We start from the raw sequence: 55,519 nt of genomic DNA, 5'->3' as shown, positions 1-55,519 counted from the left end.
GGCCTCGCCCGCATTGAGACCGGCCGTGGTGCGCGTTTGCGGCGTGGACCAGCTAGCGCCGAGCTCGGCCAGCATGGACTGGAAGAAGGCGAAACGCTGACGGTGCAGGTCGGAATAGGTCAAGGTGATGCGCATCCCTTCCACCTGAACCACGAGTACGTGCGCGACGTTGACGCCGATGTCGTTCTGCAGCAGCAGGCGGTCGCCATCGCGAGTAGCGGCCGTATCGAGCCCGGGATGGTTCAGCTTGAGCGCACGGGTGCGATTGAGTCCGCGCATGAAGGCGGTGACCCGGGGGCGGTCCACCTCGTTCAGCTGCCAAACGTGCGCGCCGTCGATGGCCTCGCTCGACATCTCGACCGCCATGCGGTTGAGCACCTTATGCAGATCCATCACCAGCAGGTGGAAGCTGTCCGCGCCGCCGCGCTTGCCACTTGTCAGCGCCTTCAGCTGCGTTGCCTCGAGCGTGTCGTCCGTCAGCGCGTCGAGCCAGGCGCACCAGTGATCCACCCGGCTATCCAGTTCGGACTCGGCGGCATTACCGCCCTCGACCAGCGGGCGCGCCATGATGCGCAGATCATCCCGCAGCAGGGCGGCGACGCGAAGGAAATCGGGCACGTGCAGCGCTTTGCCTGCCCGGTAAGCCGTGCCGGGTAGATCCTTGAGCCAAGGAGCGTCGATCTGTGCCGAGGCAAACTCGCGCGTCAGATCCAGCGGCGCCGCATTCGGCTGTTCCGCATGAGCATGCGCGGCTTGCAGCACCGTTAGATACAGCTTCAGCCGGTCATTCGCCGTCAGCGCAGCGTTGATCCAGGCTGGGCGCAGCAACTGCATCTGGCCCAGCGAGGCGATGACATCGAGCTTTTCCATTCGATCCCCCACGCTTGCACTGTGCGTGATTCAGGGCGCCTCCTGGGCAGGTAATGCCACCCTCCCGCTTGACACCCTCGGCTACAACGCCACCCCTCCGCTATGCCTGTCGAGCCGCCACACTGGCTTCATTGGCCGGCTGATCTAGCACGTGAGATGCAAGATCGCGTTGGTCTGGTCATGCGCTTCTTTCAGCTTCGCTATGGCTTCTGCTGTCGGCACTATGACCAATTCGACGTGCCGCCGCTCAGCCTCGCGCCTCACCTCTTCCATGACTGGCAACGCCCCGCTGCCGGTGCCAATTACCAGCCGCCGACAGTCCCAGGGAATGTCCTCCTCAATTGACAGCGGGGTGTGACCAAAGGCATCGCGGAACTTCTTGGACGGTTTCTTCTTGCGTTTGCGGACCTGTCCATGAACGAGCACCACGTCATGAGGATAGGTGACCCCATCGATGCTGATGGAGCCAAAAGAAAAGGCATCGAAGCGCATACCCACCTCCGCCAGTGCTCTGGTGCCAGCGGCGGACTGAGCCAACACCCACTGGAGTAGTCATTCGACTGTTTAAGTATGGTCGCCGTAATCACCAAGGCCAGCGAGTCCGGATAGGGGGACTCACGATGCCGAGGTTGTTTGCTCGGTCTTAGCGGCTACGGATTAAGGAGGGTTACGAGCGTTTCGAGTGCCCAGAGAGTGCCAACAGGTACAGGACGGCGTGCATAACGCCAAAATTTGACTTTAAAGTTAATTATTTTCAAGATGCGGAAATTCGCCAGCAAGGCAACTGTTCGCTGCCGGAGAACTGCGAGGTCTGACAGCGCATCCCGAGTCACCACGGTACTGACTTTGCGGCGCGCTGTGGCCAAGACCACGACCTCTTTGCCCTCTGTTAGGCCGGGGTTTTAACGCTCTCCAAGCCGACGATGGCAACCAAGTGGTCACCGCCTGGCTGAGTGAGCGGCGCCTCCAGCCAGGCGGCTGACAGCTCCTTTGAACACACTGCGTGTACGGGGTTTCCCCTCCGTGCTTTTCGAGGTCATACATGGCGCTATATAGTCAACTACATAGCGGTACTCAGGCGGGGCGCAGCGCCACTGCAGTCGTCACCCAGGCAAGTTGCGAGGTGCTCGGCCTCATGCCCGGCAGGCGGGCTTGCGCCTTCTTCAAAGCGTCAAGCGTGATTCTGGCAAGCGATGCCTGAGCAGGTCCTTTATTACCCACACCATCCACAAAACCAGGAGCAGTCCATGATTCATCCTATGTCTCGCCTAGTGGTCGCCCTGTCAGCCAGCATCGCGCTGAGCAGCGCGCTGGCCGAAGAGGTTCAAGTGGCCGTTGCCGCCAACTTCACCGCGCCCATTCAGGCGATCGCCAGCGACTTCGAGAAAGCTACCGGCCACAAACTGGTTGCCGCCTTCGGAGCCACGGGGCAGTTCTATACCCAGATCAAGCATGGCGCGCCCTTCGAAGTGTTCCTCGCCGCCGATGACCGCACACCGGCCAAGCTGGAAAGCGAAGGCGATGGCGTCGCCGGCTCGCGCTTCACCTATGCCATAGGTACCCTGGCCCTGTGGTCGGCAAAGGACGGCTATGTCGACGGCAAAGGTGAGGTACTGAAGAAGAACCAGTTCAAACACCTGGCCATTGCCAACCCGAAAGCCGCACCCTATGGCCTGGCTGCAACCCAGGTCTTGGCAAAGCTGGACCTGAGCAAAGCGGTGACGCCGAAGATTGTCGAAGGGCAGAACATCACCCAGGCCCTGCAGTTCGTCGCCAGTGGCAATGCCGAACTGGGTTTCGTCGCCCTGTCGCAGGTCTACAAGGACGGCAAAATCACCAGCGGTTCGGCCTGGATAGTGCCCGCGCAACTGCATGACCCGATCAAGCAAGACGCGCTGATCCTCAACAAAGGCAAGGACAACCCCGCTGCCAAGGCGCTGGTGGAATACCTCCGCGGGCCGAAAGCCGCTGCCGTGATCAAAGCCTACGGTTACCAACTCTAAGTCCGGGAGAGAGTCCGCGATGCCACTTACCAGCGCCGATTTCGCTGCGATCTGGTTGACCCTGCAGTTGGCAGCGCTGACCACCGCCCTGCTGCTGGTCATCGGCACCCCCATCGCCTGGTGGCTGGCACGCACCCCTTCGAGGCTGAAGGGGCCGGTGGGCGCGGTAGTCGCCCTGCCTCTGGTGCTGCCGCCCACCGTGATCGGCTTTTATCTGCTGGTCACTATGGGCCCGCAGGGCTTTATCGGGCAGCTCACCCAGAGCCTGGGGTTGGGCACCTTGCCGTTTAGCTTCGCCGGCTTGGTGGTGGGCTCGGTTTTTTACTCGATGCCCTTCGTCGTACAGCCCCTGCAAAATGCCTTCGAGGCCATTGGTGAACGGCCCCTCGAGGTGGCTGCTACCTTGCGTGCCGGCCCCTGGGACAGGTTCTTCTCGGTGGCCTTGCCGCTGGCCAGGCCAGGTTTCATCAGCGCATCGATCCTCGGCTTCGCCCATACCATCGGCGAGTTCGGCGTGGTGTTGATGATCGGCGGGAATATTCCCGGAAAAACCCGAGTCGTCTCGGTGCAAATCTTCGATCATGTCGAAGCCATGGAGTACGCCCAGGCGCACTGGCTAGCCGGCGGCATGCTGGTGTTCTCCTTCCTGGTACTGCTCTCGCTCCACTTCAAGGGGCGAATGAGACCGGCTGGGCGCTGAGTCGCATAGAACTGACTGACCAAGGGATTTCCAGGCATGAGCAGCACCTCCATAACGGCCCCATTGCTCCTCGACGAATCACTGGAGCGACAGATTCATGCGCGTTTTCGCGTGCCATATCCCGGCTTTTCCCTGGATGTCGATTTGCAGCTTCCGGGCCGCGGCGTGACCGCACTGTTCGGTTATTCTGGCTCTGGCAAGACCACGTGCCTGCGCTGTGTCGCCGGGCTGGAGCGGCCTAAGGACGGCTATCTGCGGGTCAACGGCGAGCTGTGGCAGGACAGCAGCAAGGGCCATTTCCTGCCACCCCACAAGCGCGCGCTGGGTTATGTGTTTCAGGAAGCCAGCCTGTTCGAACACCTTTCCGTGCGGCGCAACCTGGAATATGGCCTGAAGCGCATAGCCTCGAGCGAGCGCCGGGTGGCACTGGACCACGCGGTGGAGCTGCTGGGCATCGAACACCTGCTCGAGCGCATGCCCGCCCGACTTTCCGGTGGCGAGCGTCAACGCGTCGGCATCGCCCGCGCCCTGCTCACCAGTCCGAAGCTGCTGCTGATGGATGAGCCGCTGGCGGCGCTCGATCTCAAACGCAAAGGCGAGATACTGCCTTACCTGGAGCGCCTGCACGACGAACTGGATATCCCGATTCTGTATGTCAGCCATGCGCCGGATGAGGTCGCCCGCCTGGCTGATCACCTGGTGCTGATGGATGAAGGCAAGGTGCTGGCCAGCGGCCCGGTTGGTGAAATCCTCGCTCGCCTGGATCTGCCCATGGCGCTCGGTGAGGATGCGGGCGTGGTGGTCGAGGGCGTGGTGACCGGCTACGACTCGGCCTATCGGCTGCTGAGCCTGGGGTTTCCGAACAGTGCCATGAGCGTTCGGGTCGCCCACTCGCCAGTCACGCCAGGCAAGCGCATGCGCTGCAAGATCCAGGCGCGTGACGTGAGCCTGAACCTGGAGAAACCCTTGCACAGCAGCATTCTCAATCTGCTGCCGGTGACCGTCAGCGCTGAAGTTCCCGCGGATAACGCCGCCCATGTGTTGGTGCGCCTGGAGATGGAGGGCACGCCGCTGCTGGCCCGCATCACGCGTTATTCCCGCGACCAGCTTGGCCTGCACCGCGGCCAGCGCTTGTGGGCGCAAATCAAGTCGGTAGCCCTGCTGGCCTAACTTCGCGTTGCGCGCTATGAGCAATGGCCGGCAATGGAGCTGGGCATGTCATACGCCGTTGATGGGCACCAGGGCTCGAGGCGCTGCTTAGCTATAGATCCTCGATAGCCCAGTACTCCGCCGCCAACTGCTCCGCCAACCGCTTAGCCCGTCCCAACCGGATCGGCCCGCTTTCGATATCCACCAGCAGCGCCGGGCAGGCCGTCGGCACCAGGGCCGGCCAATCCTTCAAACGGCCGTCGGTGAGGATCAGCAGGCGTTGCTGTTCGGCCGGTTTCTGTCGCTGACGGCTTTCCAGCCAGGTTGCGGCCTGTTGCAGGGCTTCGATCAGCGGAGTGCCGCCGCCGGCGCCGAGTTGGCTGAGCCAGTCGTGCAGGGCGGGGGAGGCTTTCTGGCCTTGCCAGAGCCAGTGCGGTTGGCGGCCGGTGGCGTGGAGTACGGCGAGGCGGGTGCGTTGGCGGTAGGCCTGGTCGAACAGCGTGGCGAGCAGGCCCTTGGCCTGGGCGAGGGCGCCGTGGCGGCGGGTGGAGGCGGAGGCGTCGACTATCACCAGCCAGAGTTCGCCGGGCTGGCGGCTGCGCGGGCGGCGTTGCAGGTCGGCCTGGCGTCGTGGGCGGCCGCGTAGCAGAGTGGCCAGCCAGTGGATCGCGCCCAGTTCGCCGTGCCGGGAGGCGCCGTGGCGGCCTCCTTCGAGGCGGCCGGGTCTGGGTTTGGCATCCGCGCCAGTGACCTGTCGCGGGCGGATGCTTAGGGCTTTTTTGGCCAGCGCGGCAGCTCGCGCTGCGCACCCATGGGTACCGGTTGAGCGGGTAGTTCGCCCCATTGGCCAACGCCTGCGGAAGCCGGCCCGGTCTGCGGGCTGGCGCTGGATGGCGGCGGCGATTGCGGCGGTTGGGCGGCGGTTGGTGGGCTGTGGCGACGGCGATGCAGCAGGGCGAAGTGCTCGACCGCGTCGATATCCTCGGCGGCGATCTGCTCGGCGCCGCGCCAGGCGGCGTGGGCGCGGGCGGCACGCAGCCAGACCAGATCGGCGCGCAGGCCGTCGACACCGGCGGCGAAGCAGCGGCGGGCGATTTCATCCAGGGTCGCGTCGTCCAGCGCTATCAGTGCCAGCCGTTCACGGGCGGCGGCGCAGCGTTGCTGCAGGGCGTTCTGCGGTTTGGCCCAGCGCTGGAGAAAGGCCTGCGGGTCGGCATCGAATGCCAGGCGGCGGCGGACGATTTCGGCGCGCTCGGCCGGTTGCGGCTGGGCGCCGAGCACCACGTTGAGGCCGAAGCGGTCCAGCAGTTGCGGGCGCAGTTCGCCTTCTTCCGGGTTCATGGTGCCGATCAGCACGAAGCGGGCCTTGTGGTTATGCGAAATGCCGTCCCGTTCGATGTGGTTGACCCCGCTGGCGGCGACGTCCAGCAGCAGGTCGACCAGGTGGTCCGGCAGCAGATTGACTTCGTCGACGTAGAGCACGCCGCCATCGGCCTTGGCCAGCAGGCCGGGAGAAAATTGCGCGCGGCCTTCGCCCAATGCGGCGTCGAGGTCGAGGGTGCCGACTATGCGCTCTTCGCTGGCGCCCAGCGGCAGGGTGACGAAGTGGCCGCCGGGCAGCAGCTCGGCGACGCCACGGGCCAGGGTCGACTTGGCCATGCCGCGCGGCCCTTCGATCAACACCCCGCCAATCGCCGGATCGATGGCCGCCAGACACAGCGCCAGCTTCAGCTCATCGGCGGCGACCACGGCGACCAGCGGGAATTGTGGGGTGTTGATCATGATCGGCTTTCCGAAAGAGTCAGGAATTCAAAGCGTTTGTAGGCGCGGGCCATCAGCTCTCCTCGCTGTCCATCAGCAAATTCTCCAGGGCCGCGCGGTACTCGCCCGGCTCCTGCCACAGCCCGCGTTGCTGGGCTTCGAGCAGGCGTTCGGTGATGTCCTGGAGGGCGCCGGGGTTGTGTTGCTGGATGAACTCGCGGGTGTCCGCGTCCAGCAGGTAGGCGTCGCTCAGCAGCTCGTACTGATGATCGTCGATCAATTCGCTGGTGGCGTCGAAGGCGCACAGGTAATCCACTGTCGCGGCCAGCTCGAACGCGCCCTTGTAGCCATGTCGTTTCATCCCGGCTATCCACTTGGGATTGGCCGCCCGGGCGCGGACCACGCGATTCAACTCTTCCTTGAGGGTGCGGATGCGCGGGTTGTCCGGCTGGCTGTGGTCGCCGTGGTAACTGGCGACCTGCTCGCCGCGCAGGGTTTCCACCGCCGCCAGCATGCCGCCCTGGAACTGGTAGTAATCGTTGGAATCGAGAATGTCGTGTTCGCGGTTGTCCTGGTTGTGCAGCACCGCTTGCAGGCGCTCCAGGCGCTGGACGAAGTGCTCGCGCGCCGGTGTACCGCTGTCCGCCGCACCATAGGCGTAGCCGCCCCAGTTCAGGTAGACCTCGGCCAAATCGGCGCGGGTCTGCCACAGGCGCTCCTCGATGGCGTTCTGTACCCCGGCACCGTAGGCCCCCGGCTTGGAGCCGAAGATGCGCCAACCGGCCTGGCGGCGTGCGTCTGCGGCGTCGACCCCCTGGGCCTCCAGGCGTTGGCGCTCTAGGCGAACGCGGGCGGCCAGGGGGTTGAGGTCTTCCGGCTCGTCCAGTTCGGCGACTGCCTGCACGGCGGCGTCGAACAGGCGGATCAGGTTGCCGAAGGCATCGCGGAAGAAACCCGAGACCCGCAATGTGACGTCCACCCGCGGGCGGTCGAGCAGCGACAGCGGCAGGATCTCGAAATCCTCGACCCGCTGGCTGCCGGCCTGCCACACCGGACGCACGCCGAGCAGGGCCATGGCCTGGGCCATGTCGTCACCGCCGGTGCGCATGGTTGCGGTGCCCCAGACCGACAGGCCGAGCTGGCGCAGGTGGTCGCCGTTGTCTTGCAGGTGGCGCTCGAGCAGCAGGCTGGCGGACTGGAAGCCGATGCGCCAGGCGGTCGGCGTCGGCAGGTTGCGCACATCCACCGAGTAGAAGTTGCGCCCGGTCGGCAGCACATCGAGGCGGCCACGGCTCGGCGCGCCACTGGGGCCGGCGGGGACGAAGCGACCGCGCAGGGCCGCCAGCAGGCCCGCGATTTCCGCCGGGCCGCAGGCATCCAGGGTCGGCGCGACACGATCGCGCAGCGCTTCGAGCACCGGCGCGGTTTCGATGCCGACGGCCATCGGCGCACCGAGCAAGGTCGCCTCGATCAACTGCAAGGCAAACAGCTCCAGGCGCTCGCGGGTGTCGCCCTGGGTGCGCCAGGCATCGGCACTCAGCGCCTGCAACTCGGCTGGGCGCGGCCCGTTCCAGGGGGTGGCCATTTCGCAGTTGAGCGGGTTGAAGCCCAGCTGGAAATCCTTGGCCAGGGCCCGCAACAGGCTGGCGTTGGCGCCACGGCCATCGCCACGGGGAATCCGCAGCAGGGCCAGCAAGGTGTCGATGCGCAGGCGCCCGGCCGGCGACTCGCCGAACACGTGCAGGCCATCGCGGATCTGCGATTCTTTCAGATCGCACAGGTAGGCGTCGAGCTGCGGCAGCCAGCTGTCCGGGTCTTCGTTGATCTGCAACTGCAGTTCGCGGTCGAGCTGGGTGGCGCGCACCAGGGCGAGAATCTCGCCGCGCAGTTCGATGGCGCGGCGGGGGTCGAGCATCGAGGCGTCGTAATACTCGTCGGCCAGCCGTTCGATATCGCGCAATGGGCCGTAGCTTTCGGCGCGGGTCAGCGGCGGCATCAGGTGGTCGATGATCACCGCCTGGGTACGCCGCTTGGCCTGGGCACCCTCGCCCGGATCGTTGACGATAAAGGGGTAGACGTTGGGCATGGGCCCGAGCACCGCATCCGGCCAGCAGTTCTCCGACAGGCCGACGCTCTTGCCCGGCAGCCATTCCAGGTTGCCGTGCTTGCCGACATGCACCACGGCATGGGCGCCGAAGACTTCCCGCAGCCAGAAGTAGAACGCCAGGTAACCGTGGGGCGGCACCAGGTCGGGGTCGTGGTACACGGCGCTGGCATCGAGCTGATAGCCGCGCGCCGGCTGGATGCCGACGAAGCACAGGCCGAAGCGCAGGCCGGCGATCATCATCCGCCCGCCACGGTTACCTTGTCGGTGCATGGGATCCTGCTCGGGCTCGCCCCAGCGTTCGCGCACGGCCAGTTGGTTGGCGGCGGGCAGGCGTTCGAAGTATTGGCGGTAGTCGTCCAGCGCCAGGCTTTGCGCGCAGGGGCGCAGGTCGAGGTGGTCCAGGTCGTTGGTCACTCCGCCCAACAGCAGGTGGATCAGCGCGGTGCCGCTGTCGGGCAAGTCCTGAAGCGGATAACCCTCGGCTTGCAGGGCGCGGAGGATGTTCAGTGCGGCGGCCGGGGTATCCAGGCCGACGCCGTTGCCGATGCGCCCGTCGCGGGTCGGGTAGTTGGCCAGCACCAGGGCGATGCGTTTGTCGGCACTCGGCACGCGCGCCAGCTCGACCCAACGCCGCGCCAGTTCGGCGACGAAATCCATCCGCCCGGGTTCGGCCTGGTAGCAGACCACATCGCTCTGGCTGCGCTCGCTGCGCCAGGCCAGGCCCTTGAAGCTGATGGGCCGGGTGATGATGCGGCCGTCCAGCTCGGGCAAGGCGATGTGCATGGCCAGATCGCGGGCGCCCAGGCCCTGGGGGCTATCGCGCCAGAGCGGCAGGTTGTCGAGGGCGCAGATGGCCTGCAGCACCGGCACATCGCGGCGGAACGGGCGCAGGTTGGGCGCCTCGGGGTTGGACTGGGCGAAGCCGGTGGTGTTGATGATCAGCGCGGCGTCCACCTGATCGAGCAACGCCTCCACCGCCGCCAGGCAGGCCGCCTCTTTCAGGCTGGCCACAGCTATCGGCAGGGGGTTGAGGCCCTGGGCCTGCAGGCGTTGGCAGAACTCGTCGATAAAGGCGGTGTTCGCCGACTGCACGTGGGTGCGGTAGAACAGCAACCCGACCACCGCCTGCCCAGCCCGCCAGTCGGCTTGCCAATGGCTCAGTTCGGCGTTGGCCTGTTGCGGGTGATAGAGGCCTACGCGCGGCAGCGGCTGCGGTTCGACCCAGGGGTAAGTCGCGCCCAGCCAGGTGCTGGCGAGGTAGTGATAGAGCTGCCGGGCGTTGTCCACCCCGCCTTGGCGCAGGTACTGCCAGAGCCGTTCGGCCTCGGCGGCGCCGACGTTGCCCTGCGCCGTCAATTCCGGATCGGGGCTGTCGTCGCCCGGCACCAGGATCAGCTTGGCGCCGCGGGCGGCGAGTTCGACCAGGCGCTCGACGCCATAGCGCCAGTAGCTGATGCCGCCGTGCAGGGAGATCAGGATCAGCTTGGCGTGTTGCAGCACCTCGTCCACATAGAGGTCGACCGACCCATGGTTTTGCAACTGCGCCGGGCTGGCCAGGCGCAGGCTCGGGTAGTCCGCCGGCAGATCCCGCGCCGCCTCGGCCAGCAGCGACAGGTGCGAGTCGCCGGTGCAGAGGATCACGACATCGGCCGGGGTCTGCGCCAGATGGGCGATGCCATCGGCGGGGACGAAACCACCGGGCTGGGTGCGCAAGAGGTGCATGGGTCGGCGTGGGTCCTGTGGTGGCGCGGTCGCGTGTTCGTGGGTTGGGAGCGTAGGGTGCGCCGCGCGCACCAGGCGGCGATCAAGTCCTGCGGTGCGCATGGCGCACCCTACGCGCGTCAGGCCAGTGAGGTCTTCAGCTCGTTGGCGATAAGCGCCTGATCCAGCTCCTGACCGATGATCACCAGATGGCTGGCGCGGTTTTCGTCGGCGCGCCAGGCGCGGTCGAAATGTTTGTCGAAACGCTTGCCGACCCCCTGGATCAGCAGGCGCATGGGCTTGCCGGGAATCGCCGCGAAGCCCTTGATGCGCAGCACCCCGTGGCGCTCGACCAGGCTATTGAGGCTGGCCAGCAACAAGTGCTCATCGACTTCCGGCAGCTGGATGGCGAAGGAGTCGAATTCCTCGTGGTCGTGCTCTTCGTGGTCTTCCAGGTCGTGGTGGGTCTTGCGGCCGTCGATATGCAGCTCGGTTTCCGAGTTCAGGCCCAGCAGGATCGACAACGGCAGCTCGCCACTGCGCGCTTCGATGACCTTCACCGCCGCCGGCAGTTCTTCCGCCACTTCGGCACGGACGGCGGCGAGCGCTTCGGGGCTGAGCAGGTCGGCCTTGTTGAGGATGACCAGGTCGGCGCTGGCCAGTTGGTCGGCGAACAGCTCGTGCAGCGGCGATTCGTGGTCGAGGTTCGGGTCTTCGCGGCGCTGGGCGTCGACCCGGTCCGGGAAGGCGGCGAAGGTGCCGGCGGCCACGGCCGGGCTGTCGACCACGGTGATGACCGCGTCGACGGTGCAGGCGTTACGGATTTCCGGCCAGTTGAAGGCTTGCACCAGCGGCTTGGGCAGTGCCAGGCCGGAGGTCTCGATGAGGATCTGGTCGAGGTCGCCACGCCGCGCTACCAGTTCACGCATGACCGGGAAGAACTCTTCCTGCACGGTGCAGCACAGGCAACCGTTGGCCAGCTCATAGACGCGGCCGACGGCTTCTTCTTCAGTGCAGCCGATCGAGCATTGCTTGAGGATTTCGCCGTCGATGCCGAGTTCGCCGAACTCGTTGACTATCACCGCGATGCGGCGCCCTTCGGCGTTATTGAGCATGTGCCGCAGCAGGGTGGTTTTACCGGCGCCGAGAAAGCCGGTAACTATGGTGACGGGAAGTTTGGCCAAGGTTTTCATGCGTCGCGCAGCCCTGTTCAGATCGAAGCGAAAGCGGATCGGCGGGCATGCGCGACGAGCGTAGCGGAGCACCAGGGCCCCGCATTACCAGTTCGCCACCGGATCACCCCGCCCGGTTGTCGTAAAATGCAGTTCGAAGGCAGGTCTCCTGGCTCACGACTTGGCCCCGCGCCCTAATCAGGGGCCCCTCTCTTCGCCTTCCCGCGTACGGCAGTGGCATTGGAAGAGATCGAGTCGCTTACAGTTGCGGGGGCAGCCACGGCGTTCAACCGCGTTCCCTCTTAGCTCTGGCGCTCGCTTGCGCAGCCCAGAGAACCTCGAAGCGGCAAGGCTACGCAGTGCGCGGAGTCGGGTCAATTGAGGCGGTGGGAAACAAGCGCCTATGGGGAGCTATCCCCAGGCCTTGCGCATGCAGCGGTGCGCCGAAGTTGACGCTCGACCGGTGTTCGTGATGTCCTAGAAAGGCTGTTTCAGGTGTCTTGCGCGGTCGTGCGCAAGGTGAAACGGGAAGTCGGTGCGCCCCTTGGGGCTAGTCCGACGCTGCCCCCGCAACGGTAAGCGAATGATGGGATCGATAACCACTGTGCCGCAGGGCATGGGAAGGTGAGTCCCATGGCACTGTGGATGTTCGCATCCAGCAGTCAGCGCAAGCCCGGAGACCGGCCTGAAATCATTACAGTTTGGCAAACCCGCGGTGGGCGGGCGCAAGCCGGAAGCTCGAGTGCATTCGCATTCGGCTCCTCGTGCGTTCCCTTCTGCTAGGTTTTCATTTCCAGTCCAGAGGGAACGATCATGTCCACAAGCACCCTGACACATTCTGCCGAGGCCAGCGCCTCGCTCTCGCAACGCCTGGTTCTGGCCATCGGTGCCGGCCTGTTGGGCGCACTGCTGGTCTATTTCGCCGGCTTCTCGCAGATCGATGCCGTACACAACGCGGCCCACGATACCCGCCACAGCTCCGCATTCCCGTGCCACTGAGAGGCTTGCCATGATTAAGCGCATCGCCCAGACGGCCGGCTTCAGCGGGTTGTTGGCGGCACTGTTATTGACCCTGTTGCAGAGTTTCTGGGTCGCACCGCTGATTCTTACCGCGGAAACCTTCGAGAACAGCGCGCCGGCCACCGAGCAGGTCGGCGAGCATGGGCATGAGGCCGGCACTGCCGCCCATGAGCACAGCGCCGAGGCCTGGGCGCCGGAAGATGGCTGGCAGCGCGTGCTGTCCACCACCGGCGGTAACCTGGTGGTGGCGGTGGGCTTCGCGCTGATGCTGGCCGGGCTGTACAGCCTGCGTACGCCGGGGCGGACCTGGGAAGGCCTGCTCTGGGGCCTGGGCGGTTTCGCCACCTTCAGCCTCGCGCCTGCGTTGGGCTTGCCGCCGGAATTGCCGGGAACGGCCGCCGCCGATCTGGCGCTGCGTCAGTACTGGTGGGTCGGTACCGCCACGGCCACGGCGGTAGGCCTGGCACTGATCGCCTTCGCTCGGCAGTGGGCGTTGCGCGGCCTTGGCCTGGCGTTGCTGGTGCTGCCGCATGTGATCGGTGCGCCGCAGCCCGAGGTGCATTCGAGCCTGGCGCCAGAGGCCCTGGAGCACCAGTTTATCTGGGCCTCGCTGCTTACCAATGCGCTGTTCTGGGTGGCGTTGGGCTTGCTCTCGGCCTGGCTGTATCGCCGTTTCGCCGGCTCTAACGCGGCGTGACCCACTGCTCCGGTCCTCGGCCGGCTGCACATGAACCCGCTGACGAGGTTGCCATCAGCGGGTTTTTCGCTTCTGCCCAAGCCCCTCGGCCATGACCCAGGCCCCCTTGTATATCGCCGGCCTCGGCTGCCGGCGTGGCTGTGCGCAAGCCGTGCTGCGCGAGCTGCTGGAGCAGACGCTGCAGGCCCATGGCTTGCAGCTGGCGGATTTGAGCGGGCTGGCCAGCATCGAGCAGAAACGCGCCGAGCCCGGCTTGCAGGCCTTGGCGCAAACGCTGGGGCTGCCATTGGCGTTTTTCTCTGCCGCACAATTGGCAGCGTTCGACCGCCGCCTGACGCAACCTTCCGTCATCGCCTTGCGCGCCACCGGCAGCGCCGGGGTGGCCGAAGCCTGTGCCCTGGCGCAGGCCGAGGCGTTGAGCGGCAGTCGGGCCGAGCTGTTGATCGGCAAACACAGCAATGCCAGCGCCAGCTTCGCCCTGGCCAGCATTCGTCGCGCTTAACTTCAGGACTCAGGAGAGGCCCATGACGGTCTATTTCATCGGCGCCGGCCCAGGCGATCCGGAGCTGATCACGGTCAAGGGGCAACGCTTGATCCGTTCGTGCCCGGTGATTCTCTACGCCGGTTCGCTGGTGCCCGCGGCGGTGCTCGAAGGCCATAGTGCCGAGCTGCTGGTGAATACCGCCGAACTGCACCTGGAGGAAATCATCGCGCTGATCAAGGCGGCCCATGGGCGGGGCCAGGATATCGCCCGCGTGCACTCCGGCGACCCGTCGCTGTATGGCGCGATCGGCGAGCAGATTCGCCTGTTGCGCCGGCTGCAGATTCCGTTCGCGATAGTTCCGGGCGTCACCGCCACCGCCGCCTGTGCGGCGTTGCTGGAAAGCGAGCTGACCCTGCCGGGCATCTCGCAAACCCTGATCCTCACCCGCTACGCGAGCAAGACCTCGATGCCGGCCGGCGAACAGCTGCCGGACCTGGCGCGCCACGGCGCGACCATGGCGATTCACCTGGGCATAGGCCATTTGCCCAAGATCGTCGCCGAGCTGCTGCCGCACTATGGCGCCGACTGCCCGGTGGCGGTGATTCACCGTGCCAGCTGGCCGGATCAGGACTGGGTCAGCGGCACCCTGGCTGACATCCAGCCCAAGGTGCAGGCCAAAGGCTTCCGGCGCACGGCCTTGATCCTGGTCGGCCGGGTGCTGGCGGCCGAGGACTTCGCCGACTCCAATCTGTACCGCGCAGGTCACGAACACCTGTATCGGCCGGCGGACAAGGCCTGACGGCAGATAAAGGGCTGTGGCTCTTCTACAGGGTTTGCATTTTTCCAATGCCTGCAAACTCAGGCATAGCAATTATTTTTCACCTGGCTGTAACGCCAGGAACTGTCCTCTCTCTACCTCTATGTCGGGACCGAACAAGCCGTCCACGGCCGACCACCCCATCATATCGAGGAAGACCACATGACCATCAAAACTGCCGCAGCTGGCGCCGCCCTTGCTCTTGCCGCCGCCGGCCTGTTCGCCAGCATCTCGCCCCAGGTTTTCGCCGAGGAGGCCCAGATGGTGCACTGCTACGGCGTCAACGGCTGCAAAGGGCAAAACGACTGCAAGACCGCGAAAAACGCCTGCAAAGGGCAGGGCTCCTGCAAGGGCCAAGGCTTCAAGAGCATGACCCTGGCCGAGTGCAACAACGCCGGCGGCAAAGTCGGTCCGTAAGTGCGCCCGGGGTGGCCGATTTACGGCCACCCCGACCCCTTTGGCGAAGGAGCCCGGCATGTCTTCAGTTACTCCCTGCCTCGGCTACGGCCTGGGGCTGCGCAGCACCTACTACAGCGAGATACTCGAACAGCGCCCGGCGGTGGACTGGTTCGAAGTCATCTCGGAAAATTATCTGGTCGAGGGCGGCAAGGCGTTGTATTACCTGGACGCCATCGGCGAGCACTACCCGCTGGTGATGCACGGCGTGTCGCTGTCCATCGGTGGCCCGCATCCGCTCGACCAAGCTTACCTGCAGCAGCTCAAGCATCTCGCCGACCGGGTGCAGCCGGCGTGGATCTCCGACCACCTGTGCTGGAGCCGCGGCAACGCCCATCAGTTGCACGACCTGCTGCCGTTGCCTTACAGCGAAGAAAGCCTGCAGCATGTGGCCGCCCGCGTGCGCCAGGTGCAGGAGGTCTTGGAGCGGCCGCTGGTGCTGGAAAATGTCTCCAGTTACGTGCGCACCGCGAACTCTGATTTCAGCGAATGGCAGTTCCTCGCCGCCCTCAGCGAGCTGAGCGGCTGCGAGCTGTTGCTGGACGTCAACAACGTCTATGTCAGCGCGCGCAATCACGGCTTCGAGCCCTGGGACTTTATCAGCGCGCTGCCGGCCGCGCGGATTCGCCAGCTGCACCTGGCCGGGCATAGCGACTACGGCAGCTACCTGATCGACACCCACGATCAGCCGGTCAGCGATCCGGTCTGGCGGCTCTATCGGCGTACCCTTGAGCATCTCGGCCCGGTCGCCACCCTGCTGGAGCGCGACGATCACTTCCCACCCCTCGCCGAGCTGCTCGCCGAACTGGAGCAGGCCCGCGCCTTAGCCGCCGTGGCACTCGGCACGGAGGCCGCATGCGCCTGAACGACTGGCAGCTCGAGCTCGAGGCCTACCTGCTCGGCGCGCAGCCGCAGCCCAACGCGGCGTTGCGCGACAGCCTGCTCGGCAGCCCGGCCCTGAGCGCCGAGGAAGGCCTGGCGATCTACCACAACGCCTACCGGTCGCGCCTGCTGGACGCCCTGCGCGAAGACTTCCCAACCCTGCGCCATTGGCTCGGCGACGACCAGTTCGAGGGCCTGGCGAGTGCCTATCTGCAAGCCCATCCCTCCCGTCATTTCAGCCTGCGCTGGCTGGGCGCGCGGCTGGCGGACTTTATCGACGGCTACCTGGTCGCCGAACAGGGCGCGCCGCTGGCCGAACTCGTGCGTCTGGAATGGGCCTTCACCCTGGCCTTCGACGCCGCGGACGGCGAACCCCTGACCCTGCAGAGCATGGCCAGGCTGCCGGCCGCGGACTGGCCCGAGCTGCGGGTACGCCTGTTGCCCAGCGTGCAGTGGCAGGTCTGCCACTACAACAGCCTGGCGTTGTGGCGCGCGCTCAAGGCCGCGGGCGAGCCGCCGGCCAGCACGCCGCTGGAGCCGCCGCAGGTCTGCCTGATCTGGCGCCAGGGCCTGGTCAGCCAGTACCGCAGCCTGGGCCCGGCGGAAGCCGCGGCGCTGCACGGCATGAGCCAGCAAGGCTGGAGTTTCGCCGAGTTATGCGTCGAGCTGAGCGCGCAGGGCGACGCCGCGCCTGTGCAGGCGGCGACCTGGCTCAAGCAATGGCTGAGCGAGGGGCTGCTGCGGCGGGTGTCATAGGCGAGGGTTGTTGGGCCTATAACGAGGTCGTTGAACCTCTGGCTTGGCCTGGGAGGCATTTGAACTACGCTTGCACTGATGAGTGTGAACGGGGAACTCCCTATGCTGGCGCAACTTCCACCGACCCTGCGCGACCTTCAACTGCCATTGCGGCTGCGCCTGTGGAACGGCCATGAACTCGACCTCGGCCCGGCCCCGAGCGTCACCATGGTGCTCAAAGATCCGAGCCTGGTCGCGCACTTCACCCATCCCAGCCTGGATGCGCTGGGTGGCGCCTTCGTGGAGGGGCGGCTGGGCCTCGAGGGGCCGATGAGCGAAGTCATTCGCATCGGCGATGTCCTCAGCCAAGCGCTGCTCGGCGAGGGGGAGGCGAGCCTGCCGGCGCGCACCGAGCATGACAAGGCCACCGATGCCGCCGCCATTTCCTATCATTACGACCTCTCCAACGACTTCTACGCGCTCTGGCTGGATCGCGAGATGGTCTATTCCTGTGCCTACTTCGAGACCGGCACGGAAGATCTCGAGCTGGCCCAGCAGGCCAAGCTGCGTCATCTCTGCCGCAAGCTGCGCCTGCAGCCGGGCGAGCGTCTGCTCGATGTCGGCTGTGGCTGGGGCGGCTTGGCACGTTTCGCCGCCCGCGAGTTCGGCGTGCAGGTGTTCGGCATCACCCTCAGCCAGGAGCAGCTGGAGCTGGCTCGCGCGCGGGTCAGGGCCGAAGGGCTGGACGCCCAGGTGCAGCTGGAACTGCTGGACTACCGCGACCTGCCGCAGGATGGTCGTTTCGACAAGGTCGTCAGCGTCGGCATGTTCGAGCATGTCGGCCACGCCAACCTGCCGCTCTACTGCCAGCGCCTGTACGGCGCGGTGCGGGCCGGCGGGCTGGTGCTGAACCACGGCATCACTTCCAGGAGCACCGATGGTCGGCCGGTCGGGCGCGGTGCCGGCGCGTTTATCGGCCGTTACGTGTTCCCCCACGGCGAACTGCCGCATCTGGCCAGCATGACTGCGCTCCTTAGCCAGGCGGGCCTGGAAGTGGTGGATGTGGAAAGCCTGCGCTTGCACTACGCGCGGACCCTGGAGTTTTGGAGCGCGCGCTTGGAGAACAAGTTGGCGGAGGCGGCGCAGTTGGTGCCGGAACAGGCGTTGCGGATCTGGCGCCTGTACCTGGCCGGCTGCGCCTATGGCTTTGCCCGCGGCTGGATGAATCTGCATCAGATTCTGGCGGTTAAGCCGCTGGCCGATGGTTCCCACGCGCTGCCCTGGAGTCGCGCCGATCTTTACCGCAAAACCTGAGAGCTGAAAGCAGGGCGCGACGGGATAGCCTCAGAGAATCGGCGAAATCAGCCGCGCCACCCGCATACCGAGCTGACGCAGGCGATGGATATGTTGGTCGTCGCCGGCGGCCAGTTCGCGCGATTGCGCGAAGTCGTCTTCGAGCATCCGTTCGACTTCCTTAGCAAAGTCGCGATCGACGGTGAGCAGCATGATCTCGAAGTTCAGTCGGAGCGAGCGGTTGTCCAGGTTGGCGCTGCCGATGGCGGCGGCGTCCTGGTCGATCAGCAGGACTTTCTGGTGCAGGAAGCCTGGCTGATAGCGGAACACGCGCACGCCGGCATGCAGCGCCTCGAAGGCGTACAGGCTGGAGGCGGCATACACAGTGCGGTGATCGGGCCGCGCCGGGAGCAAGATACGCACATCGACATTGCGCAGCACCGCCAGGCGCAAGGCGGCGAACACCGCCTCGTCGGGGATGAAATACGGGCTGGTGATCCACAGCCGCTCGCGCGCCGCCTGGATCGCTTCGACGAAGAACAGCGAGCAGGTTTCCTGCGCATCCGCCGGGCCGCTGGTCAGTACCTGGCAGAGCATCCCGCCGCCGGGATAGGCCGCCGGCAGGATCAGCGGCGGCAGCTGCCGGGTGGCCCAGAACCAGTCCTCGGCGAACGACTCCTGCAGACAAGCCAGCACCGGCCCGCGCAGTTCGATATGGGTATCGCGCCAGGGTGCCAGCGGCGGTTTATGGCCGAGGTATAGGTCGGCGACATTGTGCCCGCCGATGAAACCGCATTCGCCGTCCACCACCACGATTTTGCGATGGTTGCGGAAGTTGACCTGGAAGCGGTTGAACATCCCGCTGCGGGTGGCGAAGGCTTGGATTTGCACACCGCCGCTGCGCAGGCGTTCGACATAGCGGTGCGGCAAGGCATGGCTACCGATGCTGTCGTAGAGCAGGTAGACGGCGACCCCGGCGGCGGCGCGTTCCAACAGCAAGGCTTGCAGGCGGCGGCCCAGAGCATCGTCATGGATGGTGAAGAACTGGATGAGGATCGCCTGCCGGGCCGCGCCGATGGCGGCGAAGATCGCCGCGAAGGTGGCCTCGCCATCGATCAGCAGGCGTACCTGGTTGTTCGCCAGGCACGGCATCCGGCTCAGACGCGGCATGGCCCGCAGCTTGCCGTAAGCCTCGGATTCACCTGCCGCCAGGGCTTCTTCTACCCAGGGTCGCCAGTTCAGGTTGGCCATAGCGCTGTGCATTTCGCGGTCGGCCTGGCGCCGGGCTTTGATGTAGGCGTCGAAGGTACTGCGGCCGAACACCAGATACGGCAGCAGCGTCAGGTAGGGCATAAACAGCAAGGCGATGGCCCAGGCAATCGCACCTTGCGCAGTGCGTACGCTGAGCACGGCATGGATGGCCGCGGCGACCCCGAGCAGATGCACCAGCACCAGCAGATAGCCGAGTAGCGGGGGAATGCTGTAGTCCATGCGCGAGTACTTCCTTGCGTAAAGGTGCCGTGCGCCGCTGCAACTGTCAGCCACTGACGGCGTCTACTACTGGGTAGGCTAGCGCGGGTTGGCGTCGCCGGCACGCCATTCGGACGGGCCACGCCGAGCGCATAAGCGGCCTCTGCAAGGAATCCCGAGCATGAACATCCGCCTTCTTACCCTTAGTGCGGCGATCTGCCTGCTAGCGCAACTGGCCCAGGCGCAAACGCTGCAGCCCGGGCTCTGGGAAATCAGCCCGAACACTATGCAGCTCAATGGTCAGGCGTTGCCGAACCTGGAGCTATTGCTCGGTAATTTACCGGCACAGCCGCGGCAAATGGCCGAACAGGCGATGGCGCAGCAGGGGGGTTGCCATCGCTGGGCAAGGGCGAAGGGCAGACGCGCTTTGTCAGTGACCGTGAGTTCGTCACCACGCTCAACAGCACCTTCACGACGGGCGGCCAGCCGCAAAGCGGCAGCCTGGAGTCCCACGGGCGTTGGCGGGCGGCACGTTACAACCGCGCCAGCCTTAGTCCGTGCTCTGCTTATTGGGTAATTGCATGGACTTGACCAAGTGTTTGCATTTCATCTGACCACCTGTTTGCATCCGACTAGAGCAGCATGTCTATGAGTCGTGTGACAGGCAGAGATCGGCCAAAAGCAGACGATTCTGCAACCAACTTCTTCAGTAAAATGACGCTAGATGTTTTCCAGTTTCTCGCGCAGAAACTCGATAAAGCGCTGTGTTTTTGCTGGTAACAGCCGAGTCTCGGTAAGGGCATACACAGACACCGGGTCTGCTTGCCACTGCGGCAACACTTTGCGCAATTCGCCATTGGCCAGGGCTTGAGCGGCGATACCTTCAGGTAGCAGGGCAATACCTAAGTCCAGCGTCGCCATACGTCTAATCATCCCTACGCTGTTGAGTTCAAATCGCCCGCCGACCTCAACTTCCTCTCGCCCTTGCTCGCTCGAAAGTGTCCAGCGGTTGGTTTGAGAGCCGCGCATGCGCAGGCATTCATGGTGCGCCAAGTCCGAGGGGTGAGCGGGCTCACCGGACAATTCGAGATAGCGAGGAGAGGCGTAAAGGCAACGTCGCAAACTCGCCAGCTTGCGGGCGATCAGGTTCGAGTTCGCCGGCTCTCCCATGCGAATTACAACGTCGACAGGCTCACTCACCAGATCAACCTGACGCGGCGTCAGGTCTAACTCGAAGGTGATTCCAGGATAGAGCCGAGCAAACTCCGCAATCAGCGGTGCCAGGTAGATATTGGCGAAATCCACCGGCAGTGATGCCCGCAGCAAGCCGCTGGGTCTGGCGAGCATTTCCCCAAGCTGCTCATGGGCCAGGCGTGCTTCATCAACGATACGTTTGCAGCGATCAAAGTACAGCTGGCCAGCCTCGGTCAGCTCAATCCTGCGCGTGGTGCGGTTCAGCAGCCGCAAGCCTATTTCCTTCTCCAGACCACTGATTCTGCGAGACAAGGTCGAGTTCGGCATGCCCAGTGCCTCCGCTGCTTTGCGGAAACTGCGAACCTTCACGACTTCGACAAACAGCGCCATGTCATTGAGAAACTCCATGCGCATTGCTCCACCAGTGGATCAGTCATTTCAATTTAGCCGTATTTATCCCGCTTTTGGATTGGTGAATCATAGCCACATCACCACTGAGGAGCACCCAGATGAATTCGCTTTTCTCTCAAGTACAGATAGGTCGCTACACCCTTTCCAACCGCATGGTCATGGCCCCCATGACCCGTTCGCGCTCCGACGATGCCGGCGTGCCGAGTGATCTGGTCCAGACTTACTACGCCCAGCGCTCCAGCGCCGGTCTGATCATCTCAGAAGGTGTATTCCCCACTGCCCTGGGCAAAGGCTACGTGCGCACCCCTGGCATCGAATCGCCTGAGCAGGTGACTGCCTGGAAACAAGTCACCGAAGCCGTACACGCTCGCGGCGGTCGTATCTTCATGCAGTTGATGCACTGCGGTCGGGTTTCCCACCCTTCGCTGCTGCCCGATGGCGCACAACCGCAAGCACCCTCCGCGATCAAGGCTGCTGGTCAGACCTGGACCGCCACCGGCTTGCAGGATTTCGTCACGCCGCACGCCATGAGCGTGGCCGAGATTGCCTCTGTCATCGACGGTTACCGTGGTGCTGCACGCCGTGCCATTGAGGCTGGGTTTGATGGTGTGGAGTTGCACACAGCTTCTGGCTACTTGCCCGAGCAGTTCCTCTCGTCTGGCAGCAACCGGCGCGATGACCAATACGGCGGCTCGGTGGAGAACCGTGCGCGCTTCGTCCTCGAAGTGCTGCACGCCATGGTGCTGGAGATTGGTGGTGATCGCGTCGGGATCAAGATCTCTCCCGAGATGAATTTCAACGACATCGTCGATGCCAACCCGCAGGAAACCTACACCTACCTGGTCGAGCAACTTCGTGAGTTCAACCTCGCCTACCTGCACGTCGCCTTGTTCGGTGCCAGCGTCGATTACCACGCCCTGCTGCGTCCGTTGTTCGATGGCGCTTACTTGGTCGGTGGCGGGCTCAATAAAGAAGTCGCCCAAGTGTTGCTCGCTGAAGGCCGCGCCGATGCTGCGGTGTTCGGCAGCGCCTTCCTAGCCAACCCTGATCTGCCGGAGCGTTTTCGTACGGATGCGGGACTCAATGTCCCCAACAAGGACAGCTTCTACGCACCGGGCGTTGAGGGGTACATCGATTACCCATCCATCAGCCCCGTGCAAGGTGCCTGAGGAGCCTGGTCATGACAGTCGCACGCTTGCAGCGTATGCACCACGGTAGCCACTTCCACGCCTTCACCCTGCGCGGGGGTCAGTTCGACCAGAGCATCGACCCTTTCCTCGCTGTCGATCATGCCTGGATCGGTGGGCCTACTTTTCCACCCCATCCACACGCGGGCTTCTCAGCGGTCTCGTATCTGTTCTTGGATTCGGAGACCGGCATCGATAACCGCGATGCACTGGGCAATCGCAACCTGATCCAGCCTGGAGGTCTGCATTGGACAGCCGCGGGGAGTGGCGTGGTGCATGAGGAGGTGCCTGCCGAGCCGGGCAAGACCGTGCACATGCTGCAAGTCTTCATCAACCTGCCGCTGGATCGGCAAGCGCAGGCGCCGTTTGCCTTCAGCCTGGAAGCACAGGACGTTCCGGTGGTGCAGTTGCCGGGGGCCAAAGTAAGAGTGCCGCTCGGCAGCTTCGCCGGAGTCGATTCCCCTTTGTCCCCGCCCGCCGAGGTGAGCATCTTGGACATTTCCCTAGCAGAGGGAGCTGAAGTGCAGGTACCGGTGCCGGAGGGGCATGTCGCCTTCGTGATGCCGATTGATGGTGAGGTGTTGGTCGATGGCCAAGCCTTCAATCTCGCTGAGCAGGCGCTGCCAGTGAATCTGCCGCAACGTGATGACCGAGTTGTCACGCTGCGTGCCAATCAAGGGAACGCCAAGGCCGTAGTGTTTTCTGGCCGCCCCCTGCATCAGCCAGTGTTTTGGCAAGGGCCATTGGCGCTTGCCTCCCAAGAGGCGCTGGACGATGCCATCGAGGCTTACCAGCGTGGTGCCTTCGGAACCATGGAACCCCGTTGAGTGAACCAAGCAGTCCCAAACCAGGGGCGATGACGCCCCACTTATCATGCTAGGAGAATCATCATGGCTTACGAAAAATTCAGTGCTGACAATGCTGCCCTACTACTGATCGACCATCAGGTGGGAACCATGGGCTGGGTGAAATCCATTCCTTTCGAAGAGCTGAAACGCAACGCGCTGATGCTCGCCAAGACAGCAAGCATCCTCAAACTTCCGGTCGTGCTTACCTCCAGCATGGAAGAGCACGCCCAGGGCCCGCTTCTGAGCGAGCTGGAACAGATCCTGCCCGCCGAATTCGCTGCTCGCGTTCAGCGCCTAGGTATCGTCAATGCCATGGACGATGAAAACTTCGCCGCCGCCGTCAAAGCCACCGGGCGTAAGAAACTGATCATTGCGGGTGTCACCAATGACGTCTGCACGGTCTACCCGGCACTGAGCCTGGTGCGTGATGGCTATGAGGTTCAGGTTGTCGCCGATGGTGGTGGCTCGCCCAGTGCAATGGCCGATGACATTGCATTGCGCCGGATGGACAAAGGTGGCGTGACACTGACCACTACCAACCAGCTGATTGCGGAACTGGCCGGTAGCTGGGCTACCCCAGAAGGCGGGCAACTCGTCCAAGTGCTGATGGAGGCGCTTCAAGGTTAAAAGCGCCCACGAACAGCTGGCAAAGCCTCGGGGGGAGGTTTTGCCGGTCTTTGTGCAATGCGCAGCCTTTCCTCATGCAGTCCGGCCGGTTTGTCACCGGCTGGGTCGTTTTGAGCCGGTCGGGTGGCTCGCTGAAGGGGTCATCCCGTTTGCCAATGCGTGCTCAGATGGAATGCAAACTGGTGTTCATCTGGGGTGCAATTACTCTGCTTAGGGCTGCGCCAGCGCCTGATGCAGGGTTTTCAGGTTGTGCTCGAACAGACCGATAAACGTGCTGGCCGGGCCGGAAGCCGCGAGGGCGTCGGAATACAGGGTGCCGCCGATCTGCGTCCCGCTTTCCTGGGCGATTTGCTCGAGCAGGCGCGAGTCCTTGATGTTCTCGACGAACACCGCCTTGATGTGCTCCTGGCGGATCTGTCGAATCAGGCCCGCGACTTCGGCGGCGGAAGGTTCGCTCTCCGTGGACAGGCCTTGTGGGGCCATGAAGCGGATGCCGTAGGCCTGGCCGAGATAGCCGAAGGCGTCATGCGAGGTGACGATGTTGCGGCTGCCGGCCGGCAGGTTGCCGAGCTGTAGTTTGGCCAGCGCCAGCAACGGGTAAATCTTCTGCAGGTAGGCCTGGCCGTTCTGCGAGTAGTCCTGGGCATGCGCCGGGTCGGCGCCGCTCAGGGCCTGGGCGATATTGTTCACGTACAGTTCGGCATTCGCCAGGTTATGCCAGGCGTGCGGGTCGGGCATGCTCTGGCCGCCTTGGTCCAGAGCGCGCGGCACTACACCACGGCTGGCGACGACCCGCTTGGCCTTGCTCGCCGTGCTGGCGATCAGGCGCTCCAGCCAGGGCTCGAAGCCCAGGCCGTTCTCGATCACGACATCGGCCTTGAGCAGCGCCTTGGCATCATCCGGAGTCGGTTCGTAGGTGTGGGCGTCGGCGTCCGCGCCGACCATCTTGCGCAGCTGGATATGCTCGCCACCGATGTGTCTGGTCATGTCGGCGAGGATGCTGAAGCTGGTGACGACCTTGAGTTTCTCGGCAGCCGACAGCGATAGCGGCAACAGCAGGGCGAGTAGCACGACTAATCCGCGCATGGGGGTAAACCTCTTGGGGGGCGATGGGTCATTGGCAGGTGATCAGCGGTGGCTGGCGCAGCAAGCCGTGCACCGGACCGAAGACCACGGAGAGCAGATACAGGCTGCCGGCGACCAGCACTATGGCCGGGCCGCTGGGCAGGGAGGCGTAAAACGACAGCAACAACCCGAGCCAGACCGCGACACTGCCGAGTGCCGCGGCAATCACCAGCAAGCGCGGCAAACGTCGGCTCCAGAAGCGCGCGGCCGCGGCCGGCAGCATCATCAGACCGACCACCATCAGCGCGCCGATGGCTTGAAAGCCGATCACCAGATTGAGCACCACCAGGGTCAGGAACAGGCCGTGAGCCAGCGGGCCAAAACGGCTGACGCTGCGCAAAAACAGCGGATCGAGGGTATCCAGCAACAGTGCGCGATAAATCAGTGCGAGCAACGGCAGGCTCAGTGCAGAAACCCAGAGCATGCCGGTCAGCGTCTGGCTATCCACCGCCAGGGCGGAGCCAAACAGCAGATGCAGCAAGTCCAGGCGTTTGCCGGCCAAGCCGAGAATCAGCACGCCGCTGGCCAGTGAAATGGGGTAGATCGCCGCCAGGCTAGCGTCCTCACGCAGTCCCGTGCGGCGGGTGATCCAGGCCGCCAGCCCGGCCATCGCCAACCCCGCGCCGAGGCCGCCAATGCTCAGTGCCGGCAGGCTCAGGCCGGCGACCCAGAAGCCCAGGGCGGCGCCTGGCAGAATGCCGTGAGCCACGGCGTCGCCAATCAGGCTCATGCGCCGCAGAATCAGGAAAACCCCGAGCGGTGCAGTGCTGCAGGCCAGCACTATGCCGCCAAGTAGGGCGCGGCGCATAAAGGCGAACTCGCTGAACGGTTGCCACAGTTGCGCCAGCAGCATCAGGCCACCTGCATCTGTGGCTGCGGGGCGATAATCTGCTTACTTGCAGATAACGTGCAGCTATTGCTGGCGATATGCAGTGAAGTTTGAATATGGTGGCGTACTGCTGCGAGGTCGTGACAGACCACCAGCAGGGTGCGGCCTTCGGCATGCCAGTGCTGGATATGTTTCCACAGCAACGCTTGGCCTGGTTCGTCGAGTGCCGCGTGTGGCTCATCCAGGAGCAGTAGCGGCGCCTCCGTCAGGCTCAGGCGGGCGAGCAGGGCGCGTTGCAGTTCCCCGCCGGACAGGGCCAGCAGCGGGCGCTGTTCCAGGCCGCTCAAACTCCAGTCCGCCAGCACCTGTTGCAAGCGTTCACGGCGATCCGTGGCGGAGGCTCGGGCGCGCCAGAAGCCAGCCGCCACAAGCTCGACCAGGTTGATTGGAAACTGCCGGTCAAGGCTTTGCTGCTGCGGCAGAAAGCCCACTCCGCCGCGTCGTTGGACGGCCAATTCGACCTGGCCCGCCAGGGGCTTTTGCAACCCGGCGATAACCTTGAGCAGGCTGCTTTTGCCACAGCCATTGGCGCCAATCACCGCCGTCAGGCTGCCAGCGGGCAGGCTCAGTTCCAGTGCCGGGGTCAGTGGCCGACCGGGTGGGCCCCATTGCAGTGCGCGGCAGCGGATCATGCGACCTCCCAGTTCCAGCGGATCTCGGCGACGGCGTCATGGGCGTGCAGGCTTTCGGCATGCACCACCCGCAGGTGCAAGCCATGCACTTCGGGTTGTTCGCGCAGGGCCAGATGCAGGCGTCGTGCGGCGTCTTCGCAGAACATCGGGTTTTGCCCATTGGCCAGGGCGAAGGCCTGCTCGTCGGCGCGCTTCACCGCGGTCTGCAGCGCAGTGCCCAGTGCGGCTTCCGCGCGGTCGATCAGTGCTTCCAGCGGCAAGTCCGTGGCGGCCGGATTCAGTCGAATCTGCAACTGGGCGCTGCTGCGCTGGCTATGCGGGGTGGCGACAATCCCCTGTGGCGAGCCTAGCCAGGCCAGCACCTCGCGGTGCTCCAGGGGGCGGTTGTGGAAGTCTTCGCTAAAGCGCTGCTGGATCAGCTGCCGCGCCAGCGCCGCCGAGCACGGGCAGGTCGATGAATAGCTCACGGCGACGCTCAGTTCCACGTGAAACCCCCTTGAATCCTGGCGTGCAGCGATGCTGGCCGGATATGACTTCCAGCCGGCCAGGGGGCTGACCAGTGCCGGACGCTTCAGCAGCACTTCGGTGTGCAGACACAAAGAGGCGCTGGCGGAGAGCCCTTGATGACTGTCGAGAAAGCGTTGCAGCACCCGCCGCAGAAGCGCTGGCGAGAGCGGCTCATGCTCCAGCAGTGCAAGGGCCAGATAGAGCCGCGACATATGAATGCCGCGGGCCGCGCCGTCATCCAGGCTGACGCCGGCGTCGGCCCGTGCGGCGACGCGTTGGCCGTCGTCGAGCAGCAGCGGCAGGGCGATCCCGCACATGCCGACCCAGTCCAGCGGTTGTTGTTCCAGGGCGGTTTGCGTGGCGATATCTGGCAGGGTCGGGGCGTTCATGGGCTTCACCATTGCGTGGTTTAAATGTTATGTTATAACAAATAAGCGCACCGCAACCGAACCCGTCATGACTGCCGCTGAAATTCTCGCCCAACCCGCCGCGAGCCTGTGCAGCGAGGCCAAGGAACGCCAAGAACGACGCGAAACACATCTCCGTGATGCCTGAGGTAAACCCCATGCCCAACCGTCTCCCTGTGACCGTGCTGTCCGGCTTTCTCGGCGCCGGCAAAAGCACCCTGCTGAATCATGTGCTGAAGAACCGTGAGCACCTGCGGGTTGCGGTGATCGTCAACGACATGAGCGAGATCAATATCGATGGCAGCGAAGTTCAGCGCGATGTCAGCCTGAACCGCGCGGAAGAAAAACTTATCGAGATGAGCAACGGCTGCATCTGCTGCACCCTGCGCGAAGACCTGCTGGAAGAAGTCAGCCGCTTGGCCCGGGACGGTCGTTTCGATTACCTGTTGATCGAGTCCACCGGGATTTCCGAGCCGCTGCCGGTGGCGGAAACCTTCACCTTCCGTGCCGAAGACGGCAAGAGCCTGGCCGACCTGGCGCGGCTGGACTGCATGGTCACGGTGGTCGACGGGCTGAATTTCCTCCGCGACTACCAGGCCGCGGAAAACCTGGCCAGCCGCGGCGAGGTGCTGGGCGAGGAGGACGAGCGCTCGATCACCGATCTGCTGATCGAGCAGGTCGAGTTCGCCGATGTGATCCTGCTCAGCAAGATCGACCTGATCTCCAGCGGCGAGCGCGAAGAGCTGCTCAGTATCCTCGGCAGCCTGAACGCCACGGCGGAACTCATTCCGATGGTCATGGGCCAGGTGCCGTTGGCGAAGATCCTCGACACCGGCCGTTTCGACTTCGAGCGTGCGGCCCAGGCGCCTGGCTGGCTCAAGGAGTTGCGCGGCGAGCACCTGGCGGAAAGCGAGGAATACGGTATCGCCTCCGGCGCCTACCGGGCACGGCGGCCGTTCCATCCCGAACGCTTTTTCAGCTTCATCAATCGTGAGTGGAGCAATGGCCGTTTGCTGCGCTCCAAGGGCTTTTTCTGGCTGGCCAGCAAGCACCAGGAGGTCGGTAGCTGGTCCCAGGCCGGCGGCTTGCTGCGCCATGGTTGCGCCGGGCGCTGGTGGCGTTTCGTGCCCAAGGACCAATGGCCGCAAGACGCCGAAGACGTGCAGACGATCCTGCGCAATTGGAGCGTGGAGGCCGGCGATTGCCGCCAGGAGCTGGTGTTTATCGGGCAGAACATCGACTTCGCCAAGCTCAATGAAGACTTGGATGCCTGCCAGATGACCGACGCCGAAATGGCCCAGGGCGTGGAGGCCTGGCAACAGTTGCCGGACCCGTTCGGCCCCTGGCATGCGGAGGCTACCTGATGCTCGCCCGCCAAGCAGCGGCCAGGCGACTAACGGCCCATCCACAGGCCTTGGCTTTGGCCCTCGCAGGCCGGCTTGAGATAGGCCGCGTCGCTGGCCACGCCGTAGTAATGGATGTCCTGCTGGTAGGGCGTGCCGGCCACCCGGGCCGAGCGGCAGACCCCAAAGGAGCCGCTCGGGCACTGCTCGACAAACTCGACGGCCACCTTCTGCCCTTGCAGTTGCGGCTGGCAAAAGCCCTGGCGAAACAGTTGCGGCGGGATGCTGCGGTTTTGCTGGCAGACCTTGATGTCCAGTCGCGCGGCCTGGCTATGCACCACACAGGCTTCGGCCTGGGCGAACAAGGGCAGGGCGGATAACAGTGCGAGCAGCCACAGACGCATGACAACGCCTCCAGAACGAAATGCGCGGGACTCTAGCACGACACCTTTGCCCCTGACCCGGACAAGCCTCACCATAAGCCCATGTTGAAGAATATCCCCACCCACCTGATCGCCGGCCCCCTGGGCGCGGGCAAGACCAGCCTGATTCGCCAGTTGCTGGCGCAGCGGCCGGTGCACGAGCGTTGGGCGGTGCTGATCAATGAGTTCGGCCAGATTGGCCTGGACGCCGCGCTGCTGGCGAGCGGCGACGATGGCATCGCCCTCGGTGAAGTCGCCGGCGGTTGCCTGTGCTGCGTGAATGGCGCGCCGTTTCAGATCGGTCTGGCCCGCTTGCTGCGCAAGGCCAAGCCGCATCGCCTGCTGATCGAGCCGTCCGGTCTTGGCCACCCGGCGGAAATTTTGCGCCAGCTGCATGAGCCACCCTGGGCGGGCGTGCTGGCGGTGCAGCCGAGTGTGCTGGTGCTGGATGCCGTCGCCCTGGCCGCCGGCCAAGCGCTGCCAGAGACTCAGCAGGCGGCGTTGGCCGAGGCGGGTTTGCTGGTGCTGAACAAGGCGGAAAACCTCGATGATGCGGTGCGCGCGCGGCTGCTGGCCGAGCTGCCGTCGCGGCCGGCGTGCTGGACCAGTCAGGGCGCGCTGGCGCTGGCCCAGTTGCCGAGTCTGCTGCCAGGTCTGCAGGCTCAGGCCGAGAGCGCCGGGGAGGCCCTGGGGTTGCCATCGACTAGCGCGCCTAGCCTGCCGAGTGTCTGGCTCGACCGCCGGCAGCCGATCTGTCAAAGCCAGGGGCAGGCCCAGGGTTGGAGCATCGGTTGGCGCTGGCACCCGAGTCAGCGTTTCGAGTTGATGCGCGTGCAGCTGTGGCTGGCTACCTTGCCCTGGCGGCGCGCCAAGCTGGTGCTGCAGACCAATGCCGGCTGGCTCTCCGGCAATGCCTTGAACGGTGAACCGGTCCATTGGCAAGCCAGCGAATGGCGTAAGGATTCGCGCCTGGAGCTGATCTTCAGCCAGGCCCAGGATGAGGCGACGCTCAGCGCCGGGCTGGCCGCCTGTCGGCTGGATTAGCGCGCCAGCCGGCAGCTAAACTGCCGCGCTCACCTCGCCGCAAAGTTATCCCATGACGCTAGAGCCTTGGTCCCATCCCACTTCCGCCGGCTTCACCCTGCGTGGCTGGCACAGCCCGCCCTCGGGTAAACCGCTGCTGCATTTTCTGCATGGCAATGGGTTTTGCGGGCGCACCTATGAGCCGCTGCTCAAGCGTTTGGCGGCGGACTTCGACCTCTGGCTGTGCGATATCCAGGGCCATGGCGACAGCGACCACGGCGGGCGTTTTCATGGCTGGAACCGCAGTGCCGAGCTGGCGCTGGAGGCCTTCGAGAGTGGCCGCGGGCTCTTCGGCGCGGTGCCCTGCTTTGCCGTCGGACACAGTTTCGGCGGAGTGCTCAGCAGCCTGATCCTGGCCAAGCAGCCGCAGCTGTTCCGGCGCGCGGTGCTGCTCGACCCGGTGCTGTTTCCACCGGCGCTGATCGGCGTGATGGCGCTGTCCGAGGTGCTCGGCCTGCATCGGCGCAGCACCCTGGCGCGCAAGTCCGCCGCCCGCCGGCGGCAGTGGCCGGACCGCGCCGCGGCCTATGCCGGGCTGTATGGCCGTGGCATCTTCAAGGGCTGGGAGGATGCGGCGCTGTGGGCCTATGTCGAGCATGGGCTGAAGGAGGTGGCGGGCGGCGTCGAGCTGAAATGCCGGCCGAGCCGCGAGGTGGAAATCTTCAGTTCCTACCCCCGCCGGCTGTGGCCGTCGCTGGGCAGGATAGTCACGCCAACGCGGATTCTGCACGGTCAGCACAGCTATCCCTTCGTCGCCAAGGCGGTGGCGCGGGTGACGGCGCTGAACGGTCACGTCAGTGCCCAACTGGTGGCCGGCGGGCACTGCTTTATGCAGGAAGCCCCGCAGGACTGCGCCGAGCGCGTCGCCAATTACCTCTTGCAACACAGCTGAGCCGGGCACGGCCCGCTTGCGCGCGTTGGGGCTGCTCTAACTAGAGCTCAGTGGTGCCACTTGTCATGGGTGCGCCGCCACTCGCTGAGCTGGATCACCTCGGCGGAGGTGGGCTTTTCTGGCGTTTTGTCGGGCACTAGGTCGGGCTTGTCCAAGGCGCTGCCGGGCTTTTCCACGAAGGGGTGCGGTGCCAGCTCGATATGCCCGACGTGGTCGCCGAACATGATGATGGTGCCGGCATGCCGCTGTTCGCTGGTGACCGTGAACTCGAAGCCATACACCCGCGCCAGACGCTTGCGACCGCGGGCGTCGGGCAGCAGGGCGATTCTGCGCAGGGCGACGTTGTCGTCGAGCAGAATCACGTCCACCTGCTGGCAATGCTGTTTGACCCGCGCCAAGGCCCGTTCGCGCAGGCCATGGGCATGCCACAACCACGCGCCGCCGGCGGTCAGCAGCATCAGCACGAACAGATTGCCCAGGGTCAGCATGGTGGTTGCGCTCCAACAAGGGCGGTCAGCTTAACCGCCGCGAGCCAGGCACTCCAGTCTGTCGGGTCGGGGCTATTTGCCGCCATACTTTCGCTCTCACTATTGCCGCTTTCACGACTCGGGAACCCGGCATGCAACGCCCTGCGCCTCTGCGCGCCCGCCAGGCCCATGGGGTGTTCGGCTATGCCGGCAGCCGCGCGGCGGCGTTGCTCCTGCCGCGCCTGGGGGGCGACGCCTGGCCGCTGAATACCCTGCACTTCTCCCCTCACACTCAGTATGGCCAGTGGGCGGGAGAAGTGTGGGCGGCGGCGCAAATTCCGGCGCGGGTCGAGGGTCTCGCGGCGATCGGTGCGGCGTGATCGGGGAGCGTGTCAGCTCGGGCACTGGTCGCTGCGCCTAGTTAAACAAGATGTGTAGGCGGCGCGGCCGGGCCTCAGGCTTCTTCGAGGATTTCCTGATAGCGCCGCTCCAACTCCTGGCGCAGCTGGCGGCGCTGCTGGGCCTGCTTGAAGCGGCGTTTTTCCTCGGCGCTGTGCGGCTGCCGTGGCGGCACGGCGGTGGGCTTGCCGGCGTCGTCGACCGCGACCATGGTGAAGAAGCAGCTGTTGGTATGCCGCACCGATCGCTCGCGGATGTTCTCGGTGACCACTTTGACGCCAATCTCCATCGAACTGGTGCCGCTGTAGTTGACCGAGGCGAGGAAGGTCACCAGTTCGCCGACATGGATCGGCTCGCGAAAGATCACCTGATCCACCGACAGGGTCACCACATAACGCCCGGCGTAACGGCTGGCGCAGGCGTAGGCGACCTCGTCGAGGTACTTCAGCAGGGTGCCGCCATGCACGTTGCCGGAGAAGTTGGCCATATCCGGGGTCATCAACACGGTCATCGACAGCTGGGCGTTTCCGGCTTCCATGGGACAGGCTCTTGGCAGGGGAGGGAGGCAAGGATAACCGAGGCGTGGTCTGCCGCGCCGGCTTCTCTACCCTGACGCTGCGCTCCGCCGACTCGTCACCCTGGCGCTGGCGGGCAACCTTGCCCGCCCTGGGCAGGTTACTTGCCGGCCGAGAGGCCGAAGTCGATCGCCAGGTTGGCCCCGGTGATGGCTTCGGCGTGGGGCTGGCAGAGAAACCAGACCAGTTCGGCGACTTCATCCGGGCGGATAAAGCGCGCGTCTTGGCCCTGCGGGTAGAGCGCCAGCAGCTGGCGCTTGTAGGCCTTGGGGTTGCCTTCACCGTAGCGCTCGGCCTGGAAGTCGAGCATCGGCGTGGCGATATCCCCCGGCGATACCGTGTTGACCCGGATGCCATCGCTGGCCAGGTCCAGCGCCAGGGTCTTGCCCATCAGGGTCAGGCCGCCCTTGGCCGCGCAATAGGCGGCGGCGTTGCGGTTGCCCTGGTGGCCGGCGTCGCTGGAGATGTTGACTATGCTGCCGCGGCTTTCGCGCAGGTGCGGGATCGCCGCCGAACACATGAAGAAGGCGGCCTTCAGATTGACCGCCATGACCAGGTCGAAGTCCTCCTCGCTGAAGCATTCCACCGGCCCCTCACGCCAGATGCCGGCGGCGTTGACCAGCGCGTCCAGCCGCCCGGTGCGGGCGAGCACGCAGCTGACCAGCTCATGGCAATTGGCCGCCGAGCGCAGGTCGGCCGGCATGCTCGCCGCCAAGGGCAGGCTGGTGCTCAGGGCATGCAGGCCGGCGCCGTCGACGTCGGTGGCGGCCACGCGCCAGCCGCCTTGGGCAAAGCGCTTGGCCAGTGCGCTACCGAGGCCGCCGGCCGCGCCGGTGATAAGAACTACGGGGGTGCTCATCGAAACTCCTTAGTCTGTTCACGCTTATAAAGTTCTGTAGGGAGGGTCTCGCGCCAGCGTGTCACGCCTGGGTCAGGTACCAGCGCCAATCCTGCTCGCCGACCTCGCCCATGAACTCGCGGTATTCGCGGTGCTTGATCGCCAGGAACACCTTGAGGAACTCCTCGCCGAATTGCGCCTTGGCCCACTCCGATTGCTCCAGGGCGCACAGGGCGGTCAGCCAGTCGGTGGGCAGGAATTCGGTGGCCTGGGCATAGCCGTTGCCGCTGATAGGCGCGCCCGGGTCGAGCTGCTGCTTGATGCCCTCATGAATGCCGGCAAGGATCGCCGCCGCCGCCAGGTAGGGGTTGGCGTCGGCGCCGCAGATGCGGTGTTCGATGTGCCGGCTCTTGGCCGGGCCGCCGGGTACGCGGAAGGACACGGTGCGATTGTTCACCCCCCAGCTCTTGGCCAGCGGCGCGTAGCTGTTGGCCTGGAAGCGGCGGAAGGAGTTGGCGTTGGGGCAGAACAGCGCCAGGGAATCCAGCAGGCAGCTCATCATCCCGCCGATGGAGTGGCGTAAGAGCGTGCCGGGCCCGCCTTCAAGGTCGGAAAGCTCCGAGGCATAGAGGTTGTTGCCCTGCTCATCGGCCAGGCTGACGTGCAGGTGCATGCCGCTGCCGGCCTGATCGCCGAACGGCTTGGCCATAAAGCAGGCCTGCAAACCGTGCTTGTTGGCTACGCCCTTGACCAGGCGCTTGTAGCGCACGCCCTCGTCTATCGCCTGCAGGGCATCGAAGCGGTGCTCCAGGGTCAGCTCCAGCTGGCCGGGGGCGTACTCGGAAATCGCCGTGCGTACCGGTAGGCCCTGGGTTTCGCAGGCGGCGTAGAGATCGTCGAGGAACGGCTGGACCTGCTCCAGCTCGGCCACGCCATAGACTTGCGGGGCCTGCGGGCGCACGCCGTTCATTTGCCGCGCAGGCTGCGGCCGGCCATTGGCATCGCGCTGCTGATCGAGCAGGTAGAACTCCAGCTCCACCGCCATCACCGGGTGCAGGCCGTCGGCCTTGAGCCGGTCGATCACCCGCACCAGCGCATGCCGCGGGTCGGCCGGGCTGGCCGGTAGGCCCTGGGTCGGGTGCATGCTCACCTGCAGCTGGCCGGTGGGCTGGGCGCGCCAGGGTTGCAGGCACAGGCTGCCGGGCAGCGGGTAGGTCCAGCAGTCGGCGTCGGCGACTTCCCAGACCAGGCCGGTGTCTTCGACGTCCTCGCCGTTGATGGTCAGCGCCAGGATCGAGCTGGGCAGCGGCCGGCCGTTCTCGTAGATGGCCAGCAGCTCCTCGCGGTGCAGCAGCTTGCCGCGCGGCACGCCATTGGCGTCGATCAGGAACAGCTCGATCAGGCGGACTTCGGGGTGTTGTTCGAGGAAGTCGCGGGCTTCCTGGATGTCGGCGAATTGCATGATGGTGTCTCACGTAGGGTGGCTGGCGTTATCCAGCCACCGGGATGCTGTAGTGGTGGATGAGTACAGCGTCATCCACCCTACGGATTATTCGCGGGCGCCGGGAATCGCCAGCAGTTCGCCCAGGGCCTGGTCGAGGGTGGCGATCAGCCGGTCGACATCGGCCACCGAGGTACTCGGGCAGCACAGGGTCATGTTGTGGAACGGCGTGATCAGGATGCCGCGGTTGATCAGGTACAGGTGCAGGGCCATCTGCAGCTCGTCGTGGAAGGCGGCTTCGGCGGCGGCGCCGGTCTTCGGCGACACCGGGCAGAACTGGAACTCGCTGCGCGCGCCCAGTTCGGTCACCGACCACTTGAGCTCGTGCTGGCCGATCAGGCGGCGGAAGCCGTCGGCCAGGCGCTTGGCCAGCGGCAACATATGCGCGTAGGCGGCCGGGGTCATCACCTGTTCCAGGTTGGCGCGCATGCAGTGCATGGCCAGGGCGTTGGCCGACAGGGTGGTGCCCATGCCGCTGTGGCCATGGCCGTGGCTCTCTTCGCTGGCCTGTTTGCGCGCCTCGGTCATGGCCTCGGCCATGGCCGCGCTGCAGCCGAAGATGCCGCAGGGCACGCCGCCGGCGATCGGCTTGCCGACCACGAAGAAGTCCGGGTCGAGATCCCAGAGCTGGGTACAGCCGCCGATATCGGTGGAGATGGTGTGGGTCTCGTCGATGATCAGCAGACTGCCGTACTTGCGCGTCAGCTCGCGGCATCGCTGCATGAAGCCCGGCTCCGGCAGGACCATGCCGATATTGGTCATCGCCGGCTCGCACAGCAGGGCGCAGACGTCGCCCTGGGCCAGCGCGGCCTCCAGCGCGGCCACGTCGTTGAACGGAATCGAGCGGCTGTACTGGGTCAGGTCGTAGGCCTGGCCGATCAGGCCGGAGCGGTGCATGGTCTCGCCGTCGCGGCAGCGCACCATGACGTCGTCCACCGTGCCGTGGTAGCAGCCGTCGAACACCAGCAGGGTCTTGCGCTGGGTGATAGCCCGCGCCCAGCGCAGCACGTAACGGTTGGAGTCGGTGGCGGTGGCGGTGACCTGCCAGAACGGCAGGCCGAAGCGGGCGGCCAGCAACTCGCCGCAGACCACCGCGTCCTCGCCCGGCAGCATGGTGGTCAGGCCGTTGTTGGCCTGCTCGGCGATGGCCCGGGCGATCGGGTCGGGCGAGTGGCCGAACATGCTGCCGGTATCGCCCAGGCAGAAGTCGAGGTACTCGTGGCCGTCCACATCATAGAAACGCGCACCCTTGGCGCGCTCGACGAACAGCGGATTGGGTGTCGACCAGTCGGCCATCCAGTGCATCGGCACGCCGGCGTACAGCGAGCTGCGCGCGCGCTCGGCCAGGGCCACGGATTTCGGGTTGCGCTCGAGGAAACGCTGGCGCTCGCGGGCGGCGAAGGTTTCCACGGCGTTATGGCGGATACCGCTGGAAGTCATGTTTGAACACCTCGTTCGAATTTCCGAACATTCTTATTTTGTGATCACAAATATGTCAATAGCTGACAATGTAAGCGGCCTTTGTTAGTGTTAATCCTGTTTTGTGATCACAAGAGAAGATGAAATGACTCATTCTGTCTGGCAGGATCAGGTCGCGCTGGTGAGCGGCGCCGGTAGCGAGAGCGGCATCGGCCTGGCGATTGCCCGCCGTCTGGGCCGCGAAGGCGTGCGGGTGCTGCTGACGGCCAGCAGCGCGCGCATCCAGCAACGCGCCGCCGAACTGACGGCCGAGGGTATAGACGCCCGCGCCTGGGTCGCCGACCTCACCGACGAAGCCCAGGTGGCCGAGCTGGCGCGCTGGGCCAGCGAGCAATTCGGCCGCGTCGATATCCTGGTGAATAACGCCGGCATGGCCATGCAGGGCAGCCCGGAGCCCTTCGCCGAGGTGGCGAGCATGGACCTGGCGACCTGGAACCTGACGCTGGCGCGCAACCTGACCACGGCTTTTCTGCTCACCCGCGCCCTGCTGCCGGGCATGCAGGCCCACGGCTACGGGCGCATCGTCAATATCAGCTCGACCACCGGCACCCGCGGCAGCAACCCCGGCGAGGCCGCCTACAGCGCGGCCAAGGCCGGCATGCTCGGCCTGAGCATGGGCCTGGCGCTGGAAGTGGCGAAGCAGGGCATCACCGTCAACAGCGTGGCGCCGGGCTGGATTGGCACAGCTTCCAGTACCGAAGAAGAACGCCACGCCGCGGCCTATACGCCCATAGGCCGCGCCGGACGCCCGGACGAAATCGCCGGCGCCGTGGCCTTCCTCGCTTCCCCCGAGGCCAGCTACATCACCGGCGAATTGCTGGTGGTGGATGGCGGTAACTGTCTGATCGAGAACAAGGCCCCCTGACGATGCGCAACTGCAGCCTGACCCTGAACCAACTGCCGGCGCCGCCGGCCCCTGCACGGTGACGCGAGCATGGCCGACAACCTGCAAGAACAGCTGTACCAACGTCTCCGCGAGGGTCTGCTGGCCGGGCAATTCCAACCCGGCGAACGCCTGAAAATCCGCGACCTGGCTGCCGCCTTGGGCACCAGCCCGATGCCGGTGCGCGCCGCCTTGCAACGCCTGGTGGCCGAGGGCGCGCTGGAGGGCGAGCCGCAGCGCTCGGTGCGCGTCCCGCCGATGACCCGCGAACGCTTTCAGCAGTTATTCCAGGTGCGCCTGGCGCTCGAGGGTCTGGCGGTGGAAACCGCCACGCCGCGCCTGACGCCCAGTGACCTGGCGATCCTGCAGGGCTGTGTCGAGCGGATGGAAAGCGCGCTGGAGCGCCGCGACGTGCGGGGCTATCTGAACGACAACAGCCAGTTTCATCTGACCCTCTACCAAGCCTGCGCCAACCCGGTGCTGCTGCGCATGATCGAAGGGCTGTGGCTGCAGGTCGGGCCGTTCTTCAATCGGCTGTTCACCGAGGCCGACCTGTCGCTGCGCCTCAACGACTTCCACGACGACTGCTTCAAGGCGCTGCAGGCCGGTGACGGCAAGGCCGCGCGGGCGGCCATGGAGCAGGATCTGAGCTACTTCGGGCAGTTCCTGCTCAATCTGCTCAGCCTGGAGGCGAGCAACGGCAAGGTTCGCGTCTGACGCAGAAGCTACAAAGCAGCACCTCGCTGTCGCTGACACTCAGCTTTGCAGCCAGACCTCGCGGGCCCACTTCCACACCGAATCCCAGCTCTCGTCGGTCAGTTCGGCTTCGTCGCCGTCCCACAGCAGCACGGTGCCGTCCAGTTCGACGCAGTAGTAGTTGCCGTGGTCTTCACAGAGCGGAATCAGCTCGCGCGGCAGGCCCAGCGACCAGGCCACCGAGGCCACTTCCGGCAGGTAGGTATGCGATTGCGGGTCGGTCACGGTCACCGGCTCCAGGCGGCCGTAGACCACATCGCTGACCTTGAGCAGAAACTCGCGGAACTCGAAGGGCAGGCTGATCAGCAACTGTTCTTCGATTTCCACCAGCAATTCTTCTTCCGGCAGCTCCAGGGGCACCGGGACTTTCTCATTGAGTTCACGCAGCTCGTCGATCACTTCTTCCATGGCAGAGAACCTCTCACTTGGGATGGCGCGTTTTATACAGTAGCTCGGCGCAAGCGCAATGCCTGCGGTTCGCTGAATAGAAAAACCCCAGCCAAGGCTGGGGTTTCGGTGTAGCGCTAACGTCTGCCAGCTTTAGTCGTTCTGGCGGATACCGGCGACCAGCCACGGCGGGTTGTCGCCATTGCCGCGCTCCATGCGCCAGCTTTCGCTGAAGGCTTCGCCTTGGTCGAAGCGCGAGGTTTTCGCGATGCCGCGGAAGGTCAGGGTGGCCACGGTCTTGTCGGCCAGTTCATCGATGCCGTCCAGCTGCACCTGCAGGTCATCCACATAGGTGGACTGGAAGCCGTCACCGAGGCTGGCGCGTTCTTCCTTGAGGAAACTGAGCATCTGCGGGGTGACGAACTCGGCGATCTTGTCCATCTCGGCTGCATCCCAGTGCTGTTGCAGGGCCAGGAAGTGCTCACGGCCGGCCTCGAGGAAGCGCTGCTGGTTGAACCAGCTCGGGGCGTTGATCACCGGTGCGGCCGCGCTGCTGCTCCCGCCGAAGATCGAGGCTGGTGAAGGCGCATCGGGCACCGGCATTTGCCGCTGGAACGGCGCATGCCCGGCAGCGGCCGGTTGCCCCTGGGCCTGCTGACGGCGACGGGCGGCAATGAAGCGGAAGGCCAGGAAGGCGATCAGGCCGATGATCAGAAAGTCGAAGATCTGCATGCCCTGGAAACCGTCGCCCATGAACATCGAGGCGAGCAGGCCACCGGCGGCGATCCCGGCCAGCGGCCCGAGCCAGCGCGAAGCACCGCTGGCGGCAGCCGGGGCCGCACGGCCCGGAGCGGCGGCCTGGTTGGTGGCCGGCGGGGTGGCCTGGCGGGTTTGGTGGGTCGGCGCCGAGCCGAAGGATTTACCGCCGCCCATGCGTCTGGCATTGGCATCCAGGCTGAGCGTCAGGGCGACGCAAAGCACCATGGCAAGGCTGAGGAAACGCTTCATTGTTGGAGCTCTCTTGATTGATTCAACGCGCGCCATGTTGCACAGGCTGAGTGGCTATGGCCAGCGGCAGAGTGTTTCGGGCTTTTGCCCGCCGGCGTGCAGCGCGGCAAACCTAGGGGCGCAGCAGCAGGAGCAGCGGCGTGCAGCGCAGCTGTCGGCGCAAGAAGGCGCGCAGATCGGCTTCTTCCTCCTGCGGGTGGCGCAGCCAATGGAGGAAGGTGCACAGGTAGGCGGTGCTCAGCAGGCTTTCCTCGATGATCCGGCTGAGGGATTGGTTGTCGCGGCGCGCCGCCTCACGCCACCACTGCACGGTGCGACTGATGCGCAACAGGCCGAGTACCTGCAAGTGCAGATGACCGGGCTCCAGCTTGTACAGCAGCATCTGCGCGGTCACCGCCCGGTGCGCGGCGAGGCTGTTGAGCCAGGCGATCAGCAGTTCTTCCAGGCGTTTTTCGGGGTGCAGCGCCGTCAGGTCAGGTGCCTGGGCGCGTGCCAGCAGGGCGCTGTCCGCACGGTCGAACCAGGCCTCGACCAAGTCGTCTTTTTGCCGGTAATGGCGGGCGATGGCGTCCAGGCCGACCTCCAGTCGCTCGGCGACCGCGAACAGGTGCAAGCGCTCCCAGCCACAGGTTTCGGCCAGTTCAAGGGCGCAGTCGAGAATTTGCTTGGCGCTGGGCGATCGATTCATCGGGCATACCTCGACTTGCAAGTATGAGTCGCGAACCTTGGGCTGTTGACGAAAACGACCAACGGAGCCCTCTGGCTCGGCGGAGTTATCGCCCGGCGCGGGGGTGGCATCGGAAAAGCACAAAACCCGTAGGAGCGGGCCATGCCCGCGAAAGCTCTTGAAGCAAAAGCATCGCGGGCATGGCCCGCTCCTACGAAGAGCTGCGTCTCTTTATGAACAGGCTCTTACGCCGGCTCCAGCTTGGCATAGCCAAGCATCAGCCATTTGCTGCCTTCGTCGGCGAAATTCACCTGCACCCGCGCCTGGGCGCCGGCGCCTTCGAAGTTGAGGATCACCCCTTCGCCGAACAGCGAGTGTTTCACCGCCTGACCGAGGCGGAACTCGGTTTCCGGCACCTCGGCATTGGCGAACATGTTGCTGGTGTTGGCGCCACGGTTACTGCTGCCATAGGGCCGGCTGACGCTGTTGGACAGCCGCACTTCCTGCATCAGCGCCGGCGGAATTTCGCGCACGAAGCGCGAGACCTTGTTGTAGGTCTCGCTGCCATACAGGCGGCGGGTCTCTGCGTAGCTGATGACCAGATACTGCATGGCGCGGGTGATGCCGACATAGGCCAGGCGGCGTTCTTCCTCGAGGCGGCCGGGTTCTTCCAGGCTCATCTTGTGCGGGAACAGGCCTTCTTCCATGCCGACCAGGAACACCTGCGGGAACTCCAGGCCCTTGGCGCTGTGCAGGGTCATCAGCTGCACGCTGTCCTCATGCTCGTCGGCCTGGGTGTCGCCGGCTTCCAGCGAGGCGTGGCCGAGGAACGCCGCCAGCGGCGTTAGATCCTCTTCCTCGTTGTGCTCGAAGGCGCGCGCGGCGCTGACCAATTCTTCCAGGTTCTCCACCCGTGCCTGGCCTTTCTCGCCTTTTTCTTCCTTGTGGTAGCCGATCAGCCCGGACTGCTCGATGACGGTCTGGGTCATCAGGTGCAGCGGCATCTGCATGACCTTGGCCGCGAGGTTCTCGATCAGCTCGACGAAGCCGGCCAGGGCGCCGGCGGCGCGACCGCTCAGGCCCTTGTTGGCAAGCAGCAGGCGAATTGCCTCCCACATCGACACGTCATTGGCGCGGGCGAACTCGCGGATGCTCTCCACGGTCTTCTCGCCGATGCCGCGTGCCGGCACGTTGATCACCCGCTCCAGTGCCGCATCGTTGCCGCGGCCGTCGAGCAGGCGCAGGTAGGCCATGGCGTTCTTGATCTCGGCGCGCTCGAAGAAGCGCTGGCCGCCGTAGATGCGGTAGGGAATCTTCTCGCGCAGCAGCGCCTCTTCCAGCACCCGCGACTGGGCGTTGGAGCGGTAGAGAATGGCGATATCGCGGCGCGCCAAGCCGGTTTTCAGCGCGCTTTCGATGCTTTCCACCACGTAACGCGCTTCATCGTGTTCGTTGAAGGCGGCGTACAGACTGATCGGCTCACCTTCGCCGCCCTCGGTCCACAGCTCCTTGCCGAGGCGCCCGCTGTTGTTGACGATCAGCGCGTTGGCCGCCTTGAGGATGCTCGCGGTGGAGCGGTAGTTCTGCTCCAGGCGGATGGTTTCGGCGTCGGGGAAATCCGCCGAGTATTGATGGATGTTCTCGATCTTCGCCCCACGCCAGCCGTAGATCGACTGATCGTCGTCACCCACCACCATCAGGCTGTCGCCGCCCTTGGCGAGCAGGCGCAGCCAGGCGTACTGCACGGCGTTGGTATCCTGGAACTCGTCGACCAGGATGTGCCGGAAGCGCCGCTGGTAATGCTCGAGCAGGCCCGGATGGTCGCGCCACAGGTCGAGGGCGCGCAGCAGCAGCTCGGAGAAGTCGATCACCCCGGCGCGCAGGCAGGCCGCTTCGTAGGCTTCGTAGATCTTGCGCATGGTGGCGAGGAACAGATCGCCGCTGGCCTGGATATGCTGGGGTCTTAACCCCTCATCCTTTTGCCCGTTGATAAACCACTGGGCCTGGCGCGCCGGCCAGCGCTGTTCGTCCAGGCCGAGGTCGCGGATCACCCGTTTGACCAGCCGCTGCTGGTCGTCGCTGTCGAGAATCTGGAAGCTCTGGCTCAGGCCGGCCTCCTGCCAGTGCGCCCGCAGCAAGCGGTGCGCCAGGCCATGGAAGGTGCCGACCCACATGCCTTGCGGGCTCATGTCGAGGATCTGCTCGATGCGCTGGCGCATCTCGGCCGCGGCCTTGTTGGTGAAGGTCACCGACAGAATCGAGTGTGGCGAGGCATGCTCGACCTGGATCAACCAGGCGATGCGGTGCACCAGCACACGGGTTTTGCCGGAACCAGCGCCGGCCAGGACCAACTGACGGCCCACCGGGGCTGCTACGGCCTGGCGTTGAGCGTCGTTGAGGGAATTCAGCAGAAGGGAGAGATCGTCGCGCATCGCGGCATTCTAGGGGGCCAGGGTAGCCAGGGCAAACGCCAGGCGGCGGATGACCGCTCGGTCAGCCCGACGGCCGCGGCCGCGGCTATCGAAAGTGCGGGCTGGCGCTGCTGAAAATGCCGCACTTCAGCCTTGGGGGATGCCCTGGGCTCGGGTATGCTCCGGCGACGCCTAGGCACGGCATTACAAGAAAATAGCCTATGACCGCTCATTCCAGGACCCTCCCCGCGCAGTCGTCTGCGGACGCCGACCGGGAGATCCGCCAGCTGTTCGCCACCGACATCGCCGTTGAACGCACCCGTCTGCTCTATCAGGGCTCACGGATTCCCACGCTATTCATGCTGCTCAGCGGCCTGGCTTGCGCCTATCTGTTATGGGCCCCGCAGGGTGGCTGGCTGCTCTCCGGCTGGCTGATCGGGCTGATGCTGCTGGCCGTGCTGCGGCTGATTCAGGTGGCGGCCTTCAATGCCGCGCCGCCCTCGCGCCAGGCCAAGCCGCACTGGCGGCGGATGTTCCTGCTCGGCGCCGCGGCTTCCGGGGTGACCCTGGCCATCGGCGCCATCGCCCTGGTGCCGCCGGATGCCTTCCTCCAGCAGGCGCTGATGTTCGGCCTGATCGCCGCGGCCATTCTCTCCGCCAGCATCGCCTATGCGGTCAGCCTCTCGGCTTTTCTGACCTTCGCCGTGCCGTGCCTGCTGCCGGCGGTGGTCTATCTCCTGCTCAGTAGCCAGCCGTTGCAGCAGGGCTGGGGGTTGCTCGGGCTGATTCTGTTCGGCGCGCTACTGGTGGTGGCCTGGCAGGTCAATCGCCTGGTGCAGCGCAGTTTGCTCCAGCGTTTCCACAATCAGGCGCTGATCAGTCACCTGGAATACGCCAAGGCCCAAGCCGAGGGACTCAACGGCGAGCTGGCGCGCGAGGTGGAGCAGCGCCGGCGCGCCGAACGCGAATTGCGCCAGGCCCACGCCGAGCTGGAAATGCGCGTGGCCCAGCGCACCCTGGAGCTGGATGCGGCCAGCCATGCCCTGAGCAAGAGCGAGGAACGCCTGGCCCTGGCGCTGGAGGCCAGCGAGCTGGGCCTGTGGGACTGGAACCTGGTGACCGACCAGGTGCACCACTCGCAGCTCAAGGCGCTGTTCGGCCTCGAGCCGGATGAGGTGAAGGCCATGCTGCGCGATCTTAAACCGCGCCTGCACCCGGAAGACCTGCCCTTGCTGCGGCGCACCCTGGTCGAGCACCTGAAGGGGTTGAGCGACGGCTACCAGATCGAATACCGCGTGCGCCACGCCGACGGCCGGTGGGTGTGGGTCGAGGATCGCGGCCGCGCGGTGGAGCGCGACGCGCAGGGCCAGGTCACCCGCATGCTCGGCACCCGCCGCGATATCAGTAGCTGGAAGGGCCGTGAGGAAGAACAGCGCCTGGCCGCCACCGTATTCGAGGCGGCGAGCGAGGGCATCGTCATCCTCGACCCGGACTACCTGGTACTGGCGGTCAACCGGGCCTATAGCCAGGTCACCGGCTACAGCGCAGACGAAGTGCATGGGCGCAGCGTCGCCCGCTTGATCAGCAGCCGGGCGACGCGCCGCCAGTACGAAGTGATCCGTCAGGAGCTGGAGCTGAGCGGCACTTGGCAGGGCGAGTTGATCGAAACCCGCAAAAACGGTGAGCTCTACCCGCAGTGGTTGCAGCTCAATGTGGTGCGCGACTCGCGTGGGCGGGTCAGTCATATCGTCGGCTTCTTTGCCGACCTGACGGCGCGCCGCGATGCCGAGGAGCGCCTGCGTTACCTGTCGCACTACGACGAACTGACCGGCCTGGCCAACCGCACGCTGTTCAAGGCGCGCCTGCATGAGGCCAGCCAACGCGCGCGGCAGAGCGGGCGCAGCCTGGCGCTGCTGCATATCGACCTGGACCGTTTCAAGCTGTTGAACGACAGCCTCGGCCACGAAGTCGCCGACCAGCTGTTGCGGCAGATGAGCCGGCGCCTGACCCAGGCGGTGCCGGAGGCCGATACCCTGGCGCGGCTCTCCGGCGACGAATTCGCCGTGTTGCTGGATTCCTACGGCAGCCTGTCGAGCCTGGCGCGGATGGCCAGCCGCCTGCTCGCCAAGCTGCGCATGCCGATGACCATCGGCGGTCAGGAGTTGGTGGTCAGCGCGTCCCTCGGCATCAGCCTGCTGCCGGACAATGCGCGGGAAATCTCTGCGCTGATCAGTCAGGCCAACATGGCCATGCAGCACGCCAAGCATCTGGGCGGCAACAGCTTCCAATTCTTCACCGACAACCTGCAGGCCTGCACCCTCGAGCGTCTACAGCTGGAAAACCAGCTGCGCAAAGGCATCGAACTCGGCCAGTTGGAAGTCTTCTACCAGCCCAAGCTGTGCCTGGCCGATGACAGCCTGAATGCCGCCGAAGCCCTGGTGCGCTGGCGTCATCCCGAGTTGGGCCTGGTGCCGCCGGGGGACTTTATCGGGCTGGCCGAGGAGACCGGACTGATCGCGGCGATCGGCGAATTCGTGCTGCGCCAGGCCTGCCGGCAGGCGTGTGAATGGCAGCGCCAGGGGCTGGCGGATATCCGCGTCTCGGTGAACCTCTCGGTGCACCAGTTACGCCAAGGCAACCTGACCAGCCTGGTGCGCCAGGTACTCGAGGAAACCGGCCTGGCGCCGTGCTTCCTGGAGTTGGAGCTGACCGAAAGCCAGCTCCTCGACAACGTCGAGAGCGTCATCGCGACCTTCCAGCAACTGCGCGAGCTGGGCGTGAAGCTGGCGATCGACGACTTCGGCACCGGCTATTCCTCGCTCAGTTACCTCAAGCGCTTCCCGGTGGACTACGTGAAGATCGACCAGACCTTCATCCGCGACCTCTCGGCCAACGGCGAAGACGCCGCCATCACCCGCGCCATCATCGCCATGGCCCACAGCCTGGAGCTGAAGGTGGTCGCCGAAGGCGTGGAAACCCAGGCGCAGATGGACTTCCTCAAGGCCCAGCACTGCGACGAGATTCAGGGCTTCCTGATCAGCCGGCCGCTGGAGGCGGAGGAGTTTGCGCAGCTGTTGCGCGATCAAGCGACGGCGCTGTGGTGGTGACCCGGATTTGCCGTGGGGATAGGCGCGCCGGGTGAACCGCGCCAGGTTAATGACCTCTCCGCGCGGGTTGCACCCTACAAGACTGCTGCGTTCACTCCAGCCACTTGCGCCCTTGCAGTTCCAGCAGGCTCTGCGCCTGTTCGGGGCCGTTGGAGCCGGCCGGGTAGGGGCGCGGGCTCTGGTAGTACTCCAGCCAGCCTTTTAGGATCGGGTCGACCCAGGCCCAGGCGGCTTCCACCTCATCGCGGCGCATAAACAGCGTCGAGTCGCCCTCGATCACGTCCAGCAACAGCCGTTCGTAAGCGTCCCAGCGACGTTTCTGGTGGAAGGCCTGGGCCAGGTTGAGGTCCAGCTCCACCGGAGCCAGGCGCATGCCCTTGCCGGGGGTCTTGCCCATCAGTTGCAGGCTGATGCGTTCTTCCGGTTGCAGGCGGATCAGCAGGCGATTGGCCTGGCCGCCGTCGAACAGGCGATGGGGCACCGGCTTGAACTGGATGACGATCTCCGAAGCCTTCTTCGCCATGCGCTTGCCGGTGCGCAGATAAAACGGCACGGCGGCCCAGCGCCAGTTGTCGATCTCGACCTGGAGGGCGACGAAGGTCTCGGTATCGCTGTCGTTGTCGACATTTTTTTCGAAATAATACGCTGGCACTTCCTGCCCGCCGATCTTCCCGGCGGCGTATTGGCCGCGCACGGTCTTGTCCTGCACATCGAGACCTGAGATAGGTTTGAGGGCCTGCAGAATCTTCAGCTTCTCGTTGCGCACCGCCTCGGCGTCGAAGCGCACCGGCGCCTCCATCGCCACCAGGCAGAGCAGTTGCAGCAGGTGGTTCTGGATCATGTCGCGCATGGCGCCGGAGCGGTCGTAGTAGGCGCCGCGGTTTTCCACGCCGAGGGTTTCGCACACGCTGATCTGCACATGGTCGATATGCCCGGCGCGCCACACCGGCTCGAACAGGGCATTGGCGAAGCGCAGGGCCATCAGGTTCTGCACCGTCTCCTTGCCCAGGTAGTGGTCGATGCGAAACACCCGGGACTCATCGAACACCGCGCCGATCGCCGCGTTGATGGCCTGGGCCGACTCCAGCGAATGGCCGATCGGCTTCTCCAGGACGATGCGCGCGTGCGGCCCGGCCAGGCCGGCGATCGCCAGGTGGGCGGCGATGGCTTCGAACAGATCCGGCGCGGTCGCCAGGTAGTACACCCGCACGCGTTGCTCGGCCTGCCCCAGGTGTTTGGCCAGGCGGCCGAAGTCGGCGCTTTGCGCGGCGTCCATGGCGAAGTAGTCGAGGCGGGCGGCGAAGCTGCTCCAGCTCGGCGCATCGAAATCGGCGCGGGCGACCTGGGCCCGGCAGCGCCGCTCGGCCAGCGCCTGATAGGCCTCGCGCGTCAGCGCACTGCGGGCCAAGGCGAGGATGCGCAGGTCGGGATGCAGGCGGCCGTCGCGGTGCAGGTGATAGAGCGCCGGCAGCAGTTTGTGCAGGGCCAGATCACCGGTACCGCCAAATACCAACATGTCACAAGGGATGGTCAACAAGGGGGCTCCGAGCGCGGTTTACCTGGGCGGGAGGCGGCTCATGTAGTATAACTACAAGCACGCTACAACCCGGCTGAGAACCGCTCAATGCCTGCTGCGCTTGGTGATGCTGCGTTGAAAACCGGCTCGGAATGCTCATTGACTACAGTCAACTCCGCTTCCTCGCCTGTTTTCGCCTTGCCTGACCTGCGCTCGCGACGACATTGAAGAGATTCTCGCCGATCATAACCCATCAACAGAGCCCAGCCCCTTGAACCTCTTGCAACACATTGCCCAGTCGCGTCATCTGTTACGAAAGTCGGAACTCAAGGTCGCCGATCACGTGCTGCTCGACCCCGCGGCGGTGATGCACAGTTCCATGGCCGACTTGGCGCACAGCGTGGGGATCAGCGAGCCGACCATAGTGCGCTTCTGCCGCGCCATCGGCTGCACCGGCTTCCAGGATCTCAAGCTGAAGCTGGCGCAGAGCCTGGCGGCCGGCGCCAGTTTCGGCCAGTTCGCGATCCATGAAGACGACTCGGTGGCGGACTTCAGCCTGAAGATTTTCGACACCACCCTGCACACCCTGATCGAGGTGCGCGAAAAGCTCGATCCGAAGGCCCTGCAGCTCGCCATCGCCGCCTGTTCCCAGGCCCAGCGCGTGGAGTTCTATGGCTTTGGCGCCTCCGGTGCGGTGGCGGCGGATGCCCAGCACAAGTTCTTCCGCCTGCTGCTGACCGCCGCGGCCTATTCCGATCCGCACATGCAGGCGATGTCGGCGGTGACCCTGAAGCCGACCGATGTGGCCATCTGCATCTCGCAATCGGGGCGCTCCAAGGATCTGCTGATCACCGCCAACCTGGTGCGCGAAACCGGCGCGACCCTGATCACCCTGTGTCCGAGCCAAACGCCCTTGGCCGAGCTGGCCACGGTCAACCTGGCCATCGACGTGCAGGAAGACACCGAGATCTACACCCCGCTGACCTCGCGGATCGCCCATCTGGTGGTGATCGACGTGCTGGCGATGGGCGTGGCCATGGCCCGTGGGCCGACCCTGGTCAATCACCTGAAGAGCGTCAAGCGCAGCTTGCGTAGCCTGCGTCTGTCGCCGAAGACGGTGAAGGCGAGCGAAGACTGAAACCGCGCGGTCACCGCAGTTTCATCGCTCTGCCGTCAAAGCGTCACGCCTGCCGCCCATGCTGGTGCTCCCCGCACCTGTTCATGGGAGATCCGAGATGGCTCGTTATGTGGATGACTCGCAGCAGTACGTCAGCTCGGCGGCTAAGACCCGCCGCCAGTTAGAAGATCAGCGCCGTATGGCCTACCGTCGCGCCATCGAAGACTTCACCGAGCAGCGCCGGCTGCGGCAGGAGTTGGCCGATTTCCCCGAGCTGATCGCCGCTAACTACCTGGAGGCGGTCCGGGCAGCGTCCCGGCGAAACGCGCGGCCAGCGCGCTGATCTGCGTGCGTTCGGCGCGGATAAACGCCAGAAACGCCTGACCCACCGGCGACACGCGTTTGCCTCGGGCATGGACCACGCACCAGCTGCGATAGAGCGGCAGCTCCTCCACCGGCAGCTCGCGCAAGAGGCCGGTGGCCAGCTCCAGGCTGACCGCGTGGCGCGGCAGCAGCGCCAGGCCGAGGCCGGCCACCACGCATTCGCGCAGGGCATCCAGCGAGGCCACTTCGAGGGTCTGGGCGAAGTGCGCGTGCTTCTGCTGGAAATACTCCTCGCAGGCCTTGCGCGTGCCGGAACCGGGCTCGCGGATCAGCAGCGGGTAGGGCTCCAGGTCTTTCAGGGTCAGTGGCCCGGCGCTGCACAGCGGATGCTCGGGCGGCGCCACCGCGACTATCGGGTTGTTCAGGAACGGCAGAAACTCCAGGGCCATGTCCTGCGGCACCAGTGACATGATCACCAAGTCGTCGCGGTTGTCGGCGAGGCGCTTGATCACCTGGGCGCGGTTGACCACCGCGAGGTGCAGGTTGACCTCCGGGTGCTGGCGCTTGAAGGCGGCGAACAGGTGCGGCACGAAGTATTTGGCGCTGGATTCCACCGCCAGGTTGAGCTGGCCCTGCAGCGAGCCCTGCAAATCCGAGAGCTGCATATCGAGGTTTTCCAGGCGCTGGAAAATATCTGCGCTGGCGCGTTGCAGCGCGTCGGCGGCGTCGGTCAGGTAGAGCTTCTTGCCGACGTACTCGAACAGCGGCTGCCCCACCAGCTCTTCCAGCTGGCGAATTTGCAGGCTGACCGCCGGCTGGGTCAGGGCCATTTCCTCGGCCGCGCGGCTGTAGGAGCGGCTTTCGCAGACCGCGCGAAACACCTGGAGCTGACGCAAGGTCATGCGCATCAAGGACTTACGCACGGATTTCACCTGTTTATCTATGCTTGGTCGAGTGACTATAAGTCTTTACTAATAGCTAACCCAATAATTATTGATTTTGGTTAATCGGCGCCGGGGGCTAGGGTAACTACGCGAATGGGCTCCAGAATGTGATTCTCGGGCTCGCGCAGGGGTCGACCGGCGGTAAGCGGTCGCCAGTTCACCAGGCCGAGGGAAACCTTCCGTGATCAAGAAAATCCTGATCGCTAACCGTGGCGAGATTGCCGTTCGTATCGTGCGCGCTTGCGCCGAGATGGGCATCCGCTCGGTGGCGGTTTACTCCGATGCCGACCGCATGGCGCTACACGTGAAGCGCGCCGACGAGGCCCACAGCATCGGTGCCGAGCCGCTGGCCGGCTACTTGAACCCGCGCAAGCTGGTCAATCTGGCGGTCGAGACCGGGTGCGATGCGCTGCACCCGGGCTATGGCTTCCTCTCCGAGAACGCCGAGCTGGCGGAGATCTGCGCCGAGCGCGGGATCAAATTCATCGGTCCCAGTGCCGAGGTGATTCGCCGCATGGGCGACAAAACCGAGGCCCGGCGCAGCATGATCGCCGCCGGCGTGCCGGTCACCCCGGGCACCGAAGGCAACGTCGCGGATATCGCCGAGGCCCTGAGGGAAGGCGAGCGCATCGGTTACCCGGTGATGCTCAAGGCCACGTCCGGTGGCGGCGGCCGCGGTATCCGCCGCTGCAACAGCGCCGAGGAGCTGGAGCAGGCCTTCCCGCGGGTGATCTCCGAGGCGACCAAGGCCTTCGGCTCGGCCGAGGTCTTCCTGGAGAAGTGCATCGTCAATCCCAAGCATATCGAGGCGCAGATCCTCGGCGACAGCTTCGGCAACGTGGTGCACCTGTTCGAGCGCGACTGCTCGATTCAGCGGCGCAACCAGAAGCTGATCGAGATCGCCCCGAGCCCGCAACTGACGCCGGAGCAGCGCGCCTATATCGGCGATCTGTCGGTGCGTGCGGCCAAGGCGGTGGGTTACGAGAACGCCGGCACCGTGGAATTCCTGCTCGCCGAAGATGGCGAGCTGTACTTCATGGAGATGAACACCCGGGTGCAGGTGGAACACACCATCACCGAGGAAATCACCGGCATCGACATCGTCCGCGAGCAGATCCGCATCGCCGCAGGCAACCCGCTCTCGGTCAAGCAGGAAGACATCCAGTACCGCGGCTTCGCCTTGCAGTTCCGGATCAACGCCGAGGACCCGAAGAACAACTTCCTGCCCTCGTTCGGCAAGATCACCCGTTACTACGCGCCCGGCGGCCCCGGCGTGCGCACCGACACGGCGATCTACACCGGCTACACCATTCCGCCCTATTACGACTCCATGTGCCTGAAGCTGGTGGTCTGGGCGCTGACCTGGGAAGAGGCGATGGACCGCGGCCTGCGCGCCCTGGACGACATGCGCGTGCAAGGGGTGAAGACCACCGCCGCCTACTACCAGGAAATCCTGCGTAACCCCGAGTTTAGAAGCGGCCAGTTCAACACCAGCTTCGTCGAGAGCCACCCGGAGCTGACCGAGTACTCGATCAAGCGCAACCCATCGCACCTGGCCCTGGCCATCGCCACCGCCATCGCCGCCCACGCCGGCCTGTGAGGAACTGAGTATGACTAAGAAGATCCACGTTACCGACACCATACTGCGTGACGCCCACCAATCGGTGATCGCCACCCGCATGCGCACCGAAGACATGCTGCCGATCTGCGCCAAGCTCGACCAGGTCGGCTACTGGTCGCTGGAAGTCTGGGGCGGCGCGACCTTCGACGCCTGCGTGCGCTTCCTCAAGGAAGACCCCTGGGAGCGCCTGCGCAAGCTGCGCGCGGCGCTGCCCAACACCCGCCTGCAGATGCTCCTGCGCGGGCAGAACCTGCTCGGCTACCGGCATTACAGCGATGACGTGGTCAAGGCCTTCGTCGCCAAGGCCGCGGTCAACGGCATCGACGTGTTCCGCATCTTCGACGCGATGAACGACGTGCGTAACCTGCGGGTGTCCATCGAAGCGGTGAAAGCCGCCGGCAAACATGCGCAAGGCACGCTCTGCTACACCACCAGCCCGGTGCACACCATCGAAGCCTTCGTCGCCCAGGCCAAGCAGATGGAAGCCATGGGCTGCGACTCGGTGGCGATCAAGGACATGGCCGGCCTGCTGACGCCGTACGCCACCGGCGAGCTGGTCAAGGCGCTGAAGGCCGAGCAGTCGCTGCCGGTGTTTATCCATTCCCATGACACCGCCGGCCTGGCCGCCATGTGCCAGCTCAAGGCGATCGAAAACGGCGCCGAGCATATCGACACGGCGATCTCCAGCTTCGCCTGGGGCACCAGCCATCCGGGCACCGAGTCGATGGTCGCCGCGCTCAAGGGCAGCGAGTTCGACACCGGTCTGGACCTGCAACTGCTGCAGGAAATCGGCCTGTACTTCTACGCCGTGCGCAAGAAATACCACCAGTTCGAGAGCGAATTCACCACGGTCGATACCCGCGTACAGGTCAACCAGGTGCCGGGCGGGATGATGTCCAACCTGGCCAACCAGCTGAAGGAACAGGGCGCGCTGAGCCGCATCAACGAGGTATTCGCCGAGATCCCGAGAGTCCGCGCCGACCTCGGGTTCCCGCCGCTGGTGACCCCGACTTCGCAGATAGTTGGGACCCAGGCGGTGTTCAACGTGCTGGCCGGCGAGCGCTACAAGACCATCACCAACGAGGTCAAGCTCTACCTGCAAGGCCGCTACGGCCGCGCCGCCGGCAAGGTCGATGAGCAGCTGCGGCGCCAGGCGATCGGCAGCGAAGACGTGATCGAGGTGCGTCCGGCCGATCTGCTCAAGCCGGAACTGGCCAAGCTGCGCGAAGAGATCGGCGCCCTGGCCAAGTCCGAAGAGGATGTGCTGACCTACGCCATGTTCCCGGACATCGGGCGCAAGTTCCTCGAAGAGCGCGAAGCCGGCACTCTGACGCCGGAGGTGCTGCTGCCGATCCCGGAAGCCGGCGGCGTGGCCGCGGCCAGCGGCGAAGGCGTGCCGACCGAGTTCATCATCGACGTACACGGCGAGAGCTACCGCGTGGACATCACCGGCGTCGGCGTGAAGACCGACGGCAAGCGGCACTTCTACCTGTCCCTCGACGGCATGCCGGAAGAGGTGGTGTTCGAGCCGCTCAACGAGTTCGTCGGTGCCGGCACCGGCAAGCGCAAGCACGCCAGCGCGCCGGGCCATGTCAGCACCACCATGCCGGGCAACATAGTCGAGGTGCTGGTCAAGCAAGGCGACACGGTGAAAGCCGGCCAGGCCGTGCTGATCAGCGAGGCGATGAAGATGGAAACCGAAGTGCAGGCGGGTATCGCCGGCACCGTCACGGCTATCCATGTGGCCAAGGGCGACCGGGTCAACCCGGGCGAGATCCTGGTGGAGATCGAAGCCTGAATCGAAGGCTAAACAGAAGTCCCCTCGGGAGCCGCAAGGCTCCCTTTTTTTGCTCTTTTTATTGGCTCCTCGCGTAAGCGGGGAGCGGGACCTGAACAGCGCTTTAGCGCTGGCCCGAAGGGTGAGCCCTTGGGCTCATAATCCAATGAACAGCCTGTATTGCTGACCCCTACAATCTCGCAACCATACAAGCGCTTGTTCAGGCTTCGCGCAATTCGGCCAGGCTGTGTTTCTGCCGGCCGTCGGCGCTGAAGTTATCCGCCGCCAACCAGCGTTCGAAGGCGTGCCGCACGGCCGGCCACTCGTTATCGAGCAGGGCGTACCAGGCGGTGTCGCGGTTGCGGTCCTTGATCACCAGGTGCTGGCGGAACAGCCCCTCGTAGCTGAAGCCAAAGCGCTCGGCGGCCCGTGTCGAGCGGGCGTTCTGCGCGTTGCACTTCCATTCCAGGCGGCGGTAACCCAGTTCGAAGGCGTAGTGGGCCAACAGGTAAATCGCCTCGGTCGCCGGCGCGCTGCGTTGCATGGCGCGGCCGTAGCAGATATTGCCGATCTCGATGCTGCCGTGGGCCGGGACTATGTTGAGAAAGCTGAGCAGGCCCTGGGCGCGAGCGCTGGCCGGGTCGATCACGCTGTAGAACAGCGGATTGCTGGTCGCTGCATTGCCGCTCAGCCAGGCATCGAAGGCGCTGCGCTCGCCGAACGGGCCGTAGGCCATGTAGTCCCAGAGCGCCGGGTCGGCCTGCGGGCCTTGCAGGACCTGCCATAAATCGTCGCCGTGGCGGGCCGGGTCGAGGGGTTCCAGGCGCACGCGCTGGCCGCTCAACGGCCGGCGCTCGGGAGTTTTGGCGGGCTGCCAGTGCAGTAACGGCTGGTTCGACATGGCGGGTCCTCGTGGTGGTGATTAAGGCAGCAGCTTGCGGTACTGAACGAAGCCGGAGCGTTCGGCGATGCGCTCGTAGAGCTGCATGGCGTCAAGGTTGGTTTCGTGGGTCAGCCAGTGCACCCGCGAGGCGCCGGTGGCTTTGGCCTGGGCGTAGACCTGTTCGATCAGTTGCCGGCCGATGCCGCCGCCGCGTTGGCCTTCGCTGACGAACAGATCCTGCAGGTAACAGTAGTCGCCGGGCGTCCAGCAGGAGCGGTGGAAGATCCAGTGCGCCAGGCCGACAGCGCGCTCGCCCTGCCAGGCCAGCGCGGCGTGCATGGGTTCGGCCGGATCGAGGAAGCGCTGCCAGGTGACGGCTGTCGTTTGCTCCGGGATTTCACTCTTGTAGAAGCGCTGGTAGCCCTGCCACAGCGGCAACCAGGCGGCGTGGTCGTCGCGGCTGACGGGGCGGATACTGAGTGTGCTCATCGTCTGTTCTCCCACAGAGGGTTGTGTTGGGGTTGCTGGGCGTGCAAAACCTATAGAAGAGCTTTGCGTGCATTCAGTCATCCGCTGTGCCAGTTCGACGTCGCTCGCCAACGCGCTGCTGGCCAGCCCTTCGCGCACGCCGGCGCGGTCCGCGCGGCTGCGGTTCTGGCTGAGTTTCCATTGGCCTTCCAGGCGCTCGATCGGCAGGGAGAAGCCGACGATGGCGCGCAGCAGGCTGTCCAGATAGTCCGCCGGCGCATCCTCGAGCGACCAGGGCTGTGGCCGGTCTCGTTCGTGTTGCCGAGTCAGCCGCGTCAGCAGTTCGCGCAGGCGCTGCGGATCGTCGTAGACCTCGGCATGGCCATGGGCGTGGACGGCGATGTAGTTCCAGGTCGGCACCGCCTTGCCGTGCTCGGCCTTGCTCGGGTAATAGCTGGGGCTGACGTAGGCCTGCGGCCCAGGGAAGATCACCAGCACCTCGGCGCCGGCCGCGAGGCTTCGCCAGTGCGGGTTGGCGCGGGCGAAGTGGCCTTGCAGGGTGCCGAAGCGACCCTCGTCGGGGCTCAGCAGCAGCGGCAGATGGCTGGCTTCGAGGCCGTTGTTGCCCTGGCTCAGCAGAATTGCCAAAGGTGTCTGCGCGATCTGCGCATGCAGCCTGGGCAGGTCTTCTTCACGGAACGCGGGTGGCAGGTACATGGCGATTCTCCGGCGGGATGAACGCATCCTAGGCCGGCTATTGGTCTGTTGTAAGAGCCATTCATGGCAATTTTCATTGGGCCAATTTAGGCTGTGACGACCACCTTTCGGTTAGTCGCCCATGCCCCCGAATACTCCGCGTCCACCGCTGCCGCTCGATCCCTCGGGCATTCACCTCGACCGCCGCCAAGGCTTGTCCCGCCAGCTGTATCAGGCTCTGCGCGAGCGCATTCTTGGCGGTCAGCTGAGTAGCCGCGTGCGCCTGCCGGCCAGCCGTGACCTGGCGGCGGCGCTGGGGGTATCGCGCAATACCGTGGTGCGCGCCTACGACCAGCTGTATGCCGAGGGCTATCTCGAGGGGCGCATCGGCGATGGCACCTATGTGGCTGAGTTGGCCGGCAGCGCCGCGCCGCCCAGCCCTTCTGCGCCTCCGGCCAGTGCGCCGCAGACCAGCCTGCTCGGGCGCTTGCAGAACAACCGCTTGCCCGCCCCGCGTGCCGGTGCGCCGCGGGCCTTTCGCGTCGGCATCCCGGCGTTCGACCTGTTCCCCTTCGACATCTGGGCCCGTTTGCAATCGAACTTCTGGCGGCATCCGCCGCTGGAGCGCCTGGGTTATGCCGAGCCCGCGGGCGACCCGCAGTTGCGCGAGCTGATCGCCGCCTACCTGCGCAATAGCCGCGGGCTGATCTGCGATCCGGCCCAGGTCATAGTCACCAGCGGCGCGCAGCAGGCTATCAGCCTGTGCGCCCAGCTGTTGCTGGAGGTGGGCGATGGCGTGGCGGTGGAGAAC

Annotated in this window: 52 protein-coding genes, 2 pseudogenes and 2 riboswitches (2 of these 56 only partly in view); of the genes and pseudogenes, 27 read left to right on the top strand and 27 right to left on the bottom strand. The window is 65.1% G+C overall.

From position 1 onward, the window contains the following. Positions 1-870: the 5' end (the start) of a DUF47 family protein gene (locus tag FFS13_RS02375; RefSeq protein WP_137817525.1), read on the bottom strand. The gene continues 1,074 nt to the left of window position 1, outside the view; the window shows 870 of its 1,944 coding nt (coding positions 1-870); the start codon lies at positions 868-870; its stop codon lies off the left edge, out of view. Positions 871-1,014: 144 nt separating this feature from the next. Next, on the bottom strand, positions 1,015-1,362 hold the full coding sequence (locus FFS13_RS02370) for an MTH938/NDUFAF3 family protein (RefSeq protein WP_137817524.1): 348 nt from the start codon (positions 1,360-1,362) through the stop codon (positions 1,015-1,017). 550 nt (positions 1,363-1,912) lie between these two features. Here FFS13_RS02370 and FFS13_RS02365 point away from each other — a divergent pair. Genes FFS13_RS02365 through modC form a run of 4 tightly spaced genes read left to right on the top strand, consistent with a single transcriptional unit; the run spans position 1,913 to position 4,743 of the window. Further along, positions 1,913-2,071 (top strand): TOBE domain-containing protein, encoded by a 159-nt coding sequence (locus FFS13_RS02365; RefSeq protein WP_137817523.1) that lies wholly within the window; start codon positions 1,913-1,915, stop codon positions 2,069-2,071. A 46-nt stretch (positions 2,072-2,117) separates the two neighbouring features. Next, a complete protein-coding gene (gene modA, locus FFS13_RS02360) occupies positions 2,118-2,873 on the top strand; it encodes a molybdate ABC transporter substrate-binding protein (RefSeq protein ID WP_137817522.1) in 756 nt (251 codons plus the stop codon). A 19-nt stretch (positions 2,874-2,892) separates the two neighbouring features. Continuing rightward, entirely contained in the window at positions 2,893-3,573 is a 681-nt protein-coding gene (modB, locus tag FFS13_RS02355) for a molybdate ABC transporter permease subunit (protein ID WP_137817521.1), read from the top strand. A 36-nt stretch (positions 3,574-3,609) separates the two neighbouring features. Then, positions 3,610-4,743 (top strand): molybdenum ABC transporter ATP-binding protein, encoded by a 1,134-nt coding sequence (gene modC, locus FFS13_RS02350; RefSeq protein ID WP_137817520.1) that lies wholly within the window; start codon positions 3,610-3,612, stop codon positions 4,741-4,743. A gap of 91 nt (positions 4,744-4,834) precedes the next feature. On the opposite strand, the gene FFS13_RS02345 is transcribed toward modC, so the two are convergent. The 4 genes from FFS13_RS02345 to cobW form a co-directional block, all read right to left on the bottom strand. Continuing rightward, positions 4,835-5,566 carry a VWA domain-containing protein gene (locus tag FFS13_RS02345; protein WP_137817519.1) on the bottom strand — a complete coding sequence of 244 codons (732 nt, stop codon included), beginning with the start codon at positions 5,564-5,566 and terminating at the stop codon, positions 4,835-4,837. Continuing rightward, positions 5,491-6,504, bottom strand: a complete 1,014-nt coding sequence (locus FFS13_RS02340) for an ATP-binding protein (RefSeq protein WP_137817518.1) — start codon at positions 6,502-6,504, stop codon at positions 5,491-5,493. Before FFS13_RS02340 ends, FFS13_RS02345 begins: the two co-directional genes overlap by 76 nt. Before the next feature lie 52 nt (positions 6,505-6,556). After that, entirely contained in the window at positions 6,557-10,312 is a 3,756-nt protein-coding gene (gene cobN, locus FFS13_RS02335; protein ID WP_137817517.1) for a cobaltochelatase subunit CobN, read from the bottom strand. Positions 10,313-10,431: 119 nt separating this feature from the next. Beyond that, positions 10,432-11,484: a cobalamin biosynthesis protein CobW gene (gene cobW, locus FFS13_RS02330; protein WP_137817516.1), complete on the bottom strand. Its 1,053-nt coding sequence runs from the start codon at positions 11,482-11,484 to the stop codon at positions 10,432-10,434. Between the two features lie 120 nt (positions 11,485-11,604). Next, a riboswitch (cobalamin riboswitch) is annotated at positions 11,605-11,819 on the bottom strand. A 120-nt stretch (positions 11,820-11,939) separates the two neighbouring features. Next, positions 11,940-12,167, top strand: a riboswitch (cobalamin riboswitch). Between the two features lie 109 nt (positions 12,168-12,276). Between cobW and FFS13_RS02325 the strand changes: the two genes are divergently transcribed. The 8 genes from FFS13_RS02325 to cfaB all read left to right on the top strand — a co-directional run bounded on the left by FFS13_RS02325 (position 12,277) and on the right by cfaB (position 17,868). Then, a complete protein-coding gene (locus FFS13_RS02325; protein WP_137817515.1) occupies positions 12,277-12,462 on the top strand; it encodes a CbtB domain-containing protein in 186 nt (61 codons plus the stop codon). Between the two features lie 10 nt (positions 12,463-12,472). Then, a complete protein-coding gene (locus tag FFS13_RS02320) occupies positions 12,473-13,180 on the top strand; it encodes a CbtA family protein (RefSeq protein ID WP_137817514.1) in 708 nt (235 codons plus the stop codon). Positions 13,181-13,271: 91 nt separating this feature from the next. Then, entirely contained in the window at positions 13,272-13,682 is a 411-nt protein-coding gene (locus FFS13_RS02315; RefSeq protein ID WP_137817513.1) for a cobalamin biosynthesis protein, read from the top strand. 22 nt (positions 13,683-13,704) lie between these two features. Beyond that, positions 13,705-14,463: a precorrin-4 C(11)-methyltransferase gene (gene cobM, locus FFS13_RS02310; protein WP_137817512.1), complete on the top strand. Its 759-nt coding sequence runs from the start codon at positions 13,705-13,707 to the stop codon at positions 14,461-14,463. 180 nt (positions 14,464-14,643) lie between these two features. Then, positions 14,644-14,898, top strand: a complete 255-nt coding sequence (locus tag FFS13_RS02305) for a hypothetical protein (RefSeq protein ID WP_137817511.1) — start codon at positions 14,644-14,646, stop codon at positions 14,896-14,898. A 58-nt stretch (positions 14,899-14,956) separates the two neighbouring features. Further along, a complete protein-coding gene (locus FFS13_RS02300) occupies positions 14,957-15,802 on the top strand; it encodes a DUF692 domain-containing protein (protein WP_137817510.1) in 846 nt (281 codons plus the stop codon). Beyond that, on the top strand, positions 15,793-16,575 hold the full coding sequence (locus FFS13_RS02295; protein ID WP_137817509.1) for a DNA-binding domain-containing protein: 783 nt from the start codon (positions 15,793-15,795) through the stop codon (positions 16,573-16,575). The genes FFS13_RS02300 and FFS13_RS02295 overlap by 10 nt, the downstream gene beginning before the upstream one ends. A 102-nt stretch (positions 16,576-16,677) precedes the next feature. Continuing rightward, positions 16,678-17,868 (top strand): C17 cyclopropane fatty acid synthase CfaB, encoded by a 1,191-nt coding sequence (gene cfaB / locus FFS13_RS02290; RefSeq protein ID WP_137817508.1) that lies wholly within the window; start codon positions 16,678-16,680, stop codon positions 17,866-17,868. A 30-nt stretch (positions 17,869-17,898) separates the two neighbouring features. Here the strand turns inward: cfaB and cls are convergent, their stop codons facing one another. Together cls and FFS13_RS02275 are read right to left on the bottom strand one after the other, a co-directional pair. After that, positions 17,899-19,338, bottom strand: coding sequence for a cardiolipin synthase (gene cls, locus FFS13_RS02285; protein WP_137817507.1), 1,440 nt, complete (start codon positions 19,336-19,338; stop codon positions 17,899-17,901). Between the two features lie 699 nt (positions 19,339-20,037). Continuing rightward, positions 20,038-20,919 (bottom strand): LysR family transcriptional regulator, encoded by an 882-nt coding sequence (locus FFS13_RS02275; RefSeq protein WP_137817506.1) that lies wholly within the window; start codon positions 20,917-20,919, stop codon positions 20,038-20,040. Positions 20,920-21,020: 101 nt separating this feature from the next. Between FFS13_RS02275 and FFS13_RS02270 the strand changes: the two genes are divergently transcribed. The 3 genes from FFS13_RS02270 to FFS13_RS02260 all read left to right on the top strand — a co-directional run bounded on the left by FFS13_RS02270 (position 21,021) and on the right by FFS13_RS02260 (position 23,584). Continuing rightward, a complete protein-coding gene (locus FFS13_RS02270; protein ID WP_137817505.1) occupies positions 21,021-22,091 on the top strand; it encodes an alkene reductase in 1,071 nt (356 codons plus the stop codon). An 11-nt stretch (positions 22,092-22,102) separates the two neighbouring features. Next, positions 22,103-22,936, top strand: a complete 834-nt coding sequence (locus FFS13_RS02265; protein ID WP_137817504.1) for a pirin family protein — start codon at positions 22,103-22,105, stop codon at positions 22,934-22,936. A gap of 63 nt (positions 22,937-22,999) precedes the next feature. After that, on the top strand, positions 23,000-23,584 hold the full coding sequence (locus tag FFS13_RS02260; RefSeq protein ID WP_137817503.1) for an isochorismatase family protein: 585 nt from the start codon (positions 23,000-23,002) through the stop codon (positions 23,582-23,584). A 210-nt stretch (positions 23,585-23,794) separates the two neighbouring features. Here FFS13_RS02260 and FFS13_RS02255 read toward each other — a convergent pair whose 3' ends face one another. The 4 genes from FFS13_RS02255 to folE2 are packed head-to-tail and all read right to left on the bottom strand — an operon-like array spanning position 23,795 to position 27,126. Continuing rightward, on the bottom strand, positions 23,795-24,670 hold the full coding sequence (locus tag FFS13_RS02255; RefSeq protein ID WP_137817502.1) for a metal ABC transporter substrate-binding protein: 876 nt from the start codon (positions 24,668-24,670) through the stop codon (positions 23,795-23,797). Between the two features lie 28 nt (positions 24,671-24,698). Then, a complete protein-coding gene (locus FFS13_RS02250; protein WP_137817501.1) occupies positions 24,699-25,562 on the bottom strand; it encodes a metal ABC transporter permease in 864 nt (287 codons plus the stop codon). Next, complete coding sequence (locus FFS13_RS02245) at positions 25,562-26,230, bottom strand: metal ABC transporter ATP-binding protein (protein WP_137817500.1); 669 nt, start codon at positions 26,228-26,230, stop codon at positions 25,562-25,564. Before FFS13_RS02245 ends, FFS13_RS02250 begins: the two co-directional genes overlap by 1 nt. Beyond that, the gene (gene folE2, locus FFS13_RS02240; protein ID WP_137817499.1) at positions 26,227-27,126 is read right to left on the bottom strand and encodes a GTP cyclohydrolase FolE2; all 900 of its coding nucleotides are present in this window, start codon (positions 27,124-27,126) and stop codon (positions 26,227-26,229) included. The genes FFS13_RS02245 and folE2 overlap by 4 nt, the downstream gene beginning before the upstream one ends. Positions 27,127-27,302: 176 nt before the next feature. Between folE2 and zigA the strand changes: the two genes are divergently transcribed. Then, positions 27,303-28,508 (top strand): zinc metallochaperone GTPase ZigA, encoded by a 1,206-nt coding sequence (zigA, locus tag FFS13_RS02230; protein WP_137817498.1) that lies wholly within the window; start codon positions 27,303-27,305, stop codon positions 28,506-28,508. Between the two features lie 29 nt (positions 28,509-28,537). On the opposite strand, the gene FFS13_RS02225 is transcribed toward zigA, so the two are convergent. Continuing rightward, on the bottom strand, positions 28,538-28,891 hold the full coding sequence (locus tag FFS13_RS02225; protein WP_137817497.1) for an NADH:ubiquinone oxidoreductase: 354 nt from the start codon (positions 28,889-28,891) through the stop codon (positions 28,538-28,540). Positions 28,892-28,972: 81 nt separating this feature from the next. Between FFS13_RS02225 and FFS13_RS02220 the strand changes: the two genes are divergently transcribed. Together FFS13_RS02220 and FFS13_RS02215 are read left to right on the top strand one after the other, a co-directional pair. Next, positions 28,973-29,953, top strand: a complete 981-nt coding sequence (locus FFS13_RS02220) for a GTP-binding protein (protein ID WP_137817496.1) — start codon at positions 28,973-28,975, stop codon at positions 29,951-29,953. A gap of 52 nt (positions 29,954-30,005) precedes the next feature. After that, a complete protein-coding gene (locus FFS13_RS02215) occupies positions 30,006-30,884 on the top strand; it encodes an alpha/beta fold hydrolase (protein ID WP_137817495.1) in 879 nt (292 codons plus the stop codon). Between the two features lie 47 nt (positions 30,885-30,931). Here the strand turns inward: FFS13_RS02215 and FFS13_RS02210 are convergent, their stop codons facing one another. After that, positions 30,932-31,372, bottom strand: coding sequence for a DUF3301 domain-containing protein (locus tag FFS13_RS02210; protein WP_137817494.1), 441 nt, complete (start codon positions 31,370-31,372; stop codon positions 30,932-30,934). A gap of 131 nt (positions 31,373-31,503) precedes the next feature. On the opposite strand from FFS13_RS02210, the pseudogene FFS13_RS02205 reads away from it, so the two are divergent. Next, positions 31,504-31,722: pseudogene (locus FFS13_RS02205) on the top strand (pyridoxal kinase); the annotation flags it as partial. Positions 31,723-31,805: 83 nt separating this feature from the next. Here FFS13_RS02205 and FFS13_RS02200 read toward each other — a convergent pair. From FFS13_RS02200 to FFS13_RS02185, 4 genes are all read right to left on the bottom strand, one after another. Then, entirely contained in the window at positions 31,806-32,288 is a 483-nt protein-coding gene (locus FFS13_RS02200; RefSeq protein WP_137817492.1) for an acyl-CoA thioesterase, read from the bottom strand. A gap of 137 nt (positions 32,289-32,425) precedes the next feature. Beyond that, positions 32,426-33,184 carry an SDR family NAD(P)-dependent oxidoreductase gene (locus FFS13_RS02195; RefSeq protein ID WP_137817491.1) on the bottom strand — a complete coding sequence of 253 codons (759 nt, stop codon included), beginning with the start codon at positions 33,182-33,184 and terminating at the stop codon, positions 32,426-32,428. A gap of 61 nt (positions 33,185-33,245) precedes the next feature. Next, positions 33,246-34,625 (bottom strand): glutamine synthetase family protein, encoded by a 1,380-nt coding sequence (locus tag FFS13_RS02190; protein ID WP_137817490.1) that lies wholly within the window; start codon positions 34,623-34,625, stop codon positions 33,246-33,248. A gap of 87 nt (positions 34,626-34,712) precedes the next feature. After that, the gene (locus FFS13_RS02185; protein ID WP_137817489.1) at positions 34,713-36,104 is read right to left on the bottom strand and encodes an aspartate aminotransferase family protein; all 1,392 of its coding nucleotides are present in this window, start codon (positions 36,102-36,104) and stop codon (positions 34,713-34,715) included. Between the two features lie 124 nt (positions 36,105-36,228). Between FFS13_RS02185 and FFS13_RS02180 the strand changes: the two genes are divergently transcribed. Beyond that, positions 36,229-37,008, top strand: a complete 780-nt coding sequence (locus FFS13_RS02180; protein WP_137817488.1) for an SDR family NAD(P)-dependent oxidoreductase — start codon at positions 36,229-36,231, stop codon at positions 37,006-37,008. Between the two features lie 69 nt (positions 37,009-37,077). Further along, positions 37,078-37,743, top strand: a complete 666-nt coding sequence (locus tag FFS13_RS02175) for a GntR family transcriptional regulator (protein ID WP_137817487.1) — start codon at positions 37,078-37,080, stop codon at positions 37,741-37,743. A gap of 39 nt (positions 37,744-37,782) precedes the next feature. Here the strand turns inward: FFS13_RS02175 and FFS13_RS02170 are convergent, their stop codons facing one another. The 4 genes from FFS13_RS02170 to uvrD form a co-directional block, all read right to left on the bottom strand. Further along, positions 37,783-38,190, bottom strand: a complete 408-nt coding sequence (locus tag FFS13_RS02170) for an SMI1/KNR4 family protein (protein ID WP_137817486.1) — start codon at positions 38,188-38,190, stop codon at positions 37,783-37,785. 132 nt (positions 38,191-38,322) lie between these two features. Beyond that, complete coding sequence (locus FFS13_RS02165) at positions 38,323-39,177, bottom strand: Tim44 domain-containing protein (RefSeq protein WP_137817485.1); 855 nt, start codon at positions 39,175-39,177, stop codon at positions 38,323-38,325. Between the two features lie 112 nt (positions 39,178-39,289). Beyond that, positions 39,290-39,865: a TetR family transcriptional regulator gene (locus FFS13_RS02160; protein ID WP_137817484.1), complete on the bottom strand. Its 576-nt coding sequence runs from the start codon at positions 39,863-39,865 to the stop codon at positions 39,290-39,292. Between the two features lie 224 nt (positions 39,866-40,089). Beyond that, positions 40,090-42,276 carry a DNA helicase II gene (uvrD, locus tag FFS13_RS02155; RefSeq protein WP_137817483.1) on the bottom strand — a complete coding sequence of 729 codons (2,187 nt, stop codon included), beginning with the start codon at positions 42,274-42,276 and terminating at the stop codon, positions 40,090-40,092. Positions 42,277-42,476: 200 nt separating this feature from the next. Between uvrD and FFS13_RS02150 the strand changes: the two genes are divergently transcribed. Then, the gene (locus FFS13_RS02150) at positions 42,477-45,362 is read left to right on the top strand and encodes an EAL domain-containing protein (RefSeq protein WP_137817482.1); all 2,886 of its coding nucleotides are present in this window, start codon (positions 42,477-42,479) and stop codon (positions 45,360-45,362) included. Positions 45,363-45,453: 91 nt separating this feature from the next. On the opposite strand, the gene zwf is transcribed toward FFS13_RS02150, so the two are convergent. Further along, entirely contained in the window at positions 45,454-46,878 is a 1,425-nt protein-coding gene (gene zwf / locus FFS13_RS02145; protein ID WP_218568594.1) for a glucose-6-phosphate dehydrogenase, read from the bottom strand. A gap of 271 nt (positions 46,879-47,149) precedes the next feature. Between zwf and hexR the strand changes: the two genes are divergently transcribed. Together hexR and FFS13_RS02135 are read left to right on the top strand one after the other, a co-directional pair. Continuing rightward, on the top strand, positions 47,150-48,016 hold the full coding sequence (hexR, locus tag FFS13_RS02140; RefSeq protein WP_137817480.1) for a transcriptional regulator HexR: 867 nt from the start codon (positions 47,150-47,152) through the stop codon (positions 48,014-48,016). Positions 48,017-48,113: 97 nt separating this feature from the next. After that, entirely contained in the window at positions 48,114-48,338 is a 225-nt protein-coding gene (locus tag FFS13_RS02135; protein ID WP_137817479.1) for a PA3496 family putative envelope integrity protein, read from the top strand. Here the strand turns inward: FFS13_RS02135 and FFS13_RS02130 are convergent. Then, positions 48,280-49,227, bottom strand: coding sequence for a LysR family transcriptional regulator (locus FFS13_RS02130; protein WP_171006408.1), 948 nt, complete (start codon positions 49,225-49,227; stop codon positions 48,280-48,282). The two genes, FFS13_RS02135 and FFS13_RS02130, sit on opposite strands and share 59 nt — an antisense overlap. Before the next feature lie 217 nt (positions 49,228-49,444). On the opposite strand from FFS13_RS02130, the gene FFS13_RS02125 reads away from it, so the two are divergent. Both FFS13_RS02125 and oadA read left to right on the top strand, forming a co-directional pair. Next, a complete protein-coding gene (locus FFS13_RS02125) occupies positions 49,445-50,863 on the top strand; it encodes an acetyl-CoA carboxylase biotin carboxylase subunit (protein WP_137817477.1) in 1,419 nt (472 codons plus the stop codon). A gap of 10 nt (positions 50,864-50,873) precedes the next feature. Next, positions 50,874-52,682, top strand: a complete 1,809-nt coding sequence (gene oadA / locus FFS13_RS02120; protein WP_137817476.1) for a sodium-extruding oxaloacetate decarboxylase subunit alpha — start codon at positions 50,874-50,876, stop codon at positions 52,680-52,682. 199 nt (positions 52,683-52,881) lie between these two features. Here oadA and FFS13_RS02115 read toward each other — a convergent pair whose 3' ends face one another. The 3 genes and pseudogenes from FFS13_RS02115 to FFS13_RS02105 form a co-directional block, all read right to left on the bottom strand. Then, complete coding sequence (locus FFS13_RS02115; protein WP_137817475.1) at positions 52,882-53,562, bottom strand: GNAT family N-acetyltransferase; 681 nt, start codon at positions 53,560-53,562, stop codon at positions 52,882-52,884. A gap of 21 nt (positions 53,563-53,583) precedes the next feature. Continuing rightward, entirely contained in the window at positions 53,584-54,033 is a 450-nt protein-coding gene (locus FFS13_RS02110; RefSeq protein ID WP_137817720.1) for a GNAT family N-acetyltransferase, read from the bottom strand. 75 nt (positions 54,034-54,108) lie between these two features. Beyond that, positions 54,109-54,729 (bottom strand): annotated as a pseudogene (locus FFS13_RS02105) (FMN-binding negative transcriptional regulator); the annotation flags it as partial. A 121-nt stretch (positions 54,730-54,850) separates the two neighbouring features. Between FFS13_RS02105 and FFS13_RS02100 the strand changes: the two are divergent. After that, positions 54,851-55,519: the 5' portion of a PLP-dependent aminotransferase family protein gene (locus FFS13_RS02100; RefSeq protein ID WP_137817474.1), read on the top strand. Its footprint extends 813 nt past the window's final position; the window shows 669 of its 1,482 coding nt (coding positions 1-669); the start codon lies at positions 54,851-54,853; its stop codon lies beyond the right edge, outside the window.

The organism is Pseudomonas sp. 2FG (assembly GCF_005502935.1).
Lineage (GTDB): Bacteria > Pseudomonadota > Gammaproteobacteria > Pseudomonadales > Pseudomonadaceae > Aquipseudomonas.
The sequence above is the reverse complement of the archived record's forward strand: the minus strand, read 5'-3'. Positions and strand labels throughout refer to the sequence as shown.

Coding starts and splice junctions, on each gene's coding strand:
- FFS13_RS02370 (WP_137817524.1), bottom strand. CDS start 1,362: ATGCGCTTCGATGCCTTTTCTTTTGGCTCCATCAGCATCGATGGGGTC.
- FFS13_RS02365 (WP_137817523.1), top strand. CDS start 1,913: ATGGCGCTATATAGTCAACTACATAGCGGTACTCAGGCGGGGCGCAGC.
- modA (WP_137817522.1), top strand. CDS start 2,118: ATGATTCATCCTATGTCTCGCCTAGTGGTCGCCCTGTCAGCCAGCATC.
- modB (WP_137817521.1), top strand. CDS start 2,893: ATGCCACTTACCAGCGCCGATTTCGCTGCGATCTGGTTGACCCTGCAG.
- modC (WP_137817520.1), top strand. CDS start 3,610: ATGAGCAGCACCTCCATAACGGCCCCATTGCTCCTCGACGAATCACTG.
- FFS13_RS02345 (WP_137817519.1), bottom strand. CDS start 5,566: ATGGGGCGAACTACCCGCTCAACCGGTACCCATGGGTGCGCAGCGCGA.
- FFS13_RS02340 (WP_137817518.1), bottom strand. CDS start 6,504: ATGATCAACACCCCACAATTCCCGCTGGTCGCCGTGGTCGCCGCCGAT.
- cobN (WP_137817517.1), bottom strand. CDS start 10,312: ATGCACCTCTTGCGCACCCAGCCCGGTGGTTTCGTCCCCGCCGATGGC.
- cobW (WP_137817516.1), bottom strand. CDS start 11,484: ATGAAAACCTTGGCCAAACTTCCCGTCACCATAGTTACCGGCTTTCTC.
- FFS13_RS02325 (WP_137817515.1), top strand. CDS start 12,277: ATGTCCACAAGCACCCTGACACATTCTGCCGAGGCCAGCGCCTCGCTC.
- FFS13_RS02320 (WP_137817514.1), top strand. CDS start 12,473: ATGATTAAGCGCATCGCCCAGACGGCCGGCTTCAGCGGGTTGTTGGCG.
- FFS13_RS02315 (WP_137817513.1), top strand. CDS start 13,272: ATGACCCAGGCCCCCTTGTATATCGCCGGCCTCGGCTGCCGGCGTGGC.
- cobM (WP_137817512.1), top strand. CDS start 13,705: ATGACGGTCTATTTCATCGGCGCCGGCCCAGGCGATCCGGAGCTGATC.
- FFS13_RS02305 (WP_137817511.1), top strand. CDS start 14,644: ATGACCATCAAAACTGCCGCAGCTGGCGCCGCCCTTGCTCTTGCCGCC.
- FFS13_RS02300 (WP_137817510.1), top strand. CDS start 14,957: ATGTCTTCAGTTACTCCCTGCCTCGGCTACGGCCTGGGGCTGCGCAGC.
- FFS13_RS02295 (WP_137817509.1), top strand. CDS start 15,793: ATGCGCCTGAACGACTGGCAGCTCGAGCTCGAGGCCTACCTGCTCGGC.
- cfaB (WP_137817508.1), top strand. CDS start 16,678: ATGCTGGCGCAACTTCCACCGACCCTGCGCGACCTTCAACTGCCATTG.
- cls (WP_137817507.1), bottom strand. CDS start 19,338: ATGGACTACAGCATTCCCCCGCTACTCGGCTATCTGCTGGTGCTGGTG.
- FFS13_RS02275 (WP_137817506.1), bottom strand. CDS start 20,919: ATGGAGTTTCTCAATGACATGGCGCTGTTTGTCGAAGTCGTGAAGGTT.
- FFS13_RS02270 (WP_137817505.1), top strand. CDS start 21,021: ATGAATTCGCTTTTCTCTCAAGTACAGATAGGTCGCTACACCCTTTCC.
- FFS13_RS02265 (WP_137817504.1), top strand. CDS start 22,103: ATGACAGTCGCACGCTTGCAGCGTATGCACCACGGTAGCCACTTCCAC.
- FFS13_RS02260 (WP_137817503.1), top strand. CDS start 23,000: ATGGCTTACGAAAAATTCAGTGCTGACAATGCTGCCCTACTACTGATC.
- FFS13_RS02255 (WP_137817502.1), bottom strand. CDS start 24,670: ATGCGCGGATTAGTCGTGCTACTCGCCCTGCTGTTGCCGCTATCGCTG.
- FFS13_RS02250 (WP_137817501.1), bottom strand. CDS start 25,562: ATGCTGCTGGCGCAACTGTGGCAACCGTTCAGCGAGTTCGCCTTTATG.
- FFS13_RS02245 (WP_137817500.1), bottom strand. CDS start 26,230: ATGATCCGCTGCCGCGCACTGCAATGGGGCCCACCCGGTCGGCCACTG.
- folE2 (WP_137817499.1), bottom strand. CDS start 27,126: ATGAACGCCCCGACCCTGCCAGATATCGCCACGCAAACCGCCCTGGAA.
- zigA (WP_137817498.1), top strand. CDS start 27,303: ATGCCCAACCGTCTCCCTGTGACCGTGCTGTCCGGCTTTCTCGGCGCC.
- FFS13_RS02225 (WP_137817497.1), bottom strand. CDS start 28,891: ATGCGTCTGTGGCTGCTCGCACTGTTATCCGCCCTGCCCTTGTTCGCC.
- FFS13_RS02220 (WP_137817496.1), top strand. CDS start 28,973: ATGTTGAAGAATATCCCCACCCACCTGATCGCCGGCCCCCTGGGCGCG.
- FFS13_RS02215 (WP_137817495.1), top strand. CDS start 30,006: ATGACGCTAGAGCCTTGGTCCCATCCCACTTCCGCCGGCTTCACCCTG.
- FFS13_RS02210 (WP_137817494.1), bottom strand. CDS start 31,372: ATGCTGACCCTGGGCAATCTGTTCGTGCTGATGCTGCTGACCGCCGGC.
- FFS13_RS02200 (WP_137817492.1), bottom strand. CDS start 32,288: ATGGAAGCCGGAAACGCCCAGCTGTCGATGACCGTGTTGATGACCCCG.
- FFS13_RS02195 (WP_137817491.1), bottom strand. CDS start 33,184: ATGAGCACCCCCGTAGTTCTTATCACCGGCGCGGCCGGCGGCCTCGGT.
- FFS13_RS02190 (WP_137817490.1), bottom strand. CDS start 34,625: ATGCAATTCGCCGACATCCAGGAAGCCCGCGACTTCCTCGAACAACAC.
- FFS13_RS02185 (WP_137817489.1), bottom strand. CDS start 36,104: ATGACTTCCAGCGGTATCCGCCATAACGCCGTGGAAACCTTCGCCGCC.
- FFS13_RS02180 (WP_137817488.1), top strand. CDS start 36,229: ATGACTCATTCTGTCTGGCAGGATCAGGTCGCGCTGGTGAGCGGCGCC.
- FFS13_RS02175 (WP_137817487.1), top strand. CDS start 37,078: ATGGCCGACAACCTGCAAGAACAGCTGTACCAACGTCTCCGCGAGGGT.
- FFS13_RS02170 (WP_137817486.1), bottom strand. CDS start 38,190: ATGGAAGAAGTGATCGACGAGCTGCGTGAACTCAATGAGAAAGTCCCG.
- FFS13_RS02165 (WP_137817485.1), bottom strand. CDS start 39,177: ATGAAGCGTTTCCTCAGCCTTGCCATGGTGCTTTGCGTCGCCCTGACG.
- FFS13_RS02160 (WP_137817484.1), bottom strand. CDS start 39,865: ATGAATCGATCGCCCAGCGCCAAGCAAATTCTCGACTGCGCCCTTGAA.
- uvrD (WP_137817483.1), bottom strand. CDS start 42,276: ATGCGCGACGATCTCTCCCTTCTGCTGAATTCCCTCAACGACGCTCAA.
- FFS13_RS02150 (WP_137817482.1), top strand. CDS start 42,477: ATGACCGCTCATTCCAGGACCCTCCCCGCGCAGTCGTCTGCGGACGCC.
- zwf (WP_218568594.1), bottom strand. CDS start 46,878: ATGTTGGTATTTGGCGGTACCGGTGATCTGGCCCTGCACAAACTGCTG.
- FFS13_RS02135 (WP_137817479.1), top strand. CDS start 48,114: ATGGCTCGTTATGTGGATGACTCGCAGCAGTACGTCAGCTCGGCGGCT.
- FFS13_RS02130 (WP_171006408.1), bottom strand. CDS start 49,227: ATGCGCATGACCTTGCGTCAGCTCCAGGTGTTTCGCGCGGTCTGCGAA.
- oadA (WP_137817476.1), top strand. CDS start 50,874: ATGACTAAGAAGATCCACGTTACCGACACCATACTGCGTGACGCCCAC.
- FFS13_RS02115 (WP_137817475.1), bottom strand. CDS start 53,562: ATGTCGAACCAGCCGTTACTGCACTGGCAGCCCGCCAAAACTCCCGAG.
- FFS13_RS02110 (WP_137817720.1), bottom strand. CDS start 54,033: ATGAGCACACTCAGTATCCGCCCCGTCAGCCGCGACGACCACGCCGCC.